We start from the raw sequence: 41322 nt of genomic DNA on the forward strand, positions 1-41322 counted from the left end.
ACGGGTGGTGGACCAGGTGGTGGTGGAGAACGGCGTGCGTCCGGACGAAGCCCTTTACTACGGGCTCAAGGAAGGTTCGCGCAACAAGGGCCAGATCGACGTCGAAGCGCTGTTCGCGATCAAGCCGCAGCCGTGCCTGAGCGAAGCGGGTGAGGGGTACTTGCTGTTTCGCATCGGTGACTGTGTGGCCCAGCGTAATACCCACGCCGCCATCTATGACGCCCTGCGCCTGTGCAAAGACTTTTGATGAGGTGAACTCGGTCAAATGTGGCAGGGGGCTTGCCCCCGATAGCGGTGGTTCAGCTACAGCTGTATCAACTGACACTCCGCCATCGGGAGCAAGCCCCCTCCCACATTCAAGGCCAGTTTCACAGTAGGCCTGTGTGGTCTTTGGGAGCTTCACCATGTTGAACACCTTGCTGCCTATTCTCCTGTTTGCCGCTTTGGGGCTCGCCGTGCTTGGCGCTTTGCGCCGGGCGAACATGTGGCGCCGTGGGCGCGCCTCCAAAGTCGACCTGCTTGGCGGCCTCCTGGCGATGCCCAAGCGCTACATGGTCGATTTGCACCACGTGGTCGCCCGCGACAAATACATCGCCAACACCCATGTCGCTACCGCATTGGGCTTTGTGCTGTCGGCGCTGCTGGCGATTCTGGTGCATGGTTTCGGCCTGCAAAACCGTATCCTCGGCTACGCCTTGCTGCTGGCCTCGACCTTGATGTTTGTCGGCGCCATCTTCATGTACCTGCGCCGCCGCAACCCACCCGCACGCCTGTCCAAAGGCCCGTGGATGCGCCTGCCGAAAAGCCTGATGGCGTTCTCGGTGAGCTTTTTCCTGGTGACCCTGCCGGTGGCCGGCATTCTGCCCGCCGATTTTGGCGGATGGCTGCTGGCCGCGTTGTTGAGCGTGGGCGTGCTGTGGGGCGTGTCCGAAATGTTCTTCGGCATGACCTGGGGCGGCCCGATGAAACACGCTTTCGCCGGCGCCCTGCACCTGGCCTGGCACCGCCGCGCCGAGCGCTTCGGGGGCGGCCGCTCCACCGGTTTGAAACCGCTGGATCTGAGCGACAAGACCGCGCCACTGGGCGTGGAAAAACCCAAGGATTTTACCTGGAACCAATTGCTCGGTTTCGACGCCTGCGTGCAGTGCGGCAAGTGCGAAGCGGCGTGCCCGGCGTTCGCGGCCGGCCAGCCGTTGAATCCGAAAAAACTCATCCAGGACATGGTGGTCGGCCTGGCCGGCGGCACCGATGCCAAGTTCGCCGGCAGCCCGTATCCAGGCCAACCGATTGGTGAACACGCCGGCAACCCGCACCAGCCGATCGTCATCGGCCTGGTGGACGCCGAGACGTTGTGGTCGTGCACCACCTGCCGCGCCTGCGTGGAAGAGTGCCCGATGATGATCGAGCACGTCGACGCCATCGTCGACATGCGCCGCCATCTCACCCTGGAAAAAGGCGCCACGCCGAACAAGGGCGCTGAAGTCCTGGAAAACCTGATCGCCACCGACAACCCCGGCGGCTTCGCTCCGGGCGGTCGCCTGAACTGGGCGGCGGACCTGAACCTGCCGCTGCTCAGCGACAAGGGCAGCTGCGAGGTGCTGTTCTGGGTTGGTGACGGTGCCTTCGACATGCGTAACCAACGCACCCTGCGTGCGTTCGTCAAGGTGCTCAAAGCGGCAGGTGTGGACTTCGCGGTACTCGGCCTTGAAGAGCGCGACAGCGGCGACGTGGCGCGGCGCCTGGGCGATGAAGCGACGTTCCAACTGTTGGCCTCGCGCAACATCCAGACGTTGGCCAGGTACAGCTTCAAACGCATCGTCACCTGCGACCCGCACAGTTTTCACGTGCTGAAAAACGAGTACGGCGCTTTCAACGGCAACTACGTCGTGCAGCACCACAGCACCTTCATGGCCGAACTGATCGGCGACGGCGCGCTGAACCTGGGCCAGCACAAAGGCACCAGCGTGACCTACCACGACCCGTGCTACCTGGGCCGCTACAACGGTGAATACGAGGCACCGCGCCAAGTGCTGCGTGCGCTGGGCATCGAGGTCAAGGAGATGCAACGCTCGGGCTTTCGATCGCGCTGCTGCGGCGGCGGCGGCGGAGCACCGATCACTGACATCCCCGGCAAGCAGCGTATCCCGGATATGCGCATGGACGATATCCGCGAAACCGGCGCCGAACTGGTGGCCGTGGGTTGCCCGCAGTGCACCGCAATGCTCGAAGGTGTGGTCGAACCGCGCCCGCTGATCAAGGACATCGCCGAACTGGTGGCCGACGCGTTGCTTGAAGACGCCGCGCCGGCCAAAGCTCCCCCCAAACGTGAACCTGCGGAGGTGCATTGATGAGCGACATTATCCGCCGCGACCCACGGGCCGAATGGATCGCCCGTAATCGCCTGCACCCGCTGCACGCGGCGATGCAGCCGGTGCAACAGAGTTGGATGGGGCCTAACGGCGTCATCCGCAAGAATGTGCACGGTGTGGGTTTTATCGGCCCCAACGGCATCAAGCGCATCGACCGCAGCGGCGCGCAACAGGGCGGTGCGGCCAAGCGTACGGCGGCGGTCGAGGTGCAGTTGCCGCTGCACCAGGTCCCGGCCCCGGCGTTCTACATCAATGTGGTGCCGGATATGGTCGGCGGCCGCCTGAGCAGCCACGACCGCGATGTGCTCGGCCTGGCGCGGCAACTGGCCGGCAGCGACGGCGCGGTACTGGCGGTGGTGTTTGGTGAACACAAGGAAAGTGCGTTTGCGACAGCGGGCGTAGACCGCCTGCTGGTGCTGGAAGGCCACGAATTCGACGGTTATTCACCGGAACAACGCGTCCAGGGCCTGCGGGCTGTGGATAACCAATTCAACCCGCGTCACTGGTTGCTGCCCGACAGCCGCAACGGTGGCGGTGAACTGGGCCGACGTTTTGCCGCCAGTCTCAAGGAACGTCCGGCCACGCGGGTGTGGCAGATCAAGGGCGAGTCGTGTATCGGTCGCGCCGGCGCGGGCCAGGAAGATCTGGCGCGGCCGCTGCCACGCCTGATTCTCGCCGCCGCCGAATGCGCCGACCCGGTCAGCGAGACGCGCCATGAAGTGTTGCCCGTGGAGTTATCCACAAGCCTGGCGCGCAGCCTGCCGCGTATCGAAGACCTCGGCGCGGTGGCAGTGGACCCGGCGGCGATTCCGATGGCCGAAGCCGAATTCATTTTCTCCGGCGGTAACGGCGTGAAGGATTGGGCGTTGTTCCACCAGACCGCTGCCGCCCTGGGCGCCACCGAAGGCGCTTCACGGGTCGCGGTGGACGATGGCTTCATGGCGCGTGATCGCCAGGTCGGCGCCAGCGGCACCTGGGTCACGGCGCGGGTATACGTGGCCGTGGGCATTTCCGGGGCGATCCAGCACCTGCAAGGCATCGGTGCCTGCGACAAGGTGGTGGCGATCAACCTCGATCCCGGCTGCGACATGATCAAGCGTGCCGACCTGTCGGTGATCGGCGAAAGCGCCGCGATTCTGCACGCCTTGATCGCTGCGGTCGAGGCCTACCGCAACGGCGCCAAGCGCGATGCAGCCTAGGGACATGACCATGACAACCAATGTAATCAGCCTGGTATCCATCGGCGCCCATCCCACCTCCGGGCGCCCGCGCCGTGCCGAACAGGATGCGCGTGCCGTCGAGCTGGGCCTGCAGATGGCTGGGGATAAGTTGCAGGTGCTGCACGCCGGCGACATCAGCGAGCCGACCCTGCGCAGCTACCTGGGCATGGGCTTGGCGCAACTGCATGTGCTGGAGCAGCCGGCCGGCGCCGATGCGTTGCCGGTGTTGAGTGACTATCTGCGCGAAGCCGGCGCCCAGGTGGTGCTCACCGGCAGCCAGGCGGAAACCGGTGAGGGCTCGGGCATGCTGCCGTTCCTGTTGGCGGAGCAACTGGGCTGGCCGCTGATTGTGGGGCTGGCTCAGGTTGAGTCCATCGATGCCGGCGTGGCCCATGTGCTGCAGGCGTTGCCACGCGGCCAGCGACGGCGCTTGAAGGTCCGCTTGCCGTTTCTGGCGACGGTGGATAACGCTGCGCCCAAGCCACGCCAGAGTGCGTACGGCCCGGCGCAACGTGGCGAGCTTGCCGCCCACGACGTCGAGATTGAACAGGATGAGTTATTCACAGGCGCTGCGCTGCAACCGGCCAAGCCTCGGCCCAAGCGTCTCAAGGTGATCAAGGCCAAGAGCGGCGCTGATCGTATGAAGGCTGCGACGGCCAAGGCCAGCGGGGGCGGGGGGCAAGTGCTCAAGGGCGTAAGTCCTGAAGAGGGCGCGCAAGCCATACTCAAATTGCTCATAGAAGAAGGCGTCGTACGCTGATCCCCTGGTGGGAGGGGGCTTGCCCCCGATTGCAGTGTGCCAGTCAGTACATCTGTTACTGATACACAGCGATCGGGAGCAAGCCCCCTCCCACAGAGTTATGGCGTTTACCCACAATCGCTGTTGATCTGCCTGTGGATAACCTGTTCGCGGTTGTCTGCACCCCCTGTATATCAAGCCCTGCAGCCCACTGTACGAAAAATAACCAACCTAACGTGCGGTTTTTATTCGGTTTTTTCCTGGGCTGACGCCTGGACTTGCCCCCAAAGTCTGTTGGCGCTTCTGTGGATAAGATGTTCGCTGTCGGCTGAGAGCCTTATAAATAAAGGCTTTGCTCGATACGATCAAAATATGATCAATTATCGCGTATACGCCTCTGAATACCCCTGTATGCCGCGAGATATGCAGTCTTGAGGTGGTTTTCCACAGCGCGGGCAAAGTTGCCCCCAAAGTCTGTTGGTGCTTCTGTGGATAAGGTGTTCGCGTACCGCTACAGGTCACGTATTTTGGGGCTTTCAGTGGGTTGATCAAAAAACGATCAGGCGCTTGTCAGATGCATGATTCTGAATAAGTCACGGATTTTCTTGATTTAATTTTGGTGGTAGCCGGCAGTTGCCCACAATTGCTGTGGGTGGCTCTGTGGATAAGTTGTTGGGTAACGGCTGGAGCGCCCAGCCGCAGCGGGCTAGACTATTGTTGCTCAAATTTTGAACAGCTCAGATTCTTGATGTGGCAGGGGCTTGCCCCCGATAGCGGTGCATCAGCCAATAAAGTTGCTGGCTGAACCACTGCAATCGGGGGCAAGCCCCCTCCCACATTTGATCCACGGTGTGTCAGTTACTCGTGCGCAGCCACGCCCTTGAGGTAAGGCGCTGGCGCCGCGCCGAGGTTGTTGAGCATGCGCTCGCTGTACCAATCCACAAAATTCACCACACCGAACTCATAGGTCTTGGAGTACGGCCCCGGCTGGTAAGCGGTGGAGTTGATCCCACGCTGATTCTCTTCGGCCAGGCGCCGGTCCTGGTCGTTGGTGGCGTCCCATACCTGGCGCATGCGCTCCACGTCGTAGTCCACGCCTTCCACCGCGTCCTTGTGCACGATCCACTTGGTGGTAACCATGGTTTCCTGGGCGCTGATCGGCCACACGGTGAACACGATGATGTGATCGCCCATGCAGTGGTTCCACGAGTGGGGCAGGTGCAGGATACGCATCGAGCCCAGATCGGGGTTTTTGATCCGGCCCATCAACTTGGCGCAGCCCTGCTTGCCGTCCAGGGTCATCGACACGGTGCCCTTGAGCAGCGGCATGCGCACGATGCGGTTACGCAGGCCAAAGCTGGCGTGGGCGTAAGGGATCTTCTCGGCATCCCAGGCGGCCGCGGAGGCGGCTACATGATCCTTGAACGCCTGGTCGGCACGCGGGTCGGTGACGTCGTCCCATTCCAGCAGGGTTTTCAGCAGTTCCGGGTGCGACGCGTTGCAGTGGTAGCACTCGCGGTTGTTTTCCAGCACCAGCTTCCAGTTGGCTTTCTCGAACAAGGTGGTCTGGATCGCCACCTTGGTGTTCTCCATGTCGTAGGGTTCCATGTAATGGCTCAGGGTCGACAGGAAGTCATCGATGGCCGGCGGGTTCTCGGCCAGGCTGATGAAGATATAGCCGCCGGCGGTTTTCACGTTCACCGGTTTTAGGCCGTACTGCTTCATGTCGAAGTCGGCGCCCATCTCGGTGCCGGCGAACAACAGGCGGCCGTCCAGCTCGTAGGTCCACTGGTGGTAGTGGCACACGAGCTTGGCAACCTTGCCCTTGTCGCTGGTGCACAAGCGCGAACCACGGTGACGGCACACGTTGTGAAACGCATGCACCACACCGTCGGCGCCACGGATCACGATGATCGGGTTCTTGCCCACCTGCAGGGTCAGGTAGTTGCCCTTGGTGGGGATTTCGCAGGTCATGCCGGCGATCAGCCACTCTTTCTGGAAGATTTCCTGCATGTCGATATCGAACAGCCGCTCATCAGAGTAAAACGGCTGCGGCAGCGAAAAGGTGCGCTCGCGCTCTTGCAGCATGTGCGCGGTGGCCTTGCGTGCGGGTTCCAGCGGATCGCCCAAGCTTAAGGTTGCGGTGACGTCCATCGTGTATGTCCTCATGGCCATTCGGTGTGGCCGGCGAATAGTGGCTGATCAGGTGTGCAGCAAGGCGTAAAGAACGCGTCTTTGTTGGGAGCGAGTGTGGGCCCGGCGTTGGGTCGAACCTTATCCATGGGCGACATGGCCCAATCTGATCCCGACGCGCAAGCCCCTGTCGTTGGGGGCTGGTCGCGGTAAGTATGTGAATGTCGCAGATAGGTAAATGGGCGATTCGCGCGTTACGCAGAATCGCCACCATAAGGCCGAGCCTCGGCGGTGGAGAACAGTATGTCCAACAGCTTCCTGAACCCGGTAACCACCCAGACCTGGGCCAATGGTCGGCACATCGTCCGTTGCGTCAAAGTCATCCAGGAAACCTGGGACGTGCGCACCTTCTGCTTCATGGCCGACCAGCCGATCCTGTTCTTTTTCAAACCGGGGCAGTTCGTCACCCTGGAGCTGGAGATCGAAGGCCAGCCGATCATGCGTTCGTACACCATTTCCAGCTCGCCGTCGGTGCCGTACAGCTTCTCGGTGACCATCAAGCGCGTGCCGGGCGGCCGCGTTTCCAACTGGTTGCACGATACGCTGCATGAAGGCCAGGAACTGGCGGTGCACGGGCCGGTCGGGCTGTTCAATGCAATCGACTTCCCGAGCCCCAAAGTGCTGTATCTGAGCGGCGGCGTCGGCATCACGCCGGTGATGTCCATGGCGCGCTGGTTCTACGACACCAACGCCAATGTCGACATGACATTCGTGCACAGCGCCCGTTCACCCAAAGACATCATCTACCACCGCGAGCTGGAACACATGGCGTCGCGGATCGACAACTTCAGCCTGCACCTGATCTGCGAGAAACACGGGTTGGGGGAGCCGTGGGCAGGTTATCGCGGTTACTTGAACCACAAGATGCTCGAACTGATGGTGCCGGATTTCCTTGAGCGCGAAGTGTTCTGCTGCGGGCCTACGCCCTACATGAGCGCGGTGAAGCGCCTGCTGGAAGCCGCCGGTTTTGACATGGCGCGCTACCACGAAGAATCCTTCGGTGCCACGCCGCCCGAAGCCCGTGCCGATGCGGTGGAGCAAGCCGAACAAGCTGCCGACGCACCGGAAATTGATCTGGCGGATCTGCACCAAGTGGAGTTCATTGCGTCGGGCAAGAGCATTCGCGTAGCACCGGGCGAAACCGTACATGCGGCGGCGGCCAAGCTCGGCCTGTTGATCCCGAAAGCCTGCGGCATGGGGATTTGCGGCACGTGCAAGGTGATGAAGCTGGGCGGCGAGGTCGAGATGGAGCACAACGGCGGGATCACCGAAGAGGATGAAGCCGAGGGTTATATCCTGTCGTGCTGCAGTGTGCCGAAGGGTGATGTGCGCATCGAGTTCTGACAGCCGCTCATTAACGCCTGCCAGGACGCTCCGCGTCCCGCTTGAGTGGTATGGCTGCATTCCCACGCGGAGCGTGGGAATGCTCGGTGTGAAGGGTTACTGGGCGTAGATATGTACTACGAAATGCTGGCCTGAGGCTGTCAGTTCATAGACTTTGTCGTAGACCCTCAGCGTCCTCGATGGCTCGTGGATGGTGTCGCCGACCTTTGCGTATTTCCTGAACTCATCCCAGTCGATAATGGTGGTGCTGACGGTGTTGTCACCTTGCACCAGGGTATTGACGTTGCTTTGATATTCCATGATTGAACTCTCCATTGGATTTGCAGCCGACTATTCGGCAGGCAATAAACCCGGAAGGTGGCAGGTATCGCTGCGTTTTCCTTCCAGGTTCCAAGAGGCTAGCCAATGAAATTGGAGTGCGCTGCTGTCAGAAATATCAAAAAACAGACTCGGCAATCGGCCAGCACGGACCTGTCTGATTTCTACTTCAAGCGTTCATCACTTCCCTGATGTCGGCCGCCAATTCTCTTACACGCTCTTCTTCGGTGTCCCACGCACACATGAAGCGTGCGCCGCCTTTGCCGATGAAGGTATAGAAGCGCCAGCCCTTGGCCGTCAGGGCTGCGATAGCGGGTTCCGAGAGCTGCAGGAACACGCCATTGGCCTGCACCGGGAACATCAGTTCCACGCCGGGAATGTCCGCCACCAGGCTGCTGAGCAACTGCGCGCAGTGGTTGGCGTGGCGTGCATGTTTGAGCCAGGCGTCGTTTTCGAGCAAGCCCACCCAGGGCGCGGACAGGAAACGCATCTTCGACGCGAGCTGGCCGGCCTGTTTGCAGCGGTAGTCGAAGTCTTCGGCCAACTTATGGTTGAAAAACAGGATCGCTTCACCCACGGCCATGCCGTTCTTGGTGCCACCGAAGCACAGCACGTCCACCCCGGCCTTCCAGGTCAGGTCGGCCGGCGAGCAGCCCAGAAACGCACAGGCGTTGGAGAAGCGCGCGCCGTCCATATGCAGGTTCAGGCCCAGCTCCTTGCAGGTGACGCTGATGGCGCGGATTTCTTCCGGGGTGTAGACGCTGCCGACTTCGGTGGCCTGGGTGAGGGTGACTACGCGCGGTTTCGGGTAGTGAATGTCTTGGCGCTTGAGGGCGATTTCGCGGATCGACTCCGGCGTCAGCTTGCCGTTTTCGGTGCGCGCAGTCAGTAGCTTGGAGCCATTGGAGAAAAACTCAGGCGCGCCGCACTCATCGGTCTCGACGTGGGCGGTTTCCGAGCAAATCACGCTATGGTAGCTCTGGCACAGCGAAGACAGCGCCAGGGAGTTGGCGGCGGTGCCGTTGAAGGCGAAGAACACTTCGCAGTCGGTTTCGAACAGATTGCGGAAACCGTCGGCGGCGCGGTGGGTCCACTCATCATCACCGTAGGCGCGTTGATGGCCCTGGTTGGCTTGTTCCATGGCGGCCCAGGCTTCCGGGCAGATGCCGGAATAGTTGTCGCTGGCGAATTGTTGGCTCTTGTCAGTCATGGCCCATTCCTGTGGTCGATGTTGGTGCGCACTTTAACCAAGATTGGGAGGGCGGCGCACGCACTGTAAATGCAAAGTCGGTGGGGAATTATGCACGGTACTGACACCTTGCCTGTCGGACGTTTCCGAGATGGCGCTTTGGACCTGCTCAAGTGGCTGGCGCTGCTGAGCATGGTGCTGGATCACCTGCGCTACGTGGGCTTGAGCCTCGATGGCCTGTATGTACCGGGGCGCCTGGCGTTCCCGTGGTTTTGCCTGGCGATTGCGGCGAATCTGCACCGGACTCGAAATACTCCAGTGACCGGCCAGTGGCGCTACCTGGCCTGGTTGCTGCTGTTCAGTGTGATCAGCGAAGTGCCGTATCGGATGTTCATCGAAGATGCCGATACCTTGAATGTATTGCCGACCCTGGCGCTGGGCCTGCTGGTTGCCCGAGGTTTGCGGCAGAAGGCGCTGGTTGATCGAGGATTGGCGCTGATCGCTGTCACAGTGGCGGCCGTATTTTCAACCCAGTTGATGTTCGGTTTATTTGGCGTATTGCTGCCGCTGGCGATGCTGCTGGTGTTTCGCCGGCCCTGGTATTTCAGCGTGCTGCCGGGTTTGGTCTGCGTCGCCGCCAATCAATGGCAGATTCTGCTCAATAGCGGCACGTTTGTGGCGTTGTCGGGGTTGGCTGCATGCCTGATTGCGCCGCTGGCAGGATTGGTCTTATTGCGACACGCCAGAAACGTCTCGCCACCGGCCATGCGCCGTTGGGCATATGCCCTCTATCCAATGCACTTCCTTGTGCTGCTGCTCGTGCGCAAGATCATCGCCTGACCCCTGTGGGAGGGGCTTGCCCCCGATGGCTGAGTGTCAGCCTCTGCATAGGCAAGCTGACCCACCGCTATCGGGAGCAAGCTCCCTCCCACACAAGCCCTATTCCACATTTGTTCTGCGTCGCTGGAGGAATGTCGTAAACGCACCTTTGCGTGGCGTGCGCAGGCATTTGGCCCGCACGCGCCAGCCCTACCATCGCATCAAAGGGCCCTGCGAGGGCCTCAACAATACGAAAGGCTGGGAGAGACGCGATGTTCAGCAAACAAGACCAGATCCAGGGATATGACGACGCACTGCTGGCGGCGATGAATGCCGAGGAGCAGCGTCAGGAAGACCATATCGAGCTGATCGCGTCGGAGAACTACACCAGCAAACGCGTGATGCAAGCGCAAGGCAGCGGCCTCACCAACAAATACGCCGAAGGCTACCCGGGCAAGCGCTACTACGGTGGCTGCGAGCATGTGGACAAGGTCGAGGCCCTGGCCATCGAGCGCGCCAAGCAGCTGTTCGGCGCCGATTACGCCAACGTGCAGCCGCACTCCGGTTCGTCCGCCAACAGCGCGGTGTACCTGGCGCTGATCAATCCCGGCGACACGATCCTGGGCATGAGCCTGGCCCACGGCGGCCACCTGACCCACGGCGCCAAGGTGTCGTCCTCGGGCAAGCTGTACAACGCGGTGCAATACGGCATCAACACCGACACCGGCCTGATCGATTACGACGAAGTCGAACGCCTGGCCGTGGAGCACCAGCCGAAGATGGTGGTAGCCGGTTTCTCCGCCTACTCCAAGACCCTGGATTTCCCACGTTTCCGTGCGATTGCCGACAAGGTGGGCGCGCTGCTGTTCGTCGACATGGCCCACGTCGCCGGCCTGGTTGCCGCCGGCCTGTACCCGAACCCGCTGCCGTACGCCGATGTGGTCACCACCACCACGCACAAGACCCTGCGCGGTCCGCGTGGCGGCCTGATCCTGGCCAAGGCCAACGAAGCCATTGAAAAGAAACTCAACGCCGCCGTATTCCCCGGCGCCCAGGGCGGCCCGCTGATGCACGTCATCGCCGGCAAGGCCGTGTGCTTCAAGGAAGCCCAGGAGCCTGGCTTCAAGGTCTATCAGCAACAAGTGATCGATAACGCCCAGGCCATGGCCGAGGTGTTCATCAAGCGCGGCTACGACGTGGTCTCCGGCGGCACCGATAACCACCTGTTCCTGGTCAGCCTGATCCGTCAGGGCCTCACCGGTAAAGACGCGGACGCCGCCCTTGGTCGCGCCCACATCACCGTCAACAAGAACGCCGTGCCGAATGACCCGCAGTCGCCATTCGTGACCTCGGGCCTGCGCATCGGCACTCCGGCGGTGACCACCCGCGGTTTCAAGGTGGCGCAGTGCATCGAATTGGCCGGCTGGATCTGCGACATCCTCGACAACCTCGGCGACGCCGACGTCGAGGCCAACGTGGCCAAGCACGTGTCTGCCCTGTGCGCTGATTTCCCGGTTTATCGCTGAGCGCGGTTTTGGAGTAATGACTATGCAACGCTACTCAGGCTTCGGCCTCTTCAAGCACTCCCTCAGCCATCACGAAAACTGGCAAAAGATGTGGCGCACGCCGACCCCGAAAAAGGTCTACGACGTGGTCATCGTCGGCGGCGGCGGGCATGGTCTGGCGACCGCCTACTACCTGGCCAAGGAGCACGGCATCACCAACGTGGCCGTGGTCGAAAAAGGCTGGCTGGGCGGCGGTAACACCGCGCGCAACACCACCATCGTGCGTTCCAACTACCTGTGGGACGAGTCGGCGCACCTGTACGAACACGCGATGAAACTCTGGGAAGGTTTGTCCCAGGACCTGAACTACAACGTGATGTTCTCCCAGCGCGGCGTGTACAACCTGTGCCACACCCTGCAGGATATCCGTGATTCCGAGCGCCGCGTCAGCGCCAACCGCCTCAATGGCGTGGACGGCGAACTGCTCAATGCCAAGCAGGTAGCGGACGAGATTCCGTACCTGGACTGCTCGAAAAACACCCGCTACCCGGTGCTCGGCGCCACTGTGCAACGTCGCGGCGGCGTGGCCCGTCACGATGCCGTGGCCTGGGGCTTTGCCCGCGCCGCCGACGCCCTTGGCGTGGACCTGATCCAGCAGACCGAAGTGATCGGCTTTCGCAAGGAAAACGGCGTGTGCATCGGCGTGGAAACCAACAAAGGCTTTATCGGCGCCAAGCGCGTCGGTGTGGTCACGGCCGGTAATTCCGGGCACATGGCTTCGCTGGCCGGTTTCCGCCTGCCGATCGAATCCCATCCACTGCAAGCACTGGTATCGGAGCCGATCAAACCGATTATCGACAGCGTGATCATGTCCAACGCCGTGCACGGTTACATCAGCCAGTCCGACAAGGGCGACCTGGTGATCGGCGCCGGTATCGACGGCTACAACGGTTACGGCCAGCGCGGCTCGTACCCGGTGATCGAACACACCATCCAGGCCATCGTCGAGATGTTCCCGGTGCTCTCACGCGTGCGCATGAACCGCCAGTGGGGCGGCATCGTCGACACCACGCCGGACGCGTGCCCGATCATCTCCAAGACCCCGGTGCCGAACATGTTCTTCAACTGCGGGTGGGGCACCGGTGGCTTCAAGGCCACGCCGGGCTCGGGCAATGTGTTCGCCGCGAGCCTGGCCAAGGGTGAAATGCACCCATTGGCTGCGCCTTTCTCCATCGACCGTTTCCACAACGGTGCGCTGATCGACGAACACGGCGCTGCGGCCGTCGCCCACTAACAGGAGAACCACCTTATGTTGCATATCTTCTGTCCTCACTGTGGCGAACTGCGCTCCGAAGAGGAATTCCACGCGTCCGGCCAAGCGCACATCCCGCGCCCGCTGGACCCGAATGCCTGCACCGACGCCGAGTGGGGCGACTACATGTTCTTTCGCGACAACCCCCGTGGCCTGCATCACGAACTGTGGATTCACGCCGCCGGTTGCCGCCAGTATTTCAACGCGACCCGTAACACCGTGACCTACGAAATTCTTGAAACCTACAAGATCGGTGAGAAGCCTCAGTTCACCGCCAAGGCCTCTGGAGAGAAGGTATGAGCCAGATCAATCGCCTGTCCAACGGTGGCCGCATCGACCGCAATAAAGTCCTGACGTTTACCTTCAACGGCCAGAGCTACAAAGGCTTTGAAGGCGACACCCTGGCCGCCGCCCTGCTGGCCAACGGCGTCGACATCATCGGCCGCAGCTTCAAGTACTCGCGGCCTCGCGGCATCTTTGCTGCGGGCGCCGAAGAGCCGAACGCGGTGCTGCAGATCGGGGCCACCGAAGCCACCCAGATTCCCAACGTGCGCGCCACGCAACAGGCGTTGTACCAGGGCTTGGTCGCCACCAGCACCAACGGCTGGCCGAGCGTCAACAACGACATGATGGGCATTCTCGGCAAGGTCGGCGGCAAGCTGATGCCGCCGGGTTTCTACTACAAAACCTTCATGTACCCGCAATCGTTCTGGATGACTTACGAGAAGTACATCCGCAAAGCGGCTGGCCTTGGCCGTTCGCCGACCGAGAACGACCCGGACACCTACGACAACTTCAACCGTCACTGCGACGTGCTGGTGGTCGGCGCAGGCCCTGCCGGTCTCACCGCGGCACTGGCGGCTGCGCGCAGCGGTGCGCGGGTGATCATCGCCGATGAGCAGGAAGAGTTCGGCGGTTCGCTGCTCGATTCGCGTGAAAGCCTCGACGGCAAGCCGGCCACCGAATGGGTTGCCAGCGTCATCGCTGAACTCAAAGCCCTGCCGGACGTGGTGCTGCTGCCCCGCGCCACCGTCAACGGCTACCACGACCATAACTTCCTGACCATTCACGAGCGCCTCACCGACCACCTTGGCGACCGCGCACCGATTGGCGTGGTGCGCCAGCGCATCCACCGCGTGCGCGCCAAGCGTGTGGTGCTGGCGACCGGTGCGTGCGAGCGCCCGCTGGTGTACGGCAACAACGACGTGCCGGGCAACATGCTGGCCGGTGCGGTCTCTACCTACGTGCGTCGCTACGGCGTGGCACCGGGCAAGAAACTGGTGCTGTCGACCAACAACGACCACGCCTACCGGGTCGCGTTGGACTGGCTCGACGCCGGCCTGCAAGTGGTCGCCGTCGCCGATGTACGCCATAACCCACGCGGTGCCCTGGTTGAAGAAGCCCGCGCCAAAGGCATTCGTATCCTCACCGGCAGCGCCGTGGTCGAAGCCCGGGGCACCAAGCGCGTGAGTGCTGCGCGTGTGGCTGCGATCGATGTCAAAGCCCACAAAGTCACCAGCCCCGGCGAGTGGCTGGACTGCGACCTGGTGGCCAGCTCCGGCGGCTACAGCCCGGTGGTGCACCTGGCTTCGCACCTGGGCGGCAAGCCGACCTGGCGTGAAGACATCCTCGGTTTTGTGCCAGGCGAAGCCCCGCAGAAACGCGTGTGCGTCGGCGGTATCAATGGCGTCTACGGCCTTGGGGATTCCCTCGCCGATGGGTTCGAAGGTGGCGTGCGCGCTGCCAGCGAAGCGGGTTTTGCCCCGGTTGAAGGGGTGTTGCCCAAAGCCCTGAGCCGTCTGGAAGAACCAACCCTGGCGCTGTTCCAGGTGCCCCACGAAAAAGCCACCGCGCGGGCGCCGAAGCAATTTGTCGACCTGCAGAACGACGTCACCGCTGCCGCCATCGAACTGGCGACCCGCGAAGGATTCGAGTCGGTGGAGCACGTCAAGCGCTACACCGCGCTGGGCTTCGGCACCGACCAGGGCAAGCTGGGTAACGTCAACGGTTTGGCCATCGCGGCGCGCTCGCTGAACGTGACCATCCCGCAGATGGGCACCACCATGTTCCGCCCCAACTACACGCCGGTGACTTTCGGTGCGATAGCGGGGCGTCACTGTGGGCACATTTTCGAACCGGTGCGCTACACCGCGCTGCAAGCCTGGCACGTAAAGAACGGCGCCGAGTTTGAAGATGTCGGCCAGTGGAAACGCCCTTGGTATTTCCCACGCAACGGTGAAGACCTGCACGCGGCGGTAAAACGTGAATGCCTGGCGGTGCGCGACAGCGTCGGCCTGCTCGATGCCTCGACCCTCGGCAAGATCGACATCCAGGGTCCGGATGCCCGTGAGTTTCTCAACCGCATCTACAGCAACGCCTGGACCAAGCTTGACGTGGGCAAGGCGCGCTACGGCCTGATGTGCAAGGAAGACGGCATGGTCTTCGATGACGGCGTCACCGCCTGTCTGGCCGACAACCATTTCCTGATGACCACCACCACCGGCGGCGCCGCCCGCGTGCTGCAGTGGCTGGAAATCTATCAGCAGACCGAATGGCCGGACCTCAAGGTGTATTTCACCTCGGTCACCGACCACTGGGCGACCATGACCCTGTCCGGCCCCAACAGCCGCAAGCTGCTCAGTGAAGTCACCGACATCGACCTGGACAAGGACGGCTTCCCGTTCATGACCTGGAAGGAAGGCCTGGTCGGCGGCGTACCGGCGCGGGTGTTCCGTATCTCGTTTACCGGTGAGCTGTCGTATGAAGTCAACGTGCAGGCCGACTACGCCATGGGCGTGCTGGAAAAGATCGTCGAGGCCGGCAAAAAGTACAATCTGACCCCGTACGGCACCGAAACCATGCACGTCCTGCGCGCCGAAAAGGGCTTCATCATTGTCGGCCAGGATACCGACGGCTCGATGACCCCGGACGACCTGAACATGGGTTGGTGCGTGGGCCGTACCAAACCGTTCTCGTGGATCGGCTGGCGTGGGATGAACCGTGAAGACTGCGTACGTGAAGAGCGTAAGCAGCTGGTCGGGCTCAAACCGATTGATCCGACCGTATGGCTGCCGGAAGGCGCGCAACTGGTGTTCGATCCGAAGCAGACGATTCCGATGAAAATGGTCGGCCACGTGACCTCAAGCTATGCACACAACTCCCTGGGTTATTCGTTTGCCATGGGCGTGGTGAAAGGCGGCTTGAAGCGCATCGGCGAGCGGGTGTTTTCGCCGCAGGCCGATGGCAGTGTGATCGAGGCGGAGATTATGTCTTCGGTGTTCTTTGACCCTAAGGGTGATCGGCAGAACATCTGATAGACCGCGGCGCGCCCATCGGGGGCAAGCCCCCTCCCACAGGGGAATGCATTCCAAGTGTGGGAGGGGCTTGCCCCCGATGAGGCCATCAGCCTCACAACAGAATTCAGAACAGGTGCTTTATGACAGCAGCCAATGTTTACCAGCAACGCCCCACCACCGGCGCCAAGGCCGAGTCGTCGCTGCACCATGCCGACCTCGCCAGCCTGGTCGGCAAGGGCCGCAAGAATGCCGGCGTAACCGTGCGGGAAAAGAAACTCCTCGGCCACTTGACCCTCCGTGGCGATGGCCACGATGCCGCGTTCGCCGCCGGGGTGCACACGGCCCTGGGCATCGAACTACCCGGTGCCCTGAGCGTGGTCTTCAAGGGTGAGACGAGCCTGCAATGGCTCGGCCCGGACGAATGGCTGCTCATTGTCCCGGGCGGCGAAGAATTCGCCGCCGAACAGAACCTGCGCGCGGCTCTGGGCGACCTGCATATCCAGATCGTCAACGTCAGTGGCGGCCAGCAGATCCTCGAACTCAGCGGCCCGAACGTGCGCGATGTGTTGATGAAATCCACCAGCTACGATGTGCACCCCGACAACTTCCCGGTCGGCAAGGCGGTAGGCACGGTGTTCGCGAAATCGCAACTGGTGATCCGCCATACCGCTGAGGACACCTGGGAACTGCTGATTCGCCGCAGCTTCTCGGATTACTGGTGGCTGTGGCTGCAGGACGCCTCGGCCGAATTCGGCCTGAGCGTTCAAGCCTGACATGGCGCTCGCGCTGTCTCACCCCTTCACTGTAGGAGCGAGCTTGCTCGCGAAAAACCAAAGACGCCGCGTTCATTCAGCATGCACGCATCATCGTTGGCGTTCTTCGCGAGCAAGCTCGCTCCTACAGTAGATAGCGTTGTTTGAGGAGTTACCCGCTATGAGCCGCGCACCCGATACATGGATTTTGACCGCCGACTGCCCCAGCGTGCTCGGCACGGTGGACGCGGTCACCCGCTACCTGTTCGAGCAGGGTTGCTACGTTACCGAGCACCATTCGTTCGATGACCGTCTCTCGGGCCGCTTTTTTATTCGGGTGGAATTCCGTCAGCCCGATGGATTTGACGAGCAGGGTTTTCGCGATGGCCTGGCCACGCGCGGTGAAGCCTTTGGCATGATCTTCGAGCTGACGGCACCGAACTACCGGCCAAAAGTGGTGATCATGGTCTCCAAGGCCGATCACTGCCTCAACGACCTGTTGTACCGCCAGCGCATCGGCCAGTTGTCGATGGACGTGGTCGCGGTGGTGTCCAACCATCCCGATTTGAAACCTTTGGCCGACTGGCATCAAATTCCCTACTACCATTTCCCCCTCGACCCCAACGACAAACCGTCCCAGGAGCGTCAAGTGTGGCAAGTGGTAGAAGACACCGGCGCCGAACTGGTGATCCTTGCGCGTTACATGCAAGTGCTGTCGCCGGAGCTGTGCCGTAAGCTGGACGGCAAGGCGATCAACATTCATCACTCGTTGCTGCCGGGGTTCAAGGGCGCCAAGCCGTATCACCAGGCGTACAACAAGGGGGTGAAACTGGTCGGCGCCACGGCGCATTACATCAACAACGACCTGGATGAAGGGCCGATCATCGCCCAGGGTGTGGAGGTGGTGGATCACAGCCACTATCCCGAGGATTTGATTGCCAAGGGGCGGGATATCGAAGGGCTGACATTGGCACGGGCGGTGGGGTATCACATTGAGCGGCGGGTGTTTTTGAACGCCAATAGAACGGTGGTGCTCTGACTGACGCCATCGGGGGCCAGCCCCCTCCCACTGGGGAACGCATTCCAAGTGTGGGAGGGGGCTGGCCCCCGATGAGGCCCTCACCCACAACACAAGAAACAGCATCTGTACCCAAGCACTTAACGCGCTGCCCATCCAAACAGGCAACGCAGTTCCATAAAAACAACAGCGAGGTGAAAGCATGTCTGGTAATCGTGGTGTCGTGTATCTCGGCAATGGCAAAGTCGAAGTACAGAAAATCGACTATCCCAAAATGCAGGACCCCCGTGGCAGGAAGATCGAGCATGGCGTCATCCTGCGCGTGGTTTCCACCAACATCTGCGGCTCCGACCAACACATGGTGCGCGGCCGCACCACTGCCCAGACCGGCCTGGTGCTGGGGCATGAAATCACTGGCGAGGTGATCGAGAAGGGCAGCGACGTTGAAAACCTGAAAATCGGTGACCTGGTCTCCGTTCCCTTCAACGTGGCCTGCGGTCGTTGCCGCTCCTGCAAAGAGCAACACACCGGCGTATGCCTGACCGTCAACCCGGCGCGTGCCGGTGGCGCCTACGGTTATGTGGACATGGGCGACTGGACCGGCGGCCAGGCTGAGTACGTGCTGGTGCCCTACGCCGACTTCAACCTGCTGAAACTGCCGGACCGCGACAAGGCCATGGAGAAAATCCGCGACCTGACCTGCCTCTCCGACATTCTGCCGACCGGCTACCACGGCGCCGTGACGGCCGGGGTTGGCCCTGGCAGCACCGTGTACATCGCCGGCGCCGGCCCGGTCGGGCTTGCCGCTGCGGCGTCCGCACGCCTGCTCGGCGCGGCAGTGGTGATCATCGGCGACGTCAATTCAATCCGCCTGGCCCATGCCAAGGCCCAGGGTTTCGAAATTGTCGACCTGTCCACCGACACCCCGCTGCACGAGCAGATCGCCGCACTATTGGGCGAGCCCGAAGTGGATTGCGCCGTCGACTGCGTGGGCTTTGAAGCACGCGGCCACGGCCACGACGGCGTCAAGGCCGAAGCCCCGGCCACCGTGCTCAACTCGCTGATGGGCGTGGTGCGCGTGGCAGGCAAGATCGGTATCCCCGGCCTGTACGTCACTGAAGATCCAGGTGCCGTCGATGCCGCCGCAAAAATGGGCAGCCTGAGCATTCGCTTTGGGTTGGGCTGGGCCAAATCCCACAGCTTCCACACCGGGCAGACACCCGTGATGAAGTACAACCGCCAACTGATGCAGGCGATCATGTGGGACCGTATCAACATCGCCGAGATCGTCGGCGTGCAGGTCATCAGCCTGGATGACGCGCCACGCGGTTATGGCGAGTTCGATGCGGGTGTGCCGAAGAAGTTTGTGATCGATCCGCACAAGCTGTTCAGTGCGGCGTAACGCGTTGAGCAAATGAAAAGGGCGACCTATATGGGTCGCCCTTTTTTTGTGGGAGGGGGCTTGCCCCCTCCCACATGGGTTTTATGGTGTTTGGGGGTCAGCGTGTGGCCAGTGCGCCCTGGTAGACGGTCGGGCCTGTCGGTTGTTTGCTGATGGAACCACCTTTGGTCTCCGAACTGACCATCAACTCCACCGGCTGGCTGATGGTTTCCTGCTGGCGCGGGTTGAGGCCGATGATGCCCTTGCCGTCCTCCGGCAACAGGCCCAGGGACACAGGCGTGCCATCTTTAGGAATTGCCCACAGCTCCAGGCTCTGGTCTGGCGCGGGTGCCGTGGCGGCAATCGGCTGCACTTCCAGGTAATCCTTGTGGGCCATGATTTGTGCGGCCGGCTGCTGGGTGGTGGTCACCAACGTGGCCGCGGACTTGACGCTGTCCTGGGTGTAGAGCGCGCCACCAATACCGGCAACCACCACGGCGCAGGCGCCAATGAACAGGCGAGGGCGGCTCCAGAACGCAGGCTTGTGCTCAATCGCTTGGGGGTGGATCGCAGTCATAAGTCTCTTCCTGACAAATTTTGTAGTCAGTTCATGGACCCGCTTATCCCCAATGGGTTCCGGAACAACCGACGGGATACCCAGTCCAACGCCTGCTTTGCACCTATCTCCTGAGGTTGTCTTGATGAAGATTTCACGCGGTTTCGCCCTTTCCTGCCTGTTGACCGTGGCCGCCGGCCCGGTGTTCGCCGCAGGTTTCAGCCTTGGCGATGCAGCCAACGCCATTTCCGGCATGCAGGGTGGCAACAACAAAGCCGCCGCCGCCGCGCCAACATCGGAAACGGCCGACCTGCTGACGGCCCTGACCTCGCAACTCAATATCACCCCGGAGCAAGCGGTCGGTGGCACCGGCGCCATGCTGGGCCTGGCCAAGAACAAACTGAGCGGCAACGACTTTGCGCAGCTGGGCAACAGCGTGCCAGGCCTCGATAAGTTGTCGGGTAACAACGCATTGGGCAGCCTTGGTGCCCTGAGCGGGATGCTCGGCCAGAACGGCGGCAGCAAGACCAGCGGCCTGGACGGCCTGCTGGGTAACGTGAAAAACACCAATGACTTGAACACTGCGTTCAGCGCCCTGGGCATGGACAGCGGCATGATCGGCCAGTTTGCCCCGGTGATCCTGCAATACCTGGGCGGGCAGGGCGCCGACAGCTCGGTACTGGGCAAACTGGCCCAGGCCTGGGGCACCGGTAGCTAAGACCGCTCCGCGCGCAAGTGTTCGATGCGCGCGTCCTTCTCCGTCCAGAGCTGGTTGACCCAGTTCTGGACGGTCTGGCGAAACGCCGGATCGTTCTCGTAATCCCCCTGCCACAACGCCGGGTCCAGTTCACGGGTGCGGATATCCACAATCACCTTCGGCACCGCGCCGCTGATCAAATCCCAGAACCCCGGAATCCTGTGTTGTGGGTAGACCACGGTCACGTCGAGGATGGCGTCCAGTTGCTCACCCATTGCCGCCAGTACAAACGCGACGCCGCCTGCCTTGGGCTTGAGCAGCCGGGTGAACGGTGAATCCTGCTGGGTGCGTTTGGCCTCGCTGAACCGCGTGCCTTCCAGGTAATTGACCACGGTCACCGGCTGGCGCTTGAACAGCTCGCAGGCCTGTTTGGTGATCTTCAGGTCCTGTCCGGCCAGCTCCGGGTGCTTGGCCAGGAACGCCTTGGTGTAGCGCTTCATGAACGGGTAATCCAGCGCCCACCAGGCCAGGCCGAGGAAGGGCACCCAGATCAGCTCTTTTTTCAGGAAGAATTTGAAGAACGGCGTACGCCGGTTCAGCGCCTGGATCAATGCGGGAATATCCACCCAGGACTGGTGGTTGCTGATGACCAGGTAAGAGGTGTCACCCCGCAGGTCCTCACCGCCGCGAATATCCCATTGGGTTGGAATGCACACGGCGAAGATCAGCTTGTCGATCTCGGCCCAGGTCTCGGCGATCCACATCACCGCCCAGGACGCATAGTCACGCCAGCGGCCCGGCGCCACCAGCTTGAGCAGGGCGAATACCATCAAGGGGCCGATCAGGATCAGCGTGTTGAGTAACAGCAGCAGTGTGACCAGACAGCCGGTGAGCAGGCGGCGCATAAATAACTCTTGGAATTCTGTGGACGGACCATGATAAGCAGCTTGAGTCCAGAGGCCAAATCCCGATTCGCCGCACCAATGTGATCGTTCCCACGCGCAGCGCGGGAACGAGCTAACTAAGTGCCGCCTTTGCGGTCTAGAATTCGCCTACTTCTCTCCGAGGAAATCACGTCGTGAAACTGCTCCTAGCCTCGCTCGCTCTCGCGGCCTTGCCCGTCATGGCTGCCGAACCGACCCTCTACGGTCGCTACGAATACATCCAATTGCCGGAAATCGGCCAGACCTTCAAGGCCAAGATGGACACCGGCGCGTTGACCGCCTCGCTGTCGGCCCGTGACATCGAGACCTTCACCCGTGATGGCGACGATTGGGTGCGCTTCCGCCTCGGCGGCAAGGACGCCGACAACAAAGTCTACGAACACAAGGTCTCGCGCATCAGCAAGATCAAGAGCCGCGCCGATGAAGATGACGACAAGGACGAAGCCAGTGTGGCCAAGCGCCCGGTGATCGATCTGGAAATGTGCCTGGGCGACGTCAAGCGTACCGTGGAGGTCAACCTCACCGATCGCAGCAGCTTCAACTACCCGCTGCTGATCGGCGCCAAGGCCCTGCGTGAATTCGGTGCAGCGGTTAACCCGGCGCGTCGCTACACTGCCGACAAACCGGACTGCTGACGGACCCACATGGCGCATATCCTGATTGTCGAAGACGAAGCGGCGATAGCCGACACGCTGATATTCGCCCTGCAGGGCGAGGGCTTTACCACCACCTGGCTGAGCCTCGGCCAGGCGGCGCTGGAGCATCAGCGTCATACCCCGGCCGACCTGATCATCCTCGACATCGGCCTGCCTGACATCACAGGTTTTGAAACCTGCAAGCAGCTGCGCCGGTTCAGCGAAGTGCCGGTGATGTTCCTCAGCGCGCGGGATGGCGAGATCGACCGCGTGGTGGGGCTGGAGATCGGCGCCGACGATTATGTGGTCAAACCGTTCAGCCCGCGTGAAGTCGCCGCAAGGGTGCGGGCGATTCTCAAGCGTGTCGGGCCGGGTGTGGCGCCTGCTGTCTTCCAGGTGGACCTGGAGCGCATGCAGATCCACTATCGGGGCCAGCCGCTGAGCCTGACGCGTCATGAATTCCTTCTGTTGCAAAGCCTGCTGGAGCAACCCGAACGTGTGTTCAGCCGCGAGCAACTGCTGGACGCGGTGGGGGTACCGGCCGACGCCGGCTACGAGCGCAATATCGACAGTCATATCAAAAGCCTGCGCAGCAAGTTGCGCAACGTGGCGGCCGAGGCTGAGCCGATCCAGACCCATCGCGGCCTGGGTTACAGCTACAACCCGAGCCACAGCTGATGCGCCTGGGGCTGCGGATTTTCCTGGTGTACGCGCTGTTCATCGGGCTCACCGGCTATTTTGTGCTCAGCACTGTGATGAAGGAAATCCGCCCCGGCGTGCGCCAGTCCACCGAAGAAACCCTGGTGGACACCGCCAACCTGCTCGCCGAAATCCTGCGCAATGATGTGAAGAACGGCACCCTCGGCCAGAGCCATTGGCCAGAGTTGCTCAAGGCTTACGGCAATCGCCAACCCGGCGCGGTGATCTGGGGCCTGCCGAAAAACCAGGTCAACCACCGCATCTACGTGACCGATGCCCACGGCACGGTGTTGCTCGACTCCACCGGCGAAGCGGTGGGCCAGGACTATTCGAAATGGAACGACGTGTACCTGACCCTGCGCGGCGAATATGGCGCGCGCTCCACCCGCAGCGCGCCGGATGACCCTGCTTCATCGGTGATGCATGTGGGCGCGCCGATTCGCGACGAGGGCCGGATCATCGGCGTGGTCACCGTGGCCAAGCCCAACAGCTCGTTGCAGCCCTACGTTGACCGTACCGAGCGCCGTCTGCTGTGGTACGGCGCCGGGCTGGTCATTCTCGGCCTGCTGCTGGGCGCACTGTTGTCTTGGTGGCTGAGCGTCGCCCTGAAACGCTTGACCGCCTATGCCGAGGCCGTCAGCGAAGGCCGTCGTGCCGAGTTGCCCCATTACCGGGGCGGCGAGCTCAAGCAGTTGTCCACCGCTGTCGAGCACATGCGCACACAGTTGGAGGGCAAGGCCTATGTCGAACACTATGTACATACCCTGACCCACGAACTGAAAAGCCCGCTGGCGGCGATTCGCGGTGCGGCGGAGTTGCTGCAGGGCGACATGACACGCGAACAGCAGCAGCGTTTTGTCGGCAATATCGACAGCGAAAGCGCGCGCCTGCAGCAGTTGATCGAGCGGCTGTTGAACCTGGCGCAGGTGGAGCAACGCCAGGGGCTGGAAGAGCAGTCGAGCATCCCGTTGGCGGCCCTGGTCGAGGCTGCTCTCAACGCCCAGTGTGCGCGGATCGAAGGCGCCGGGTTGCACGTCGAGCAGACGATTCCGGCTGATGTGAAGGTGTATGGCGAGCCTTTCCTGCTGCGCCAGGCCCTGGGCAACCTGCTGGACAACGCCCTGGATTTCACCCCGCCCGGCGGCGCGCTGCGGTTCAGTGCGCAGGTGCGGCACAACGACGTTCACGTCAGCCTGTTCAACCAGGCTGCGCCGATTCCCGACTACGCTTTGCCGCGCCTGAGCGAGCGTTTCTATTCCCTGCCGCGCCCGGCCAGCGGACGCAAAAGCACCGGGCTGGGCCTCAACTTTGTCGAGGAAGTGATGAAACTGCACGGCGGCGCGTTGCAGGTCGGCAATGTACCGGGTGGCGTGCAAGCGGTGCTGCATCTCCACACAGTCTCCACATTGCCCACATAAACCGTCCACACAGGCTGCCCAGACTCTCCCCATCAAAACAGGGAGAGACCCATGAACCGCAGCCTGCTTTTCAAACTTGGCGCGATTGCGCTGCTGATCCTGCTGTTGCTGATTCCGTTGCTGATGATCAACGGCATCATCAGCGACCGCCAGCAACTGCGCGACGGCGTATTGATGGACATCGCCCGCAGTTCAAGCTTCGCCCAGCGGCTCACCGGGCCGGTGCTGGTGGTGCCGTTTCGCAAGACGGTGCGCGAGTGGAAGCTCAATGAAAAGCTCAACAAACGCTACGAGGAAACCCGTGAAGAGCGCGGCCGCTTGTATTTTCTGCCGGAGCGTTTCGAACTCGACGGCCAGGTGCAAACCGAACTGCGCGCCCGGGGCATTTACCAGGCGCGGTTGTTCCATGCCGACAACCGCATCAGTGGGCGTTTCGAGTTGCCTGCGCAACTGGGTATCACGGAAAACTTCGCCGATTACCGTTTTGAACCGGCGTTTCTGGCCGTGGGCATCAGCGATATTCGCGGCATCGAAAACGCGCTGGAGCTGGAGCTGGGTCAGCAGCGCCTGGCGTTTTCGCCGAGCTCTCAAGTTGATTGGTTGGGCGAGGGCGTGCATGTGATGCTGCCGGAGCAGGACAGCAAAAAGCCTGCCGCCGTGGATTTCGCCTTCGACCTGCGCCTGCAGGGCACCGAACAACTGCAGGTGGTGCCGGTGGGCAAGACCAGCCAGGTATCACTGGCCTCCAACTGGCCGCACCCGAGTTTTGTCGGCAACTTTCTGCCGACACAGCGCGAGGTCACCGACAAGGGTTTCACTGCCAAGTGGCAGACCTCGTTTTTCGCCACGAACCTCGAACAGGCCCTGCAAACCTGCCTGGACCGCCAAGGCTGTGATGACTTCAACAACCGCAGCTTCGGTGTGAACTTCATCGACCCGGTGGACCAGTACCTCAAGAGCGACCGCGCGATCAAATACGCGCTGCTGTTCATCGCCCTGACGTTTGCCGGCTTCTTCCTGTTCGAAGTGCTCAAGAACCTGGCGGTGCACCCCGTCCAATACGCGTTGGTGGGCGTTGCGCTGGCGTTCTTCTACCTGCTGTTGCTGTCGCTGTCCGAGCATTTGGGGTTTGCCCTGGCTTATCTGATATCGGCCAGCGCCTGCGTGGTGTTGATTGGTTTCTACGTGTGCCATGTGCTGCGCAGCGTGGCCCACGGCCTGGGCTTTTCGGCGGGGCTGGCGGCGTTGTATGGCTTGTTGTACGGGTTGCTGAGTGCCGAGGATTACGCGTTGCTGATGGGCTCGTTGCTGCTGTTCGGCCTGCTGGGCACGGTGATGGTGCTGACACGCAAGCTGGATTGGTATGGGGTAGGCAAGCGCAAGGTGGAGGCGGTGCAATGATCGGGTTGCGCGAAGACCAGCAAATGAAGGCCAGGATGGTCAGCTTCCTCAATCACGCCGCCGCTCAATGTGGGAGGGGCGGTGCGACGATTCGACTTGCTCCCGATGGCGGTGGTTCAGAGACAGATGAGCTGAATGACACACCGCAATCGGGGGCACCGCCCCTCCCACATTGGGTCCGGGTGAAGGTCAGACGGGCGGCTGGGTCTGCTGCATCGAAGGCCGCTGGCTGACCTCGGCGTACCAGGCGGCAAGCTTGGGATTGTCCGCGCGCCATTGCAGGTCCGGGTGGCGAAAGTCGAGGTAGCCCAGGGCGCAGGCCACGCTGATGGCGGCGACGTCGAAGTGGCTGGCCAGTTCAGCGATGGCGTCCTGTTCCAGCTCAGCCAGTGCACGCCGCATCTTGTTGCGCTGCTCGTCCAGCCACTGGTCCCAGTGTTTCTCCACCGGGCGCATGGCGGTTTCGTAGCGCACCAGCACGGCGGCATCCATGATCCCGTCAGCCATCGAGGCCAGGGTCAGGCGGCGCCAGCGGGCCGAGCCGTCGCGGGGGATCAGCGGGTTGCCGACGTGCTGGTGGTCGAAGTAATCGAGGATCACCCGGCTGTCGTGCAGCACCGAACCGTCGGCCAGGCGCAGGGCCGGGATCTTGCCGACCGGGTTGCCTTGCACCACCTCGGCGTCCGGGTTGACGGGGGTGGGCAGGCAGGCGTGCAGGGCGACACGGTCCTGCTGACCGGTCTCGATCAACAACACGCGGACTTTGCGTACGAAGGGCGAAGCGGGGTTGTGGAACAAGGTCATGCTGGGGGCGGACATGGGTATTCCTCGAAATAGGCTGGGGTTAGCCTAGAGGGTTGCGCGGTGGCTGGCGAGGGAGATTTTCGCTGGAGCTGATGGCCTCATCGGGGGCAAGCCCCCTCCCACACTTGAATGTGTTTACAAATCAAATGTGGGAGGGGGCTTGCCCCCGATGAGGCCATCAGCCACGCCGCCTGACCAACGCCCAGGCGCCAATGCCCGCCGGTATGCCCAACCCCACCCAACTCAACGAATCCCACGCCCCGTCCCCCAGCAACGCCGCAAACAACCCGGCGGCGCTGAGCAGGCCAATCCCCAGCGGAATGCCAAACACCTTCCAGAAACTCGACTGTCGCGGCCTCATGCCTTGCCCGCCTTGCGCCGCACGCTCCATAGGTAAATCCCGCTGACCAGCACCACGATGGTCAGCACATCCAGCGCCGCCCACAGGATTTTCATCGGCATGCCGCCATAGTCACCGAAGTGCAGCGGCTGGGACATGCCCATGGCGTCCATGTACCAGGGCCGTTCGGCGATGGCGGTGACGGCCAGGGTGCTGGCGTCGATCAACACCGGTGTGAGCAGATGGGAGGTGAGGTGGGTACTGCCTTTCATAAACACGGCGTAGTGATGCTCGCTGGAGAAGCGCGTGCCGGGGAAGGCGATAAAGTCCGGTTGCATGCCGGGCGCAGCCTTGGCGGCGATGCTCAGCAAATCGCTTGCCGGCGCGCGTTGGGTCAGCGGCGGGGCGTCTTTGTAGGGTTCGATCAGGGCGCTGAGGCTGTCCTGGCGCCAGGCGGCAATGATCAGGTCGGCACAGGCGCTGATCACACCGGTCACGCCCACCACCAGCGCCCAGGTCAGGGTGACCACGCCGATCAGGTTATGCAGGTCGAGCCAGCGCAGGCGGGTGGATTTGTCCTGGCGCACGGTGGCGAACTTCAAGCGGCGCATGAACGGCAGGTACAGCACCGTCCCTGATACAAGCGCCAGCACGAACAGCAATCCCATGAACGCAAGCAGCAGTTTGCCTGGCAGCCCGGCGAACATGTCCACATGCAGGCGCAACAGGAACAGGGTGAGCCCGCCATTGGCTGAAGGCATCTCCACCGTTTCGCCGGTACGCGCATCGAGCATGAAGGTATGCGACGCATTCGGCTCGGTACCGGCCGTGGCGGCCATGATCGCGATCACACCGTTTTTGTCGTCCTCGTCCCAGGCCAGGTACTGCATGGCCTCGCCGGGGCGATGGGCCTGGGCCTTGGCCACCAGTTGCTCCAGGTTGAGCTGTGGCGTCTCGGCGGGCACCTGCTTGAGCTCGGGTTCGTTGCCCAGCAGATGATCGATCTCGTGGTGAAACACCAGCGGCAGGCCGGTGAGGGCGAGCAGCAGCAGGAAAACGGTGCAGATCAGGCTGGTCCAGGTGTGGACGAAGGACCAGCGGCGGATGGTTTTGCTTTTCATTTTCTAGCCTTCAGACACACCAAAGCCGCCCCTGTGGACGGCCTGGTCGTTAACTCAGCCGATTACCACTGGTAGGTGGCGCTGGCGACAACGCTGCGTTGGTCGCCGAAGTAGCAGTAGGAACCGTCACAGGTGGAAATGTAGTCCTTGTTGAACAGGTTGGTAGCGTTGAGTTTGACCGATGCACCTTTGAGGCTGTTGTCGAGGCGGCCCAGGTCGTAATGCACCGCACCGTCGAACACGGTGTAGGCGTTGGCCTTACCCAGCCAGGTGTTGCCCTGGTCGCCATAGGTATTGCCGGTGTAGCGGGCGCCGAAGCCGATACCGAAGCCGTCGAGTACGCCGGTGTGCCAGGTGTAGTCGGTCCAGAGCGAAGCCTGCTGGTTGGGCATCAGTTGCAGGCGGTTGCCCTTGAAGTCGCCTTTTTGCACTTCGGATTTGGCCAGGGTGTACGCCGCGATCACCTTGAGGTTTTCGGTGACGTCAGAGATGGCTTCCAGCTCCAGGCCCTTGACCTTCACTTCGCCGGTCTGGTCGGTGATCGGGGTGCCGCTCGTTCCGGTGCTGGTGACCAGTACGTTTTTCTGCGTGAGGCTATAGATCGCCGCACTCAGCAAGGTATTGGAGCCCGGTGGCTGATACTTGATTCCCAGTTCCCATTGCTTACCTTCGGTGGGCTTATACGACTTGACCGGGTCGGCGCTGGCGTTGCTTGCTGGCTGGAAGGATTCGGCGTAGGACAGGTATGGCACAAAGCCCGAATCGAACACATAGCTGACTGCCGCGTTGCCGCTGAAGTTTTTGTTGCGGTCGGTGTTGGTCGCGTCTTGTTTGTTGAAGTACGTGGTGCCCTGGTGCACCCAGTCTTCACGACCACCGAGGGTCAGGCGCCAGTTGTTGAGGGCCATCTGGTCTTGCACGTAGAGGCCGGTCTGCACGGTTTTCTGGTTGTAGTCGTAGAACGCATCGGAGCGCGCCGGGCGCACTACCTGCGTGGTATTGACCGGGTTGAAGATATTGACGCGCCCGGCCCCCCCGAAGATCGACAGGTACGAGGTGTCGGTCCGCTGGTGGTCCAGACCCAGCAACAGGGTGTGGGTGACATCACCGGTGGCGAAGTCGGCCTGGAAGTTGTTATCCACCGCGAACTGTCCGATGTTCTCGTCGACGTTGGTCGAGAGGCGATCCATGTTGCCCGCTGCATCCACTGGAGCGAAGGCATAGGAACCCACGGTCAGTTGCTGGAACGACAACTCCGACTTGGTGTAACGCAGGTTCTGCTTGAACTGCCAGGTATCGTTGAAGCGATGCTCGAAGGCATAGCCCAGCGCGTAGTAAGTGCGGTCGTAGAACTCGTAATCTGGATCGCCCAGGTTCTTGTGATGTGATACGTCGCCCAATGGCGATTTGATCTTGGTGCCCACGATCGGCAGGAACTGACTGGTGGCGCCAGTATCGTCACGCGTGAACTGCGACAGCAGCGTCAGCTTGGTGTCGGTGTCGATATTCCACGTCAGGCTTGGCGCGATGTTGTAGCGCTTGTTGTCGATGTGATCGACCTGGGTGCCGGCATCGCGCACCACGCCGCTGAGGCCGTACAGGAACTGGCCTTCGTCATCGATCTTGCCGGTGCTGGCGAAGTTGATCTGACGGTAGTTGTCGCTGCCGTATTGCACCTGGATGGCGCTGCTCTGTTCGGCGCTGGGGCGGCGACTGACCATGTCCAGCAGGCCGCCCGGCGGGGTCTGGCCGTAAACCGAGGAAGCCGGGCCACGCAGCAGGGCGAGGCGGTCGAGGTTCCAGGTTTCGGCTTTCGGGTTGGCGTACACGCCACGGGGCAGGGGCAGGCCGTCGAGGAATTGGGTGGGTTCGAAGCCACGCACGCGCATCCAGTCGTAGCGGGTGTCGCTGCCGTAGCTGGCGGACACAATGCCGGGCATGTATTTGACCGCGTCGTCGAGGTTCTGCACGTTGCGATCCTGCATTTGCTCGCGGGTCGCCACCGAGATCGAGCGCGGCGCCTCGACCAGGGCCGTGTCGGTCTTGGTGCCGGCGGCAGTGCGCTTGGCCAGGTAGCCTTCCACGGGCCCCCAGGCGCTCTCGTAATTGCTTTGACCGATAATACTGGTCTGCGGTAACGCCACCACGCCGTCCGCAATCGCCACCAGGGTAAATGTCCCGGCGCTGCTCTGCTCCAACTGCAGCCCGGTCCCGCGCAAGGCTTCGCGCAACGCGCCCTGGGCATCGAACTGGCCTTTGACCGGTGCCGAGGTCTTGCCGGCGGCGAGCGTCGGGTTGAGGGTGAGCGCGAGACCGCCCTGGCTGGCAATCTGGTTCAGGGTGGCGGCCAGTGGCGCGGCCGGCAGGTTGTAGGCGCGCACGCTGGTGGACTGTTCGGCGGCGATCAGCGTGGGGCTGATCAGCGGGGCACCGAGGGCAATGGCCACGGCTAACAGGCTGGGGCGCAACAGAGTGTCTAGCGTGCGGGACATGGGCGGCTCCTGAATGGAAATATTTCTCAATTGCCTAGGTGCCGGACGAGAATCGGAAAGTGATAGGGCGGGGTGAAAATATTTTTGGGTGGTGTTTTTGTGGGCCTCATCGGGGGCAAGCCCCCTCCCACAATGGACCGCGTTCACAAATTAAAGTGTGGGAGGAGGCTTGCCCCCGATAACGGTCTTCAGATGCCGCAGAACCTAAGGCCTACCCTTGACGGTCACCCACCACGGCGTGTGCTGCTCGATCTGCACCGGCAAGGTCGGCAACAGCGCATTGAGCGCCAGGGTGGTGTCGTGCAGCGGGAAGCTGCCGGTGATGCGCAGGTCGGCCACGCTGTCGTCCACACCCAGATGGCCGCTGCGATAACGGCCGAGCTCAGCCACCACATCGCCCAGGCGGGCGTTGTCGACCACCAGCATGCCGCGGGTCCAGGCGTCGCTGGCCGGCGGAACGGCAAGCGGCGCACCAAGGCCGTCGCTGCGCATCAGCACTTGCTCGCCGGCCTTGAAAATCTGTTCCTGAGGCAATGCTTCAGGCTGGGCGGCCACCGCCGATTGCAGCACGCTCAGGCGCGTGGCGTCGTCCTCGCGCCTCACGATGAACCGCGTACCCAGCGCCCGCAGGTTGCCGTCGCCGGTTTGTACAGAGAACGGGCGCGGATCGTTATGGCCGGTCTCGACCAGGATTTCGCCCTCCTGCAACACAATCAAGCGGCGTTTATCGTCGAAACGCACGTCAATGGCCGTGTGGGTATTGAGGTTGATCCGGGTGCCGTCCGCCAGCTCAAGGGTGCGCTGCTCGCCGGTGGCGGTGCGTTGATCGGCCAGCCAATAGTGGATGGGCACATAGCGCTCGCCGGCAAACAATGCCAGGCCACACACCAGCGCGATGCTCGCCAGGCCACGGCCCAGTTTGCGCATGCGCTGGTGCGCAGTATCGCGCGATTGCAACAATGCAGCCCGCGCAGGGCCGGAAGCTGCGCTGAAACGTTGGTCGAGCATGCCCAGCTGGCGCCAGGCGCGGGCGTGTTCTTCGTCGCTGGCCAGCCACTTGGCGAATTCTTCCTGTTCCACCACGCTGCCGTCGCCGGAATCGAGGGACAGTTGCCAGGCAATCGCGGCGTCCAGCACACGGGCCGACACCGGCTTGGCGCTGATCAGGCTCACGATGGCTCGCCATACAGCGCGATGTAGCACTGGCGAATGCCCTGGGCGAGATACTGGCGCACGCGCGGCACCGACACACCCAGGCGCTGGGCGATGTCTGCATGGCCCAGGCCGTCGAGGCGGTTATAGAGGAAGGCGGCGCGGGCTTTGCTCGACAGTTTGCCGAGCAGACGGTCGATGGCCTTGAGGTCTTCGAGGATCAGTTGCTGCGCTTCAGGCGATGGGTGTTCGCTTTCCGGGATCAGCATCAATTCGGTGAGGTAGGCCTGTTCCAGGGCGGCGCGGCGGAAGTAGTCGAACAGCAAACCCTTGGCAATCGCGACCAGAAAGGCGCGTGGCTCGCGAGGTTCGCGCAGGCCGTCACGGCCCAGCAGGCGCATGAAGGTGTCCTGGCTCAGGTCTTCGGCGCGGCTCGGGCAAGCCACGTTGCGCCGTAGCCAGGCCAGCAGCCAGCCACGATGGTCGCGATACAACGCGCCAACAAGCTCACTGTGTGGGGTCTGGGCCGACGACAAGGCATCACCGAATAAAGTTTAAACTAACGAGAATTATTCGCGATTGTCTCAGAGGTGTGTGGTGGGCGCAATTGGCGTCTGTCGGGCAGCGCCACTAAAACGATGGCGCCTGTTTACGCCGCCGCCATTGGCTCAAGCGCGCGTGCAGCGCGTGGGGCGTGTCGATGTGTTGCTGGCGTGCGCGGCTGAACAGGATCAGCATCAGCTCCGCCGTGGCCAGTGCATCGGCACTGGCGTGATGGCGCTCGCCCACCTGCAACCCGAAATGGTTGATCCATTCATCCAGACCGGCCTCACGGATGTTCGCCTCAGGGCACAACAGCGGGGCGATATCGGCCACATCGAGAAAGGGATGGCCCAGGCGATAACCCAGGCTTTCCTTGAGCGCCCGGCTCAGCATGTGTTGATCGAACGGCGCATGGAAGGCCAGCAGCGGGCTGTCGCCCACGAACGCCATGAAATCCAGCAGCGCATCCACCGGGTCGCTGCCGGCCGCGATTGCGCTGGGGCCGAGGCCGTGGATCAGCACGCTGGGGCTGAGTTTGCCGGCGGTGCGTTGCAGGGTGCGTTCGAACATTTGCGAGAAGTCCACCGCACCGTCCTCGATGACCACGGCGCCGATGGACAGCACCTGGTCACGGTTGAGGTGCAGGCCGCTGGTTTCCAGGTCGACCACCACCCAGCGCTGGCTGCGCAAGGGCGCATCGCCCAGTGCGGCGGGCGCGGTCAGTTGGCCCAGGCGCTGCTGCTGCGCCGCATTGAGCCGCGGTTTTTTCGCGCGCAGCCAGCTGAACAGGCTCACAGCTGATACCGCAAGGTCAGGCTGCTTTGCAGGCGCTGGGCCTGACGCAGGGATTCGCGCAGGATGCGCCGGTCCAGGTGATTGAGGCTGTCAGGATCGACGCGGTTGGAGTACGGCAGGTTTTCCCGGGTCTGTACCTGATGCTGCTGCATGCGGGTTTGTTGAATGAAGTGGTAAGCCTCTTCGTACGCCGCCCCGTCCAGTGGTTCGATCACCTGTCTGGCGACCAACTGGCGCAGCCGCTCCAGGGTGTTGTTGGCGTGGATGCCATGGGCCAGGGCCAACAGGCGCGCACCGTCCACGAACGGCGTAAGGCCCTGCACCTTGAGATCCAGGGTGGCCTTTTCGCCGCTTTTGCGCGTCAGCACAAACTCGCGAAAGCGCCCTACGGGTGGGCGTTGGCGCAAGGCGTTCTCGGCCAGCATGCGTTGGAACAGCCGGTTGTCCGCCACCTGATCCAGAATGCCCTGGCGCAGTTGTGCGCAACCCTGCTCATCGCCCCACACCACGCGCAGGTCGAAATAGATGCTCGAACCCAGCAGGTTCTCCGGCGTGGCGTCGCGAATGAAGGCGGCAAACCGTCGGGCCCATTCGGCCCGTGACAGGCACAGTTCCGGGTTGCCGGCCATGATATTGCCCTGGCACAGGCTGAAACCGCACAGCGCCAGGCTCTGGTTGATCTGCTGCGCCAGGGGCAGCAGGCGCTCGCGAATCTCGGCGGCTTCCACCGCGTCTCGGGCCTCGAACAGGATGCCGTTGTCCTGGTCGGTGTACAGCGTCTGTTCGCGGCGGCCTTCGCTGCCAAAGCACAGCCAACTGAAGGGCACGCCAGGGTCGCCTTTTTCCGCCAGGGTCAACTCGATGACCCGGCACACGGTGTGATCGTTAAGCAAGGTAATGATGTGGGTGATCTGCGTAGACGACGCGCCGTGGGCCAGCATGCGTTCGACCAGCTGGCCGATCTCGCCGCGGATCGCCACCAGTTGTTCCACACGGGATGCGTTGCGGATGGTACGCGCCAGGTGCACCAGGTCGACGCGTTGCAGGGAAAACAGGTCGCGCTCCGAGACCACGCCGCACAGGCGCTGGTCCTGCACCAGGCACACATGGGCGATATGCCGCTCGGTCATGGCGATCGCCGCGTCGAACGCGCTGTGGTCCGGGCTCAGGAAGAACGGCGCCTGGGTCATATGGGCGGCGATGCCTTGACTGAAATCAACGGTGCCGTCGGCCACCACCTGGCGCAGGTCACGCAGGGTGAAGATGCCCAGCGGCGCCTTGTGCTCATCGACAATCACAATGCTGCCGACCTGCTGCTCATGCATCAGCCGCACCGCTTCGCGCAGCGCAGTGTCCGGGCTGCACATGACCGGGTGGCGCATCGCCAGTTCACCCAGGCGAGTGTTCAACGAGTATTGGGTGCCGAGGGTTTCCACGGCTTTTTGCTGCACCTGCTGGTTGACCTGGTCGAGCAGGCTGCTGACACCGCGCAAGGCGAAATCACGAAACGGGCTGGAAAGGGCGAACAGCTTGATGAACGCCATCTTGTTCAGTTGCAGGCAAAAGGTGTCTTCGCAGGCTTTGTGCTCGGTGCGGGTGGCGCGTTCACCGAGCAGGGCGGCGAGGGGGAAGCATTCGCCGGTGGTGATCTCGAAGGTGGGGTCTGTCGAGTCCGGCCGCTCGCCGACCACGCGACCCTGCTTGACGATATAAAAATGCTCGACCGGCCCGCCCGACGGCTTGAGGATGCTGTCGCCGGGGCCATAGAAACGCAGTTGGCACTGCTCCACCAGAAACGCCAGGTGCGCATTTTCCATCTGGTTGAACGGTGGGAAGCGCTGCAGGAATTGCAGGGTGCCGTGGATGTTCTGCAACACGGCGGTTTTACCCGCCTGCGTGAAAGCATCAGCTTTACTCATAACAGTGACCGCAGTTTTTTTGTCGTTATCGTGCTGCATGGTCGACTTCTGCACGGCGGGTGCCCATTGGACGTAAGTCTAGGTCGGTGACCCCTGCGCACAACTAGGGAAAAGCCTTACATGACTATCGTCCAAAACCCGTGGAACGCCCACTAGGCAAACTTTCCGACGAAGTGCACATTGTTCGCCCCTCCGCAGATGTCTGACGAGTGCTGGGAGATTGATAAGAATTGCTGAGAAACGTATGTCCGACCACGATATTTTGAGTGATGCCGAGCGCGAGGCGCTGAGCGCCGTGATGCTGGAGCCTGATTTACCGCCACAACGCGTGTTGATCGTGGACGACGACAAGGATGCGCGTGAACTGCTGGCGGAAATCCTCGGGCTGGACGGCATTCGCTGCATGACGGCTGACAACGGGGAGCGCGCGTGGGAGTTGTTGAAGTCGCACAGTTCCATTGGTTTGCTGATCACCGATTTGCGCATGGCGCCGAGCAACGGTTTGCAGCTGATCCGCCAGGTGCGCGAATCGACCCGTGCGGCGTTGCCGATCATCATCATGTCGGGTGACGCCGAAGCGCCGGATGTGATTGATGCGATGCATTTGAGCGTGGTGGACTTTCTGCTCAAGCCGATTGATAGCGTTAAGTTGGCGAAGCTGGTGAAGCGCGAGTTGGGGATGGTTTCCTGATTTTTGTGGTGAGTGTGATGGCCTGATCGGGGGCAAGCCCCCTCCCACATTTGAATGTGCTCACAAATCAAAGTGTGGGAGGGGGCTTGCCCCCGATAGCGCCAGTCCAGCCACCCCACCCGCAAATAAAAAGCCCTGATCTGGCGATCAGGGCTTTTTTCATTCACAGGCCATTTTTAGCCTTGAACTCCCGACGCCGGCGGTGCAACACCGGCTCGGTGTAACCGTTGGGCTGTCTGGTTCCTTCAATCACCAACTCCACCGCCGCCTGGAATGCGATGTTGCTGTCGAAATCCGGCGCCAGCGGGCGGTACAGCGCGTCCCCGGCATTCTGGCGGTCCACCACCGGCGCCATGCGCTTGAGGCTTTCCATGACCTGGGCTTCATTGACGATGCCGTGGCGCAACCAGTTGGCGATGTGCTGGCTGGAGATGCGCAGGGTGGCGCGGTCTTCCATCAGGCCCACATCGTTGATGTCCGGCACTTTCGAACAACCGACGCCCTGGTCGATCCAGCGCACCACGTAGCCAAGAATGCCCTGGGCATTGTTGTCCAGTTCGTTGCGGATCTCTTCTTCGGACCAATTGGTATGTTGCGCCAGAGGAATCGTCAGGATGTCATCCACCGAGGCACGCTCGCGCTTGGCCAACTCGGCCTGGCGGGCGAATACATCGACTTTGTGGTAGTGCAATGCATGCAGTGCAGCCGCCGTTGGCGACGGTACCCAGGCCGTGTTGGCACCGGCCAGTGGGTGAGCGATTTTCTGTTCGAGCATCGCGGCCATCAGGTCGGGCATCGCCCACATGCCTTTACCGATCTGTGCACGCCCTTGCAGGCCAGTGCTCAAGCCAATATCGACGTTCCAGTTTTCGTAGGCGCCGATCCACTTCTCGGATTTCATCGCGGCCTTGCGCACCATGGCGCCGGCTTCCATGGAGGTGTGGATTTCGTCGCCGGTGCGGTCGAGGAAGCCGGTGTTGATGAACACCACGCGCTCGCTGGCCGCCTTGATGCAGGCCTTGAGGTTGACCGTGGTGCGGCGCTCCTCGTCCATGATCCCGACTTTCAGCGTATTACGCGCAAGGTTCAGCACGTCTTCGATGCGGCCGAACAGCTCGTTGGTGAACGCCGCTTCTTCGGGGCCATGCATCTTCGGTTTGACGATGTACACGGAACCTGTGCGGCTGTTCTTGCGCGAGCTGTTGCCGTTGAGGCTGTGGATCGCCGCCAGGCTGGTGAGCAGGCCGTCGAGGATGCCTTCCGGCACTTCGTTGCCGTCTTTATCGAGGATCGCGTCGATGGTCATCAAGTGGCCAACGTTGCGCACGAACAACAGCGAGCGGCCGTGCAGGGTGACGTCGTTGCCATCCACGCCGGTGTAGACGCGATCAGGGTTCATGGTGCGGGTAAAGGTCTTGCCGCCCTTGGCCACTTCTTCGGCCAGGTCGCCCTTCATCAGGCCGAGCCAGTTGCGGTAGATCACCACTTTGTCGTCGGCATCCACGGCGGCGACGGAGTCTTCGCAGTCCATGATGGTGGTCAGCGCAGCTTCCATCAGCACGTCTTTGACGCCGGCGGCGTCGGTCTGGCCGACCGGGGTGCCGGCGTCGATCTGGAGCTCGAAATGCAGGCCGTTGTGCTTGAACAGGATCGCAATCGGCTCGGCCGCAGGGCCCTGGAACCCGATCAACTGCGCGTCGTCACGCAGGCCGCTGTTGCTGCCGCCCTTGAGGCTGACGATCAGCTTGTCGTCGACGATCTTGTAGCCGGTGGAGTCGACGTGGCTGCCGGCGCTGAGCGGCGCGGCTTCATCGAGGAAGGCGCGGGCGAAGGCGATGACCTTGTCGCCGCGCACTTTGTTGTAGCCCTTGCCCTTTTGCGCGCCGTCGGCTTCGCTGATGGCATCGGTGCCATACAGCGCGTCATACAGCGAACCCCAACGTGCATTGGAAGCATTGAGGGCGAAGCGGGCGTTCATCACCGGCACCACCAATTGAGGGCCGGCCATGCGTGCGATTTCGTCGTCGACGTTTTGGGTCGAAGCCTGGAAGTCTGCGGCTTCTGGCAGCAGGTATCCGATGTCTTGCAGGAAGGCTTTGTAGGCCACCGGGTCGTGGGCCTGGCCGGCATGGGTCTGGTGCCAGGTATCGATGCGCGCCTGGAAATCGTCGCGTTTGGCGAGCAGGGCTTTGTTCTTCGGCGCCAGGTCGTGAATAACCTTGTCGGCGCCGGCCCAGAACTGGTCGGCAGTGATGCCGGTACCGGGAATGGCTTCGTTGTTCACGAAGTCGAACAGGACTTTGGCGACCTGCAGGCCACCGACTTGAACGTGTTCAGTCATTGCTTGCCTCACTCTGCGGAGCTTATGCGCTTTTTCAGATTTTCATTATGTAGTGCACGGTTGGGCATACTACATGATGACTTGCGGTTGTGAAAATTAGACTAAATACGTCGTTTAGCGACCCACTTTGGTCGTACGGTCACAGCGGAGAATCAGATGTTCTCAAAAAACTATTGGATTGTTCCAGATAAATATAAAAATGGTACACGATTTGTTTTCGAGCTACCGCGCGTCCACCTTGTAGGAGCGAGCTAGCTCGCGAAAAACCTGAGAGCACCGCTGGTGTCAGTTTTTTCGCGTTATTGTTGACGACCTTCGCGAGCAAGCTCGCTCCTACAGGAATCGCACCCGAGGTACTTCGCCATGGATCATCTTGTACTCACAATTATCGCCGCCGACAAACCCGGCCTGGTTGAACGCATCGCGCACAACATCGCTGCCCACGGTGGCAACTGGCTGGAGAGCCGCATGGCCCATATGGCTGGGCAGTTTGCCGGGATCCTGCGCGTCAGCGTTCCCGCAGAGAACCGTCAGGAACTGGTGGGGGCGCTGGAGGACTTATCCACCCACGGCATTCGCGTACTGGTGGGCGAGGGCAGTTCCGGCCAGGCATCGGCTTCCAAACCGATCGTGATGACCCTGGTGGGCAATGATCGCGCGGGCATCGTGCGGGAGATCACTGCGCTGTTGAGCAGGCAGGGCGTCAACCTGGAGCGCTTGAGCACCGATGTGCGCCCGGCCCCGATGAGCGGCGATCCGCTGTTCAACGCCGAGGCCTTGTTGCAGGTGCCGTCTAGCTTATCCCTGGAGACGTTGCAGGCGTCCCTTGAAACCCTGGCAGACGATTTGATGGTAGAACTGCGCAACGATGAATGACCCCCATGAGGTTATGCATGGAAATCTTGCATGGGCCTGTGGATAACCTGTAGAGACTCGACGCCAGGCCCCGCTGGCCGGGCCTCTTCGCCAGCTGAGTAAAAAACGAGCAGTTTCAATGGCTTGTGCACAAATGGCGGGGACCAGGTTGTGGATAACCTTGGGGTGAATGTCTGCAAGCCAGGCCGGCTATGGCTTGCAGGGCTTTGAGCGTTTTTTGATCAGCGTTTGCGCACGCTCAGCCAGATATCCACGCTGTACACCACCAGGCCCGCCCAGATAAAGGCGAAGGCGGTCAGCGTGCTGGGCGCCAGGTGTTCGCCGAACAGCAGCACGGCTTCCAGTAGCACCAGGGTGGGCGCTACGTACTGCAGAAAGCCCAGTGCCGTGTAGGGCAGATGCCGCGCGGCGGCGTTGAAACAGACCAGCGGGATCAGCGTCACCGGGCCTGCGGCCACCAGCCACCAGGCCTCGGAGGTGCTCCAGAATTCCAGCTGTGCGCTGTGGGCCGTCGGGTTGAACAGCAACCAGGCGATGGCAATCGGGACCAGCATCCAGGTTTCCACCACCAGCCCCGGCAGGGCTTTTACCGGCGCCTGTTTGCGGATCAGCCCGTAGAAGCCAAACGTCAGCGCCAGTACCAGCGATACCCACGGCAAACTGCCGACTTGCCACACCTGTTGCGCCACACCGACCGCCGCCAGAACCACGGCTACCCATTGCAGGCGGCGCAGGCGTTCGCCGAGCAGCAGCATCCCCAGCAGTACGTTGACCAGCGGGTTGATGTAGTAACCCAGGCTCGCTTCCAGCATGCGCCCGGTGTTGACCGACCATACATACGTCAGCCAGTTGGCCGCGATCAACGAACCGCTGAGGGCCAGGATCGCCAGGCGCCTGGGGTTGTCGCGCAGCTCGCGAAACCAGCCCGGGTGTTTCCACACCATCAACAGCAAGCCACCGAACAGCGCCGACCACAGCACGCGATGCACGATGATCTCGGCGGCGGGGACACTGGCAATGGCTTTGAAATACAGTGGGAACAGGCCCCAGATGACATAGGCGCTCAGGCCCAGGATGTAACCCTTGCGGGGGTTGGCGGCGTGCATTGCAGAATCCTTGCTCAGGCAGCTTACAAAGCGCGATTGTAAGGATATTTGTCCATGCATGGGGCCCCGCTTCGCTTTTATGTGGGAGGGAGCTTGAACTGGCCTAATGATTTTGGACACTTCAATCGGGCGCTATGATAGCGCCCAAATCTGAGGTGTTTGGTTATGCGTAAATCTTATTCGAGTGAGTTCAAGCTCAAGGCTGCCAGCATGGTGTTGGATGAAGGTCAGCCGGTTACCGAGGTGTGTGCCACCCTGGATATCGGCCCCACAGCCCTGCGCCGCTGGGTCGATCAAGTGCAAAAAGAACGCTTGGGCTCGACCCCGGTAGGGGCCAAGGCGATTACTGCTGATCAACGAGAAATCCAGAGGCTCAAAGCTCTGCTCAGAGAGAAAGACCTGGATATCGAAATTCTAAAAAAGGCCAGTGCTCTCCTGCTTTTGGACGCCAAAGATCATTCACGTTGATCGATGAGCTGGACGAGCAGTACGGCGTTAAAAGGTGTTGCCAGGCGTTTGGGGTCAACCGCAGTAGCTTCTACGCCTGGCGCCAGCGCCAAGGCAGAGCAAATCCTGAGAGGGATAAGCTCAAAGCCGCGCTGGTCAGGCACCACAAGGCGTCCAGAGAGTCGGCCGGTGCACGTACGTTGTCCAAGGAGCTACAAGCCAAAGGGCATCGTATCGGGCGTTATATGGCTCGCAGTTTGATGCGCGAAGCTGGCATCGCCAGCCGTCAGCGCAGGCGCCATAAGTACAGGTCGCCGGGCGTGGAGGCCTTGGTGGCGCCGCACGTGCTCAAGCGAAAATTTGATGTGACGGCGGTTAATCAGGTGTGGTGTGGCGACGTGACATATATCAAGGTCGGCAAGCGGTGGATGTACTTCGCCGCCGTTCTGGATTTGTACGCTCGCAGGATCGTGGGCTGGTCGTTCTCGATGATTTCTGATGCCAACCTGACCTGCGAAGCGCTACGCATGGCGGTTGAGCTACGCGGCCATCCCCAGGATGTGTTGTTTCATTCTGACCAAGGTTGTCAGTACACCAGTCATAAATTCCGAAACGAGCTGCTGAAACAGGGGTTTAGGCAGAGTATGAGCCGTAAAGGCGAATGCTGGGACAACGCCCCGATGGAGCGTTTCTTTGGCAGCTTGAAATCAGAGTGGGTGCCTGAAACGGGCTACAAACTGGAACATGAGGCCCGAGCAGACGTGCAGCGCTATGTCTCGCGCTACAACATCAGCAGGCCTCATAGCTACAACGACTACCGGTCGCCGGTCGTGAAGGAAAGGTTGGCGGCGTGAACCTTAATCAGTGTCCAAGATTACTTGACCAGTTCA

Annotated in this window: 37 protein-coding genes (1 of these 37 only partly in view); 22 read left to right on the forward strand and 15 right to left on the reverse strand. The window is 61.7% G+C overall.

The window, feature by feature from the left end; genetic code table 11:
- The 4 genes from dgcA to BFQ04_RS02850 form a co-directional block, all read left to right on the forward strand.
- Positions 1-247, forward strand: the 3' end of a protein-coding gene (dgcA, locus tag BFQ04_RS02835; protein ID WP_065949494.1) for a dimethylglycine demethylation protein DgcA. Its footprint begins 1814 nt before the window's first position; 247 of the gene's 2061 nt are visible here — the last part of the coding sequence; its start codon lies off the left edge, out of view; the stop codon is at positions 245-247.
- Positions 248-404: 157 nt separating this feature from the next.
- On the forward strand, positions 405-2348 hold the full coding sequence (gene dgcB, locus BFQ04_RS02840) for a dimethylglycine demethylation protein DgcB (protein WP_065949495.1): 1944 nt from the start codon (positions 405-407) through the stop codon (positions 2346-2348).
- Positions 2348-3568 (forward strand): electron transfer flavoprotein subunit alpha, encoded by a 1221-nt coding sequence (locus tag BFQ04_RS02845; RefSeq protein WP_065949496.1) that lies wholly within the window; start codon positions 2348-2350, stop codon positions 3566-3568. Before dgcB ends, BFQ04_RS02845 begins: the two co-directional genes overlap by 1 nt.
- Before the next feature lie 10 nt (positions 3569-3578).
- Positions 3579-4349, forward strand: a complete 771-nt coding sequence (locus BFQ04_RS02850) for an electron transfer flavoprotein subunit beta (protein ID WP_065949526.1) — start codon at positions 3579-3581, stop codon at positions 4347-4349.
- Between the two features lie 837 nt (positions 4350-5186).
- On the opposite strand, the gene gbcA is transcribed toward BFQ04_RS02850, so the two are convergent.
- Positions 5187-6482 carry a glycine-betaine demethylase subunit GbcA gene (gene gbcA / locus BFQ04_RS02855; RefSeq protein ID WP_065949497.1) on the reverse strand — a complete coding sequence of 432 codons (1296 nt, stop codon included), beginning with the start codon at positions 6480-6482 and terminating at the stop codon, positions 5187-5189.
- A gap of 282 nt (positions 6483-6764) precedes the next feature.
- Between gbcA and gbcB the strand changes: the two genes are divergently transcribed.
- On the forward strand, positions 6765-7865 hold the full coding sequence (gbcB, locus tag BFQ04_RS02860; RefSeq protein ID WP_065949498.1) for a glycine-betaine demethylase subunit GbcB: 1101 nt from the start codon (positions 6765-6767) through the stop codon (positions 7863-7865).
- A 96-nt stretch (positions 7866-7961) separates the two neighbouring features.
- Here the strand turns inward: gbcB and BFQ04_RS02865 are convergent, their stop codons facing one another.
- Positions 7962-8165 carry a hypothetical protein gene (locus BFQ04_RS02865; RefSeq protein ID WP_065949499.1) on the reverse strand — a complete coding sequence of 68 codons (204 nt, stop codon included), beginning with the start codon at positions 8163-8165 and terminating at the stop codon, positions 7962-7964.
- Between the two features lie 187 nt (positions 8166-8352).
- Positions 8353-9393, reverse strand: coding sequence for a threonine aldolase family protein (locus BFQ04_RS02870; RefSeq protein ID WP_065929441.1), 1041 nt, complete (start codon positions 9391-9393; stop codon positions 8353-8355).
- Between the two features lie 90 nt (positions 9394-9483).
- Between BFQ04_RS02870 and BFQ04_RS02875 the strand changes: the two genes are divergently transcribed.
- The 8 genes from BFQ04_RS02875 (at position 9484) to fdhA (ending at position 19476) form a co-directional block, all read left to right on the forward strand.
- Complete coding sequence (locus tag BFQ04_RS02875; protein ID WP_065949500.1) at positions 9484-10212, forward strand: TraX family protein; 729 nt, start codon at positions 9484-9486, stop codon at positions 10210-10212.
- Between the two features lie 251 nt (positions 10213-10463).
- Positions 10464-11717, forward strand: a complete 1254-nt coding sequence (glyA, locus tag BFQ04_RS02880; RefSeq protein WP_065949501.1) for a serine hydroxymethyltransferase — start codon at positions 10464-10466, stop codon at positions 11715-11717.
- A gap of 22 nt (positions 11718-11739) precedes the next feature.
- Positions 11740-12990: a sarcosine oxidase subunit beta gene (locus BFQ04_RS02885; protein WP_010207084.1), complete on the forward strand. Its 1251-nt coding sequence runs from the start codon at positions 11740-11742 to the stop codon at positions 12988-12990.
- 15 nt (positions 12991-13005) lie between these two features.
- Entirely contained in the window at positions 13006-13308 is a 303-nt protein-coding gene (locus tag BFQ04_RS02890; RefSeq protein ID WP_065949502.1) for a sarcosine oxidase subunit delta, read from the forward strand.
- Entirely contained in the window at positions 13305-16322 is a 3018-nt protein-coding gene (locus BFQ04_RS02895) for a sarcosine oxidase subunit alpha (protein WP_065949503.1), read from the forward strand. The genes BFQ04_RS02890 and BFQ04_RS02895 overlap by 4 nt, the downstream gene beginning before the upstream one ends.
- Before the next feature lie 122 nt (positions 16323-16444).
- Positions 16445-17077: a sarcosine oxidase subunit gamma gene (locus BFQ04_RS02900; RefSeq protein WP_065949504.1), complete on the forward strand. Its 633-nt coding sequence runs from the start codon at positions 16445-16447 to the stop codon at positions 17075-17077.
- 160 nt (positions 17078-17237) lie between these two features.
- Positions 17238-18095, forward strand: coding sequence for a formyltetrahydrofolate deformylase (gene purU, locus BFQ04_RS02905; RefSeq protein ID WP_016977808.1), 858 nt, complete (start codon positions 17238-17240; stop codon positions 18093-18095).
- Positions 18096-18276: 181 nt separating this feature from the next.
- Entirely contained in the window at positions 18277-19476 is a 1200-nt protein-coding gene (fdhA, locus tag BFQ04_RS02910) for a formaldehyde dehydrogenase, glutathione-independent (RefSeq protein ID WP_005792122.1), read from the forward strand.
- A gap of 97 nt (positions 19477-19573) precedes the next feature.
- On the opposite strand, the gene BFQ04_RS02915 is transcribed toward fdhA, so the two are convergent.
- Positions 19574-20032, reverse strand: a complete 459-nt coding sequence (locus BFQ04_RS02915) for an anti-sigma factor domain-containing protein (RefSeq protein ID WP_065949505.1) — start codon at positions 20030-20032, stop codon at positions 19574-19576.
- A 124-nt stretch (positions 20033-20156) separates the two neighbouring features.
- On the opposite strand from BFQ04_RS02915, the gene BFQ04_RS02920 reads away from it, so the two are divergent.
- Positions 20157-20729, forward strand: a complete 573-nt coding sequence (locus tag BFQ04_RS02920; protein ID WP_065949506.1) for a DUF2780 domain-containing protein — start codon at positions 20157-20159, stop codon at positions 20727-20729.
- On the opposite strand, the gene BFQ04_RS02925 is transcribed toward BFQ04_RS02920, so the two are convergent.
- Complete coding sequence (locus tag BFQ04_RS02925) at positions 20726-21613, reverse strand: acyltransferase (RefSeq protein ID WP_065949507.1); 888 nt, start codon at positions 21611-21613, stop codon at positions 20726-20728. The two genes, BFQ04_RS02920 and BFQ04_RS02925, sit on opposite strands and share 4 nt — an antisense overlap.
- Before the next feature lie 173 nt (positions 21614-21786).
- Between BFQ04_RS02925 and BFQ04_RS02930 the strand changes: the two genes are divergently transcribed.
- Genes BFQ04_RS02930 through creD form a run of 4 tightly spaced genes read left to right on the forward strand, consistent with a single transcriptional unit; the run spans position 21787 to position 25805 of the window.
- Positions 21787-22287, forward strand: a complete 501-nt coding sequence (locus BFQ04_RS02930; protein WP_065949508.1) for a retropepsin-like aspartic peptidase RloA2 — start codon at positions 21787-21789, stop codon at positions 22285-22287.
- Positions 22288-22296: 9 nt separating this feature from the next.
- A complete protein-coding gene (creB, locus tag BFQ04_RS02935) occupies positions 22297-22965 on the forward strand; it encodes a two-component system response regulator CreB (protein ID WP_065949509.1) in 669 nt (222 codons plus the stop codon).
- Positions 22965-24404 carry a two-component system sensor histidine kinase CreC gene (creC, locus tag BFQ04_RS02940; RefSeq protein ID WP_065949510.1) on the forward strand — a complete coding sequence of 480 codons (1440 nt, stop codon included), beginning with the start codon at positions 22965-22967 and terminating at the stop codon, positions 24402-24404. Before creB ends, creC begins: the two co-directional genes overlap by 1 nt.
- Before the next feature lie 51 nt (positions 24405-24455).
- Positions 24456-25805: a cell envelope integrity protein CreD gene (creD, locus tag BFQ04_RS02945; RefSeq protein ID WP_065949511.1), complete on the forward strand. Its 1350-nt coding sequence runs from the start codon at positions 24456-24458 to the stop codon at positions 25803-25805.
- A gap of 189 nt (positions 25806-25994) precedes the next feature.
- Here the strand turns inward: creD and BFQ04_RS02950 are convergent, their stop codons facing one another.
- The 8 genes from BFQ04_RS02950 to BFQ04_RS02985 all read right to left on the reverse strand — a co-directional run bounded on the left by BFQ04_RS02950 (position 25995) and on the right by BFQ04_RS02985 (position 34971).
- Positions 25995-26624, reverse strand: coding sequence for a glutathione S-transferase family protein (locus tag BFQ04_RS02950; protein ID WP_065949512.1), 630 nt, complete (start codon positions 26622-26624; stop codon positions 25995-25997).
- Between the two features lie 163 nt (positions 26625-26787).
- Positions 26788-26970, reverse strand: a complete 183-nt coding sequence (locus BFQ04_RS02955) for a hypothetical protein (protein ID WP_065949513.1) — start codon at positions 26968-26970, stop codon at positions 26788-26790.
- Positions 26967-28070: a PepSY-associated TM helix domain-containing protein gene (locus BFQ04_RS02960; protein ID WP_065949514.1), complete on the reverse strand. Its 1104-nt coding sequence runs from the start codon at positions 28068-28070 to the stop codon at positions 26967-26969. The genes BFQ04_RS02955 and BFQ04_RS02960 overlap by 4 nt, the downstream gene beginning before the upstream one ends.
- A 62-nt stretch (positions 28071-28132) precedes the next feature.
- On the reverse strand, positions 28133-30562 hold the full coding sequence (locus tag BFQ04_RS02965) for a TonB-dependent siderophore receptor (protein ID WP_065949515.1): 2430 nt from the start codon (positions 30560-30562) through the stop codon (positions 28133-28135).
- 204 nt (positions 30563-30766) lie between these two features.
- Complete coding sequence (locus BFQ04_RS02970) at positions 30767-31735, reverse strand: FecR domain-containing protein (protein WP_065949516.1); 969 nt, start codon at positions 31733-31735, stop codon at positions 30767-30769.
- Complete coding sequence (locus BFQ04_RS02975) at positions 31732-32250, reverse strand: RNA polymerase sigma factor (protein ID WP_057723624.1); 519 nt, start codon at positions 32248-32250, stop codon at positions 31732-31734. Before BFQ04_RS02975 ends, BFQ04_RS02970 begins: the two co-directional genes overlap by 4 nt.
- A gap of 94 nt (positions 32251-32344) precedes the next feature.
- The gene (locus BFQ04_RS02980) at positions 32345-33052 is read right to left on the reverse strand and encodes a 3'-5' exonuclease (RefSeq protein ID WP_065949517.1); all 708 of its coding nucleotides are present in this window, start codon (positions 33050-33052) and stop codon (positions 32345-32347) included.
- Positions 33049-34971 carry a putative nucleotidyltransferase substrate binding domain-containing protein gene (locus BFQ04_RS02985; protein ID WP_175413237.1) on the reverse strand — a complete coding sequence of 641 codons (1923 nt, stop codon included), beginning with the start codon at positions 34969-34971 and terminating at the stop codon, positions 33049-33051. The genes BFQ04_RS02980 and BFQ04_RS02985 overlap by 4 nt, the downstream gene beginning before the upstream one ends.
- Before the next feature lie 244 nt (positions 34972-35215).
- Between BFQ04_RS02985 and BFQ04_RS02990 the strand changes: the two genes are divergently transcribed.
- Positions 35216-35662 carry a response regulator gene (locus BFQ04_RS02990; protein ID WP_065949519.1) on the forward strand — a complete coding sequence of 149 codons (447 nt, stop codon included), beginning with the start codon at positions 35216-35218 and terminating at the stop codon, positions 35660-35662.
- A gap of 163 nt (positions 35663-35825) precedes the next feature.
- Here the strand turns inward: BFQ04_RS02990 and BFQ04_RS02995 are convergent, their stop codons facing one another.
- Complete coding sequence (locus BFQ04_RS02995) at positions 35826-38003, reverse strand: malate synthase G (RefSeq protein ID WP_065949520.1); 2178 nt, start codon at positions 38001-38003, stop codon at positions 35826-35828.
- A gap of 363 nt (positions 38004-38366) precedes the next feature.
- Between BFQ04_RS02995 and BFQ04_RS03000 the strand changes: the two genes are divergently transcribed.
- Complete coding sequence (locus BFQ04_RS03000; protein ID WP_065949521.1) at positions 38367-38879, forward strand: glycine cleavage system protein R; 513 nt, start codon at positions 38367-38369, stop codon at positions 38877-38879.
- A 221-nt stretch (positions 38880-39100) separates the two neighbouring features.
- Here BFQ04_RS03000 and rarD read toward each other — a convergent pair whose 3' ends face one another.
- A complete protein-coding gene (rarD, locus tag BFQ04_RS03005; RefSeq protein ID WP_065934285.1) occupies positions 39101-39985 on the reverse strand; it encodes an EamA family transporter RarD in 885 nt (294 codons plus the stop codon).
- Between the two features lie 165 nt (positions 39986-40150).
- Here rarD and BFQ04_RS30270 point away from each other — a divergent pair, with 165 nt between their 5' ends.
- A complete protein-coding gene (locus tag BFQ04_RS30270) occupies positions 40151-40453 on the forward strand; it encodes a transposase (protein WP_065949522.1) in 303 nt (100 codons plus the stop codon).
- Positions 40450-41286: an IS3 family transposase gene (locus tag BFQ04_RS03015; protein ID WP_065949523.1), complete on the forward strand. Its 837-nt coding sequence runs from the start codon at positions 40450-40452 to the stop codon at positions 41284-41286. Before BFQ04_RS30270 ends, BFQ04_RS03015 begins: the two co-directional genes overlap by 4 nt.
- Positions 41287-41322 lie beyond the last annotated feature (36 nt).

The organism is Pseudomonas sp. 37 R 15 (genome assembly GCF_900004865.1).
In the GTDB taxonomy this organism is placed as follows: domain Bacteria; phylum Pseudomonadota; class Gammaproteobacteria; order Pseudomonadales; family Pseudomonadaceae; genus Aquipseudomonas; species Aquipseudomonas fluorescens_AM.

Coding starts and splice junctions, on each gene's coding strand:
- dgcB (WP_065949495.1), top strand. CDS start 405: ATGTTGAACACCTTGCTGCCTATTCTCCTGTTTGCCGCTTTGGGGCTC.
- BFQ04_RS02845 (WP_065949496.1), top strand. CDS start 2,348: ATGAGCGACATTATCCGCCGCGACCCACGGGCCGAATGGATCGCCCGT.
- BFQ04_RS02850 (WP_065949526.1), top strand. CDS start 3,579: ATGACAACCAATGTAATCAGCCTGGTATCCATCGGCGCCCATCCCACC.
- gbcA (WP_065949497.1), bottom strand. CDS start 6,482: ATGGACGTCACCGCAACCTTAAGCTTGGGCGATCCGCTGGAACCCGCA.
- gbcB (WP_065949498.1), top strand. CDS start 6,765: ATGTCCAACAGCTTCCTGAACCCGGTAACCACCCAGACCTGGGCCAAT.
- BFQ04_RS02865 (WP_065949499.1), bottom strand. CDS start 8,165: ATGGAATATCAAAGCAACGTCAATACCCTGGTGCAAGGTGACAACACC.
- BFQ04_RS02870 (WP_065929441.1), bottom strand. CDS start 9,393: ATGACTGACAAGAGCCAACAATTCGCCAGCGACAACTATTCCGGCATC.
- BFQ04_RS02875 (WP_065949500.1), top strand. CDS start 9,484: ATGCACGGTACTGACACCTTGCCTGTCGGACGTTTCCGAGATGGCGCT.
- glyA (WP_065949501.1), top strand. CDS start 10,464: ATGTTCAGCAAACAAGACCAGATCCAGGGATATGACGACGCACTGCTG.
- BFQ04_RS02885 (WP_010207084.1), top strand. CDS start 11,740: ATGCAACGCTACTCAGGCTTCGGCCTCTTCAAGCACTCCCTCAGCCAT.
- BFQ04_RS02890 (WP_065949502.1), top strand. CDS start 13,006: ATGTTGCATATCTTCTGTCCTCACTGTGGCGAACTGCGCTCCGAAGAG.
- BFQ04_RS02895 (WP_065949503.1), top strand. CDS start 13,305: ATGAGCCAGATCAATCGCCTGTCCAACGGTGGCCGCATCGACCGCAAT.
- BFQ04_RS02900 (WP_065949504.1), top strand. CDS start 16,445: ATGACAGCAGCCAATGTTTACCAGCAACGCCCCACCACCGGCGCCAAG.
- purU (WP_016977808.1), top strand. CDS start 17,238: ATGAGCCGCGCACCCGATACATGGATTTTGACCGCCGACTGCCCCAGC.
- fdhA (WP_005792122.1), top strand. CDS start 18,277: ATGTCTGGTAATCGTGGTGTCGTGTATCTCGGCAATGGCAAAGTCGAA.
- BFQ04_RS02915 (WP_065949505.1), bottom strand. CDS start 20,032: ATGACTGCGATCCACCCCCAAGCGATTGAGCACAAGCCTGCGTTCTGG.
- BFQ04_RS02920 (WP_065949506.1), top strand. CDS start 20,157: ATGAAGATTTCACGCGGTTTCGCCCTTTCCTGCCTGTTGACCGTGGCC.
- BFQ04_RS02925 (WP_065949507.1), bottom strand. CDS start 21,613: ATGCGCCGCCTGCTCACCGGCTGTCTGGTCACACTGCTGCTGTTACTC.
- creB (WP_065949509.1), top strand. CDS start 22,297: ATGGCGCATATCCTGATTGTCGAAGACGAAGCGGCGATAGCCGACACG.
- creC (WP_065949510.1), top strand. CDS start 22,965: ATGCGCCTGGGGCTGCGGATTTTCCTGGTGTACGCGCTGTTCATCGGG.
- creD (WP_065949511.1), top strand. CDS start 24,456: ATGAACCGCAGCCTGCTTTTCAAACTTGGCGCGATTGCGCTGCTGATC.
- BFQ04_RS02950 (WP_065949512.1), bottom strand. CDS start 26,624: ATGTCCGCCCCCAGCATGACCTTGTTCCACAACCCCGCTTCGCCCTTC.
- BFQ04_RS02955 (WP_065949513.1), bottom strand. CDS start 26,970: ATGAGGCCGCGACAGTCGAGTTTCTGGAAGGTGTTTGGCATTCCGCTG.
- BFQ04_RS02960 (WP_065949514.1), bottom strand. CDS start 28,070: ATGAAAAGCAAAACCATCCGCCGCTGGTCCTTCGTCCACACCTGGACC.
- BFQ04_RS02965 (WP_065949515.1), bottom strand. CDS start 30,562: ATGTCCCGCACGCTAGACACTCTGTTGCGCCCCAGCCTGTTAGCCGTG.
- BFQ04_RS02985 (WP_175413237.1), bottom strand. CDS start 34,971: ATGAGTAAAGCTGATGCTTTCACGCAGGCGGGTAAAACCGCCGTGTTG.
- BFQ04_RS02990 (WP_065949519.1), top strand. CDS start 35,216: ATGTCCGACCACGATATTTTGAGTGATGCCGAGCGCGAGGCGCTGAGC.
- BFQ04_RS02995 (WP_065949520.1), bottom strand. CDS start 38,003: ATGACTGAACACGTTCAAGTCGGTGGCCTGCAGGTCGCCAAAGTCCTG.
- BFQ04_RS03000 (WP_065949521.1), top strand. CDS start 38,367: ATGGATCATCTTGTACTCACAATTATCGCCGCCGACAAACCCGGCCTG.
- rarD (WP_065934285.1), bottom strand. CDS start 39,985: ATGCACGCCGCCAACCCCCGCAAGGGTTACATCCTGGGCCTGAGCGCC.
- BFQ04_RS30270 (WP_065949522.1), top strand. CDS start 40,151: ATGCGTAAATCTTATTCGAGTGAGTTCAAGCTCAAGGCTGCCAGCATG.